General features: G+C 70.1%; 55 protein-coding genes (2 of these 55 running past the window's edge). 26 read left to right on the top strand and 29 right to left on the bottom strand.

Annotated elements, in window-relative coordinates; all coding sequences use genetic code 11:
• Window positions 1-407, bottom strand: partial view of a TetR/AcrR family transcriptional regulator gene (locus ACFQY2_RS03665; protein WP_378744271.1) — the 5' portion only. 154 nt of this gene lie to the left of the window's left edge; the window shows 407 of its 561 coding nt (coding positions 1-407); it begins with the start codon at window positions 405-407; the stop codon falls past the left edge of the window.
• A gap of 123 nt (window positions 408-530) precedes the next feature.
• Here ACFQY2_RS03665 and ACFQY2_RS03660 point away from each other — a divergent pair, with 123 nt between their 5' ends.
• A complete protein-coding gene (locus ACFQY2_RS03660) occupies window positions 531-986 on the top strand; it encodes a nuclear transport factor 2 family protein (RefSeq protein WP_378744270.1) in 456 nt (151 codons plus the stop codon).
• Window positions 987-1,231: 245 nt separating this feature from the next.
• Window positions 1,232-2,185, top strand: a complete 954-nt coding sequence (locus ACFQY2_RS03655; protein WP_378744269.1) for a Gfo/Idh/MocA family protein — start codon at window positions 1,232-1,234, stop codon at window positions 2,183-2,185.
• An 88-nt stretch (window positions 2,186-2,273) separates the two neighbouring features.
• Here the strand turns inward: ACFQY2_RS03655 and ACFQY2_RS03650 are convergent, their stop codons facing one another.
• From ACFQY2_RS03650 to ACFQY2_RS03630, 5 genes are all read right to left on the bottom strand, one after another.
• Window positions 2,274-3,725 carry a lipase maturation factor family protein gene (locus tag ACFQY2_RS03650; protein WP_378744268.1) on the bottom strand — a complete coding sequence of 484 codons (1,452 nt, stop codon included), beginning with the start codon at window positions 3,723-3,725 and terminating at the stop codon, window positions 2,274-2,276.
• A gap of 159 nt (window positions 3,726-3,884) precedes the next feature.
• Window positions 3,885-4,268, bottom strand: a complete 384-nt coding sequence (locus ACFQY2_RS03645) for a RidA family protein (protein WP_378744267.1) — start codon at window positions 4,266-4,268, stop codon at window positions 3,885-3,887.
• 51 nt (window positions 4,269-4,319) lie between these two features.
• Complete coding sequence (locus ACFQY2_RS03640; RefSeq protein ID WP_378744266.1) at window positions 4,320-5,915, bottom strand: amidohydrolase family protein; 1,596 nt, start codon at window positions 5,913-5,915, stop codon at window positions 4,320-4,322.
• 2 nt (window positions 5,916-5,917) lie between these two features.
• A complete protein-coding gene (locus tag ACFQY2_RS03635; protein ID WP_378744264.1) occupies window positions 5,918-7,177 on the bottom strand; it encodes an alanine racemase in 1,260 nt (419 codons plus the stop codon).
• Between the two features lie 14 nt (window positions 7,178-7,191).
• Window positions 7,192-8,547, bottom strand: coding sequence for an MFS transporter (locus ACFQY2_RS03630; protein ID WP_378744263.1), 1,356 nt, complete (start codon window positions 8,545-8,547; stop codon window positions 7,192-7,194).
• A 133-nt stretch (window positions 8,548-8,680) separates the two neighbouring features.
• Here ACFQY2_RS03630 and ACFQY2_RS03625 point away from each other — a divergent pair, with 133 nt between their 5' ends.
• From ACFQY2_RS03625 to ACFQY2_RS03610, 4 genes are read left to right on the top strand one after another with little or no spacing between them, the layout of a single operon-like run.
• Window positions 8,681-9,403: a transcriptional regulator gene (locus tag ACFQY2_RS03625; RefSeq protein ID WP_378744262.1), complete on the top strand. Its 723-nt coding sequence runs from the start codon at window positions 8,681-8,683 to the stop codon at window positions 9,401-9,403.
• 35 nt (window positions 9,404-9,438) lie between these two features.
• Complete coding sequence (locus tag ACFQY2_RS03620) at window positions 9,439-10,377, top strand: sugar kinase (protein ID WP_378744261.1); 939 nt, start codon at window positions 9,439-9,441, stop codon at window positions 10,375-10,377.
• Between the two features lie 29 nt (window positions 10,378-10,406).
• A complete protein-coding gene (locus tag ACFQY2_RS03615; RefSeq protein WP_378744260.1) occupies window positions 10,407-11,021 on the top strand; it encodes a bifunctional 4-hydroxy-2-oxoglutarate aldolase/2-dehydro-3-deoxy-phosphogluconate aldolase in 615 nt (204 codons plus the stop codon).
• A complete protein-coding gene (locus tag ACFQY2_RS03610; RefSeq protein ID WP_378744259.1) occupies window positions 11,018-11,425 on the top strand; it encodes a rhodanese-like domain-containing protein in 408 nt (135 codons plus the stop codon). Before ACFQY2_RS03615 ends, ACFQY2_RS03610 begins: the two co-directional genes overlap by 4 nt.
• 137 nt (window positions 11,426-11,562) lie before the next feature.
• Here the strand turns inward: ACFQY2_RS03610 and ACFQY2_RS03605 are convergent, their stop codons facing one another.
• The 4 genes from ACFQY2_RS03605 to ACFQY2_RS03590 form a co-directional block, all read right to left on the bottom strand.
• Window positions 11,563-12,474 (bottom strand): glycine betaine ABC transporter substrate-binding protein, encoded by a 912-nt coding sequence (locus tag ACFQY2_RS03605; protein WP_378744258.1) that lies wholly within the window; start codon window positions 12,472-12,474, stop codon window positions 11,563-11,565.
• A gap of 66 nt (window positions 12,475-12,540) precedes the next feature.
• The gene (locus ACFQY2_RS03600; protein ID WP_378744257.1) at window positions 12,541-13,473 is read right to left on the bottom strand and encodes an ABC transporter permease; all 933 of its coding nucleotides are present in this window, start codon (window positions 13,471-13,473) and stop codon (window positions 12,541-12,543) included.
• Window positions 13,473-14,798, bottom strand: coding sequence for a glycine betaine/L-proline ABC transporter ATP-binding protein (locus ACFQY2_RS03595; RefSeq protein ID WP_378744256.1), 1,326 nt, complete (start codon window positions 14,796-14,798; stop codon window positions 13,473-13,475). The genes ACFQY2_RS03600 and ACFQY2_RS03595 overlap by 1 nt, the downstream gene beginning before the upstream one ends.
• A gap of 324 nt (window positions 14,799-15,122) precedes the next feature.
• Window positions 15,123-16,337 carry a class I SAM-dependent methyltransferase gene (locus ACFQY2_RS03590; RefSeq protein ID WP_378744255.1) on the bottom strand — a complete coding sequence of 405 codons (1,215 nt, stop codon included), beginning with the start codon at window positions 16,335-16,337 and terminating at the stop codon, window positions 15,123-15,125.
• A 174-nt stretch (window positions 16,338-16,511) separates the two neighbouring features.
• Between ACFQY2_RS03590 and ACFQY2_RS03585 the strand changes: the two genes are divergently transcribed.
• The 4 genes from ACFQY2_RS03585 to ACFQY2_RS03570 all read left to right on the top strand — a co-directional run bounded on the left by ACFQY2_RS03585 (window position 16,512) and on the right by ACFQY2_RS03570 (window position 20,535).
• On the top strand, window positions 16,512-18,455 hold the full coding sequence (locus ACFQY2_RS03585; protein WP_378744254.1) for a DUF5107 domain-containing protein: 1,944 nt from the start codon (window positions 16,512-16,514) through the stop codon (window positions 18,453-18,455).
• An 84-nt stretch (window positions 18,456-18,539) separates the two neighbouring features.
• A complete protein-coding gene (locus ACFQY2_RS03580) occupies window positions 18,540-18,935 on the top strand; it encodes a GntR family transcriptional regulator (RefSeq protein WP_378744253.1) in 396 nt (131 codons plus the stop codon).
• On the top strand, window positions 18,932-19,849 hold the full coding sequence (locus ACFQY2_RS03575) for an ABC transporter ATP-binding protein (protein ID WP_378744251.1): 918 nt from the start codon (window positions 18,932-18,934) through the stop codon (window positions 19,847-19,849). The genes ACFQY2_RS03580 and ACFQY2_RS03575 overlap by 4 nt, the downstream gene beginning before the upstream one ends.
• Window positions 19,849-20,535, top strand: coding sequence for a hypothetical protein (locus ACFQY2_RS03570; protein ID WP_378744250.1), 687 nt, complete (start codon window positions 19,849-19,851; stop codon window positions 20,533-20,535). Before ACFQY2_RS03575 ends, ACFQY2_RS03570 begins: the two co-directional genes overlap by 1 nt.
• Before the next feature lie 40 nt (window positions 20,536-20,575).
• On the opposite strand, the gene ACFQY2_RS03565 is transcribed toward ACFQY2_RS03570, so the two are convergent.
• Complete coding sequence (locus ACFQY2_RS03565; RefSeq protein ID WP_378744249.1) at window positions 20,576-21,214, bottom strand: ArsR/SmtB family transcription factor; 639 nt, start codon at window positions 21,212-21,214, stop codon at window positions 20,576-20,578.
• Between the two features lie 73 nt (window positions 21,215-21,287).
• On the opposite strand from ACFQY2_RS03565, the gene ACFQY2_RS03560 reads away from it, so the two are divergent.
• The gene (locus ACFQY2_RS03560) at window positions 21,288-22,676 is read left to right on the top strand and encodes an MFS transporter (protein WP_378744248.1); all 1,389 of its coding nucleotides are present in this window, start codon (window positions 21,288-21,290) and stop codon (window positions 22,674-22,676) included.
• Window positions 22,677-22,906: 230 nt separating this feature from the next.
• Window positions 22,907-23,275, top strand: a complete 369-nt coding sequence (locus ACFQY2_RS03555; protein ID WP_378744247.1) for a hypothetical protein — start codon at window positions 22,907-22,909, stop codon at window positions 23,273-23,275.
• A 194-nt stretch (window positions 23,276-23,469) separates the two neighbouring features.
• On the opposite strand, the gene ACFQY2_RS03550 is transcribed toward ACFQY2_RS03555, so the two are convergent.
• Window positions 23,470-24,693, bottom strand: coding sequence for an NAD(P)/FAD-dependent oxidoreductase (locus ACFQY2_RS03550; RefSeq protein WP_378744246.1), 1,224 nt, complete (start codon window positions 24,691-24,693; stop codon window positions 23,470-23,472).
• Between the two features lie 161 nt (window positions 24,694-24,854).
• Between ACFQY2_RS03550 and ACFQY2_RS03545 the strand changes: the two genes are divergently transcribed.
• Complete coding sequence (locus ACFQY2_RS03545; RefSeq protein WP_378744245.1) at window positions 24,855-25,355, top strand: Lrp/AsnC family transcriptional regulator; 501 nt, start codon at window positions 24,855-24,857, stop codon at window positions 25,353-25,355.
• A gap of 45 nt (window positions 25,356-25,400) precedes the next feature.
• Here the strand turns inward: ACFQY2_RS03545 and ACFQY2_RS03540 are convergent, their stop codons facing one another.
• The 6 genes from ACFQY2_RS03540 to ACFQY2_RS03515 all read right to left on the bottom strand — a co-directional run bounded on the left by ACFQY2_RS03540 (window position 25,401) and on the right by ACFQY2_RS03515 (window position 30,695).
• Window positions 25,401-26,177, bottom strand: a complete 777-nt coding sequence (locus ACFQY2_RS03540) for a DeoR/GlpR family DNA-binding transcription regulator (protein ID WP_378744244.1) — start codon at window positions 26,175-26,177, stop codon at window positions 25,401-25,403.
• Between the two features lie 5 nt (window positions 26,178-26,182).
• The gene (locus tag ACFQY2_RS03535) at window positions 26,183-27,049 is read right to left on the bottom strand and encodes a class II fructose-bisphosphate aldolase (RefSeq protein ID WP_378744243.1); all 867 of its coding nucleotides are present in this window, start codon (window positions 27,047-27,049) and stop codon (window positions 26,183-26,185) included.
• The gene (locus ACFQY2_RS03530) at window positions 27,046-28,317 is read right to left on the bottom strand and encodes a 1-phosphofructokinase family hexose kinase (RefSeq protein ID WP_378744242.1); all 1,272 of its coding nucleotides are present in this window, start codon (window positions 28,315-28,317) and stop codon (window positions 27,046-27,048) included. The genes ACFQY2_RS03535 and ACFQY2_RS03530 overlap by 4 nt, the downstream gene beginning before the upstream one ends.
• Window positions 28,314-29,363 (bottom strand): ROK family protein, encoded by a 1,050-nt coding sequence (locus tag ACFQY2_RS03525; protein WP_378744241.1) that lies wholly within the window; start codon window positions 29,361-29,363, stop codon window positions 28,314-28,316. Before ACFQY2_RS03525 ends, ACFQY2_RS03530 begins: the two co-directional genes overlap by 4 nt.
• Complete coding sequence (locus ACFQY2_RS03520; RefSeq protein WP_378744240.1) at window positions 29,360-30,253, bottom strand: SIS domain-containing protein; 894 nt, start codon at window positions 30,251-30,253, stop codon at window positions 29,360-29,362. Before ACFQY2_RS03520 ends, ACFQY2_RS03525 begins: the two co-directional genes overlap by 4 nt.
• Before the next feature lie 145 nt (window positions 30,254-30,398).
• Window positions 30,399-30,695, bottom strand: a complete 297-nt coding sequence (locus tag ACFQY2_RS03515) for a chorismate mutase (protein ID WP_378744239.1) — start codon at window positions 30,693-30,695, stop codon at window positions 30,399-30,401.
• Window positions 30,696-30,755: 60 nt separating this feature from the next.
• Between ACFQY2_RS03515 and ACFQY2_RS03510 the strand changes: the two genes are divergently transcribed.
• Window positions 30,756-31,940: an AI-2E family transporter gene (locus ACFQY2_RS03510; protein WP_378744238.1), complete on the top strand. Its 1,185-nt coding sequence runs from the start codon at window positions 30,756-30,758 to the stop codon at window positions 31,938-31,940.
• An 84-nt stretch (window positions 31,941-32,024) separates the two neighbouring features.
• On the opposite strand, the gene ACFQY2_RS03505 is transcribed toward ACFQY2_RS03510, so the two are convergent.
• The 9 genes from ACFQY2_RS03505 to ACFQY2_RS03465 all read right to left on the bottom strand — a co-directional run bounded on the left by ACFQY2_RS03505 (window position 32,025) and on the right by ACFQY2_RS03465 (window position 40,895).
• Window positions 32,025-32,945: an ABC transporter substrate-binding protein gene (locus ACFQY2_RS03505; protein WP_378744237.1), complete on the bottom strand. Its 921-nt coding sequence runs from the start codon at window positions 32,943-32,945 to the stop codon at window positions 32,025-32,027.
• 27 nt (window positions 32,946-32,972) lie between these two features.
• Window positions 32,973-33,704: an ABC transporter permease gene (locus tag ACFQY2_RS03500; RefSeq protein WP_378744236.1), complete on the bottom strand. Its 732-nt coding sequence runs from the start codon at window positions 33,702-33,704 to the stop codon at window positions 32,973-32,975.
• A complete protein-coding gene (locus ACFQY2_RS03495) occupies window positions 33,701-34,414 on the bottom strand; it encodes an ABC transporter permease (protein ID WP_378744235.1) in 714 nt (237 codons plus the stop codon). Before ACFQY2_RS03495 ends, ACFQY2_RS03500 begins: the two co-directional genes overlap by 4 nt.
• Entirely contained in the window at window positions 34,411-35,241 is an 831-nt protein-coding gene (locus tag ACFQY2_RS03490) for an ABC transporter ATP-binding protein (protein WP_378744234.1), read from the bottom strand. The genes ACFQY2_RS03495 and ACFQY2_RS03490 overlap by 4 nt, the downstream gene beginning before the upstream one ends.
• Window positions 35,242-35,251: 10 nt before the next feature.
• Entirely contained in the window at window positions 35,252-35,554 is a 303-nt protein-coding gene (locus ACFQY2_RS03485) for a DUF427 domain-containing protein (protein ID WP_378744233.1), read from the bottom strand.
• An 87-nt stretch (window positions 35,555-35,641) separates the two neighbouring features.
• Window positions 35,642-37,051 carry a dihydrolipoyl dehydrogenase family protein gene (locus tag ACFQY2_RS03480; protein ID WP_378744232.1) on the bottom strand — a complete coding sequence of 470 codons (1,410 nt, stop codon included), beginning with the start codon at window positions 37,049-37,051 and terminating at the stop codon, window positions 35,642-35,644.
• A gap of 264 nt (window positions 37,052-37,315) precedes the next feature.
• The gene (locus ACFQY2_RS03475) at window positions 37,316-38,401 is read right to left on the bottom strand and encodes a lactonase family protein (RefSeq protein WP_378744231.1); all 1,086 of its coding nucleotides are present in this window, start codon (window positions 38,399-38,401) and stop codon (window positions 37,316-37,318) included.
• A 62-nt stretch (window positions 38,402-38,463) separates the two neighbouring features.
• Window positions 38,464-39,750 carry an adenylosuccinate synthase gene (locus tag ACFQY2_RS03470; protein WP_378744230.1) on the bottom strand — a complete coding sequence of 429 codons (1,287 nt, stop codon included), beginning with the start codon at window positions 39,748-39,750 and terminating at the stop codon, window positions 38,464-38,466.
• 143 nt (window positions 39,751-39,893) lie between these two features.
• The gene (locus ACFQY2_RS03465) at window positions 39,894-40,895 is read right to left on the bottom strand and encodes a DUF2804 domain-containing protein (protein ID WP_378744229.1); all 1,002 of its coding nucleotides are present in this window, start codon (window positions 40,893-40,895) and stop codon (window positions 39,894-39,896) included.
• A gap of 107 nt (window positions 40,896-41,002) precedes the next feature.
• Between ACFQY2_RS03465 and ACFQY2_RS03460 the strand changes: the two genes are divergently transcribed.
• From ACFQY2_RS03460 to ACFQY2_RS03425, 8 genes are all read left to right on the top strand, one after another.
• A complete protein-coding gene (locus tag ACFQY2_RS03460; protein WP_378744228.1) occupies window positions 41,003-41,941 on the top strand; it encodes a hypothetical protein in 939 nt (312 codons plus the stop codon).
• A gap of 137 nt (window positions 41,942-42,078) precedes the next feature.
• Window positions 42,079-43,197 (top strand): AAA family ATPase, encoded by a 1,119-nt coding sequence (locus ACFQY2_RS03455; RefSeq protein ID WP_378744227.1) that lies wholly within the window; start codon window positions 42,079-42,081, stop codon window positions 43,195-43,197.
• A gap of 33 nt (window positions 43,198-43,230) precedes the next feature.
• Window positions 43,231-44,121 carry a DUF58 domain-containing protein gene (locus ACFQY2_RS03450; RefSeq protein WP_378744226.1) on the top strand — a complete coding sequence of 297 codons (891 nt, stop codon included), beginning with the start codon at window positions 43,231-43,233 and terminating at the stop codon, window positions 44,119-44,121.
• Window positions 44,108-44,596, top strand: a complete 489-nt coding sequence (locus ACFQY2_RS03445; RefSeq protein WP_378744225.1) for a hypothetical protein — start codon at window positions 44,108-44,110, stop codon at window positions 44,594-44,596. Before ACFQY2_RS03450 ends, ACFQY2_RS03445 begins: the two co-directional genes overlap by 14 nt.
• On the top strand, window positions 44,587-45,573 hold the full coding sequence (locus tag ACFQY2_RS03440; protein ID WP_378744224.1) for a VWA domain-containing protein: 987 nt from the start codon (window positions 44,587-44,589) through the stop codon (window positions 45,571-45,573). The genes ACFQY2_RS03445 and ACFQY2_RS03440 overlap by 10 nt, the downstream gene beginning before the upstream one ends.
• Window positions 45,570-46,592 (top strand): VWA domain-containing protein, encoded by a 1,023-nt coding sequence (locus ACFQY2_RS03435; RefSeq protein WP_378744223.1) that lies wholly within the window; start codon window positions 45,570-45,572, stop codon window positions 46,590-46,592. Before ACFQY2_RS03440 ends, ACFQY2_RS03435 begins: the two co-directional genes overlap by 4 nt.
• The gene (locus ACFQY2_RS03430) at window positions 46,589-47,404 is read left to right on the top strand and encodes a hypothetical protein (RefSeq protein ID WP_378744222.1); all 816 of its coding nucleotides are present in this window, start codon (window positions 46,589-46,591) and stop codon (window positions 47,402-47,404) included. The genes ACFQY2_RS03435 and ACFQY2_RS03430 overlap by 4 nt, the downstream gene beginning before the upstream one ends.
• Window positions 47,398-48,510 carry a hypothetical protein gene (locus ACFQY2_RS03425; RefSeq protein ID WP_378744221.1) on the top strand — a complete coding sequence of 371 codons (1,113 nt, stop codon included), beginning with the start codon at window positions 47,398-47,400 and terminating at the stop codon, window positions 48,508-48,510. The genes ACFQY2_RS03430 and ACFQY2_RS03425 overlap by 7 nt, the downstream gene beginning before the upstream one ends.
• Window positions 48,511-48,529: 19 nt before the next feature.
• Here the strand turns inward: ACFQY2_RS03425 and ACFQY2_RS03420 are convergent, their stop codons facing one another.
• Window positions 48,530-50,065, bottom strand: a complete 1,536-nt coding sequence (locus ACFQY2_RS03420) for an FAD-dependent oxidoreductase (protein WP_378744220.1) — start codon at window positions 50,063-50,065, stop codon at window positions 48,530-48,532.
• A 163-nt stretch (window positions 50,066-50,228) separates the two neighbouring features.
• Between ACFQY2_RS03420 and ACFQY2_RS03415 the strand changes: the two genes are divergently transcribed.
• Window positions 50,229-51,170: an N-acetylglucosamine kinase gene (locus ACFQY2_RS03415; RefSeq protein WP_378744219.1), complete on the top strand. Its 942-nt coding sequence runs from the start codon at window positions 50,229-50,231 to the stop codon at window positions 51,168-51,170.
• 210 nt (window positions 51,171-51,380) lie between these two features.
• Here ACFQY2_RS03415 and ACFQY2_RS03410 read toward each other — a convergent pair whose 3' ends face one another.
• Window positions 51,381-52,088, bottom strand: a complete 708-nt coding sequence (locus ACFQY2_RS03410) for a ZIP family metal transporter (RefSeq protein ID WP_378744218.1) — start codon at window positions 52,086-52,088, stop codon at window positions 51,381-51,383.
• 68 nt (window positions 52,089-52,156) lie between these two features.
• Between ACFQY2_RS03410 and argG the strand changes: the two genes are divergently transcribed.
• From argG to ACFQY2_RS03395, 3 genes are all read left to right on the top strand, one after another.
• Entirely contained in the window at window positions 52,157-53,602 is a 1,446-nt protein-coding gene (argG, locus tag ACFQY2_RS03405; RefSeq protein ID WP_378744217.1) for an argininosuccinate synthase, read from the top strand.
• 208 nt (window positions 53,603-53,810) lie between these two features.
• On the top strand, window positions 53,811-54,449 hold the full coding sequence (locus ACFQY2_RS03400; protein WP_378744216.1) for a TetR/AcrR family transcriptional regulator: 639 nt from the start codon (window positions 53,811-53,813) through the stop codon (window positions 54,447-54,449).
• Window positions 54,446-54,701, top strand: partial view of a hypothetical protein gene (locus tag ACFQY2_RS03395; RefSeq protein ID WP_378744215.1) — the beginning only. The gene runs 536 nt beyond the window's last position; 256 of the gene's 792 nt are visible here — the first part of the coding sequence; its start codon is at window positions 54,446-54,448; its stop codon lies off the right edge, out of view. The genes ACFQY2_RS03400 and ACFQY2_RS03395 overlap by 4 nt, the downstream gene beginning before the upstream one ends.

Genomic DNA, 54,701 nt, shown 5'->3' with positions numbered 1-54,701 from the left:
CCAGCCAGGTGCGCGTGCCACGGGTCGTACATGACGGTGGCATACGGGCTGCCATTGCCGGCGTTCTCGAGCGCGAGCATCAAGGCCCGGTTCTGCGTCTTGAAGGTCAGCAGGGCGTCGAGCGCGCTCAGGGCGCGTTCGGCAGGGGTTGCCGCCTCGGCGGCCATCTGGGCGGTGAAGTCGGCGAACAGGCTCGCGTTGCGCTGTTCCACCAGGGCCAGGATCAGGCCGAGCCGGTCACCGAAGCCTCTGAACAGGGTGCCCTTGCCGACCCCGGCGGCGGCGGCGATGTCGTTCATCGAGACCCGCTCCGGATCGTCCGCGGCGTCGAAGAGCCGGGCCGCCGCCTCCAGCACCATTGCCCGGTTGCGCACCGCGTCCACCCGCTGCTTGCGCTCGTGTTCCATGCCCGCCTCCCGCGCTGCTTGCATCCGGACCAGCGGTCCGTATAGTCTAAGTGGACCGATGGTCCGAATCATCGTACCGTGCGGTCGTCGCGACGACGGCCGCCCTCACCAAGGAGTACCACCATGTCAGATACCCAGGATGCCACCACTGCCGACCGGCGCCGCGCCGCCCAGGACGTCTTCCGTCGCCACCTCGAACTGCTGTCCGCCGGCCGCGTGCAGGAGTGGGTCGAGTTGTGGGCCGACGACGGAACCATCGAGCACCCGTTCGCACCGGACGGCGTGCGCTCGCACGCCAGCGGCAAGAGCGACATGTTCGACTACATCAAGCACTTCCCCGAGGTCTTCTCCGTCACCTTCACCGAACCGCAGTTCCACGAGACGACGGACCCGGACTTGGTCATCGCCGAGTTCCGGGCGGAGGGAATCGCGATTCCCACCGGCAACCGCTACGACCAGCAGTACATCAATGTCGTCCGCACCAAGGACGGGAAGCTCGTGCACTACCTCGACTTCTGGAACCCGCTGGTCGCCCTCTCCGCGATGGGCCAGGACCTGACCACGGCCTTCTTCGACTGACGGCTCCGCAGCGCCGCCGGCCGGGGTCCCCGGGACGACAACCGGCCGGCTGCGGCAGCACACCGGCGACAGCGGAGCCGAAGGGTGCGCCGGCGATCATGGATCGCCGGCGCACCCTTGTCGCCTGACCCGACCCGCACGAATTCAGGACGGATGCGGTTCTGAAGGACGCCGGCCCGCCAGGCGTCCTTCAGAAGTGCCGACATCCTTCAGAAGTGGGTGCGCTGCGTCATAGGCTCGGCACCATGGACAGCGCACCGCGGATCGGGATCGTCGGCGCGGGAGGCATCGCCCCGCCGCACATCGAGGGCTGGCTCGCGCTGGGTGCCGAGCTCGGCATCCTGCGTCGCACCGGAGCGGATGCTCTCGCCGAGCGATACGGCATCCGGATCCTCGACACGCTCGACCAGCTCCTGGACGAATCCGACATCGTCGACATCGTCAGCCCGACCGCCACGCATCCCGACGTCGCGCGGGCCGCGTTCGCGCGGGGCCGGCACGTGGTGTGCGAGAAGCCGCTCGCGGTCACGGCTCCCGAGGCGCAAGCGATGGCGGATGCGGCCCGCGTCGCCGGCGTGCGGCTCTTCCCCGCGCACGTCGTGCGCTATTTCGACGGCTACCTGCGGCTGCACGATCGGCGGGAGACCGTGGGGCGGATGCTGGAGCTCACGTTCCGCCGGACGGTCGCAGCCCCCTCGGCGGCGTGGTTCTACTCGCAGCAGCTCGGCGGCGGGCTGATCCGCGACCTGATGATCCACGATCTCGATCAGGCGCTCTGGCTGGCGGGACCCGTGGCCGAGGTGTCCGCCACGCAGGATCCGCCCGGTGATCCTGACACGGGAGCCACCCCGCAGCCGCCGGTCTCCGCACACGTGACCCTCACCCACGCCAACGGCGCGATCAGCCATGTGCGCGCGGACTGGTCCGAGCCGGGAACGCCGTTCCGCTCGCAGGCCGAGATCGCGGGATCGGATGGCGTGCTGCGGTTCGACACCGACGAGCTGGACGGCGGCACGCGCGAGGGCTATCTGCCACCGGCATCCGGCCCCGACCCGTACCAGGCTCAGCTCGCCGACTTCCTCGATGCGACCCGCACCGGACGCGACGCCCGCATCACGCCGGAGGACGGCGTGGCGGCCGTCGCGCTCGTGGATGCCGCATACGCGTCGCTCGCCTCCGGGCATCCGGTGGTGCTCTGACCGTCCTTCCCGCGATCCTGCCTGAAGGACGGATGCGCTTCTGAAGGAGAATCCAGCGCGCTGCGTCCTCGAGACCGGCGGACATCCTTCAGGCCCGCAGCGCCACCGGACGCACCAGCACCTGCCGCCGATCGCGCACCCACACGTCACCGGTCTCGCGGTGCTCCGCGCGGGTCGTGAACCGGTAGCGATACGACACCACCCGCACATATCGCGGACGCCGTCCCTCGAACGGGTCGTGGCGCAGCATCCGCAGCATCGCCGGGTCCGCCTCGAGCAGACGCACGAGGAACGCGGTGAACCAGTCCTCGAGCGAGCGCCCCAGGGGCAGGAACCACATCAGCCAGTCCAGGCGCAGATGGTACGGCGCGAACTGCCGCGGGATGCGGTGCACATCGCCGGGCTTGCCCCGGAATCCGTACTCACGCCAGACGCCGGCATCGGGATCCTCGTCCTCGGTCCCCTCGACGACGTACTCGATGCGCTCCTTCGTGACGGTGCCGAAGGCCCCGTAGGCGTTGGCGAGCTGCCAGCGGTTGAAGCTCGCGTTCATCAGCTGACGATGGGCGAAGAGGTTGCGCAGCGCCGGCCAGCTGAGAACCAGGCAGAGGATGCCGATGGCGGCGGTGATCGCGACCCAGTACAGCGGGATGCCGGATGCAGGCAACCCCGAACCGGGCAGCGAGACCGCCGAGAAGGCCACGACGACCGTGGCCCAGTTCAGCCACGCGAAGTTGCCGGTGAGGATGAGCCACAACTGCGTGAGGATCACGATCCCGGCCGCCACCGTGCCGACGATCTGCGGGACCGGACCCGGAACCAGCACTGCCAGCGCCGGAGCGAACAGGAAGAAGGGGACGACCAGCTGCGCGAAGTGGTTGCCGAGCACCTCGCCGCGGTGGAACCAGCGCGGCAGCAGGTGCGCCTGGCGACTGAGCGGCCCCGGCATCGGCTGCGTCTCGTGGTGGTACATGAGCGCGGTCAGATCGCGCCATTCACGCCCGCCACGGATCTTGATCATGCCGGCGCCGAACTCCAACCGGAACAGCAGCCACCAGAACAGCACGATCGCGACCGTGGGCGGGGGCTGATCGCGCGAGCCGAGGAAGGCCGCGAGGAACCCCGCCTCCAGCAGCAGCATCTCCCAGCCGAAGCCGTAGAAGGTCTGGCCGATGCTGGTGATCGACATGTATCCGAACCACAGCAGCAGGAAGCAGATCATCGGCACCCAGGGCGGTCCCCACTGTGGGATGCCGGCCACCAGCGCGAGGGCGATGACGATGCCGCTCCCGCACAGCACGGTCAGCCGGCGATCGGAGTAGCGGATGCGGATGAACAGCGTCGGATGCAGCATCCGTCGGCGCGCGCGAGAGGAGGAGACCCACGCGAGCAGGTCCGGAGCGGGCAGCAGTCCGCGTTCGCCGAGAAGCGGCCGGAACTGGTTCAGGGTCGACAGGAAGGCGACGACGTAGAGCGCCGCGATGCCCCGCTGCAGGACCTCGCGGGCGAAGCCGAAGTCGACGGCGGCGAACCCGTCCATGAAAGCAGGGTACGACGCGTGCGGGCGCCCCGGGAGGGGTTGACACGGTATGCCGGCTACGCGCTCGGGAGGAGAACGTAACGTGGGGAGGAGCCTCCGCGTCGAAAGCTCCTCCCCACGGCGAGAACTCCTCCCGACGGGAGGGGCACGCCGGCGCGGTCAGTCCTGCGGGAGCGCCGCGACCACGTCGATCTCGACGAGGATGTTCGCCAACTGCGAGCCCACGGTGGTGCGCACCGGGTAGGGCGCGGTGAAGAACTCCTCGTACGCGGCGTTGAACTCGGCGAAGTCGCTGAGATCCTGCAGGTGCACGGTCGACTTGACGACGTCATCCATCGTCAGGCCGTGCTCGGCGAGCACCTTCTGGATGTTGCGGAGCACCTGACGGGTCTGGTCGCCGGCGTTGTCCGCGATCGCATTGTCGTTCGCAGCGTCCTGCGGACCGAATCCCGCCGTGTAGAGGAAGCCGTTCGCGACGACCCCGTGGCTGTAAGGGCCCGCGGGTGCGGGCACGCCCTCCGTGTGGAAACCGGTCTTCGGCATATTGCTTTCCTTTCTGTTGACAACAGGTCTGAACCCCGTGCGGGGAGGATCTCAGGCGCGCCCGGTCGTCACACGACGCAGCCCGCGCCCGGGCAGGGCGCCGGTCGGTTCGCCGCCGGCGAGGACGCGGACGCCGTGCACGAACACGTCATCGATCCCGACGGCCACGGTGCGCGGCGCCTCGTAGGTCGACGTGTCGGCGACGGCCATCGGATCGACGATGATCAGGTCGGCGACCGCACCGACCTCGACAGCACCGCGCCGGCCGAGACCGAACCGGCGCGCGGGCAGGGCGGACAGGTGATGCACGGCATCCGACCAGTTCCAGGCGCCGAGTTCGCGCACGTACTCGCGGAGGTACCTGGCGAAGGTTCCCGCCGCCCGCGGATGCGGATGGGCTCCGATGAAGATGCCGTCGGAGCCGCCGGTGTGGCCCGGATGGGCGAAGATGCGCGCCAGCTCGCTACGGGGTCGCGGATGGCGCACGGCCATCACCGCACTGCATTCCAGGCCGGATGCCACCAGTGCGTCCAGCGCGAAGTCCATGGGCGAGGTGCCGGCCTGTTCGGCGGCGACGCGCAGGGTGAGGCCGTGCGCCCAGGCCAGCTCAGGGGCCGCGATATGGGCGAGCGCGATCATGTCGGGCCAGTCGGGGCCGAGACTGGCGCTCTGCGTCGCCCTGGCCGCGCACGCCGCTCGCAGCGCCGGCCTGCCGGCGGGATCGGCGATGACGGCGACCGCCTCATCCCGGGGAAGCATCGACACGTCGGGCGGCAGCAGCGGCATTCCCAGCAGCGTGCACCCGCGGATGTACGGATACGCGTCGAAGGTGGCATCCACCCCGGCGGTCTCCAGCGCGTCCAGCTGCGCGAGCACGATGTCGGCGTCGGCGTGGAAGTGCGAGATGTGCACGCCGAGCGGAGCACCCGCCTCCTCCGCCGCGCGGCGCGAGATCTCGGCGACTTCAGAGATGCCTGCCGCCGTGTTGGACTCGTACCCGCCGCGCATGTGGGTGACGTAGACGCCTCCCGCGCGGGCGACCGGCGCGCACAGGGCGGCGATCTCCGCGGCGTCCTGGAAGATGCCGGGGACGTAGTCGAGCCCGCTCGACAGGCCCAGCGCGCCCTCGTCCATGCCCCGCGCGACGACGGCGGCCATGCGCTGACGCTGCGCTGCGCTCGCCGGGCCCGCGTCCCGCCCGCACACCTCGAAGCGCACCGTGCCGGCGGGCACGAGGTAGCCGATGTTCAGCGCCGACACACCGTCGGCGCCCGCGAGGAGAGCCGCGACTCCGCCACCACGGTAGGAGGAATGCGGACCGTTGATCGCCGCGAAGTACTCGGTCGCGTACGCGCCGTCACCCGGTGCGAAGGAGACGCCGTCCTGGCCGCCGATCACCGTCGTGACGCCCTGCCGCAGCAACGAACGCGCGACCTCGGGATCACCGAGCAGGCCGTCGGCGTGCGAGTGCACGTCGATGAAGCCGGGCAGCACGAACCTGCCGCCGGCATCCACCACGTCATCACCGGGGCGCGCGTCGATCCTGCCGACCTGCGTCACCTCGCCGGCCTCGATCGCGACATCGGCCGCGACGGGGCCGGCCGGGGAGATCACCGAGCCCCCGCGCAGCAGGGTGCGAGCGCTCATGCTCAGAACCACGTCCGCACGAGGTCGATGACGACGTCGGAGTCGGCGGATTCCACCACCGGCAGCAGACGCCACTTGTCGAAGGCGGTGCACGGATGCGACAGACCCAACTGCACGACGGAACCGATCGGCAGCTGCTGCTGCGACCGTACGTAGGAGTGCTGGTCGTTCATGGCGGACACCTCGGCCTGCAGCGGCTGCCAGTCGTCCGATGCCGAGGCGCGCCAGGAGCGCGGGATCGGCAGTCCCTCGTCGTACGGCAGGTCGCGCTTGCCGCCGTCGACCAGCGCCAGCCCCGGCTCCGGACCGGACACCACCCGGGCGTAGCCGTGCATCGCGTTCACGAACCGCGGTGAGCCGGCCGGATCGGCGGCCCCCTCGTCGAACGGCGAGATGCCGCGGTAGAAGCCGTCGTCGTGCACGATGTAGGCGCCGGAACGCAGCGTGAAACGAGTGCGCCCGTCGCGGGGCGCGCCCGCCCAGACGTCGGCGACGACGTCGAAATAAGCGCTGCCTCCGGCGGTGATGAGGAGCTCGCCGTCGTCGTAGAGCGCGCCGAGCGCCGCGTGCAGCTCCAGCTGCGCCTCGAGGTAGGCGGTCACCGCCGCAATCGTGCCCGAAGAGCGATCGTGACCGAGGCTGCCCTCGTAGCCACCGACGCCGGACAACCGCAGCACCGGAGAGGCGGCGATGCGCTCCGCGACACGAACGGCCTCCGCGATCGAACGCGCACCGGTCCGGCCGCCCGCCGCGCCGAGCTCGACGCACACCGCCACCGCACGCGGTGACCCGGCGGCGAGCAGTCCGCGCTCCATCGCCTCCACAGTGTCGACGGAATCCGCCCAGCTGACGAACCGGAAGTCGGGATCCGCCAGCTCGCCGGCCAGCCACGCGAGCGAGCGCGGATCGACCGCCGCGTTGGCCAGCATGACGGAGTCGAGACCGAGGTCCCGCCCGGTGCGCACCTGCCCCATGGTGGCCAGTGTGATGCCCGTGGCCCCGGCGTCGAGCTGACGCTGCCAGAGGGCGGGGGCCATGGTCGTCTTGCCGTGCGGCATGATCTCCAGCCCGCGCTCGGCGCACCACGCCGACATGGTGGCGACGTTGGCATTCATCGCCGCGTCGTCGAGCGAGATGAGGGGGGTCCAGAACTCGTCCAGCCGCGGTCGGGTCGCGAGGAACTCCGCCGGGGTCGAGCCGATCGCCCGTTCCGGCAGTCCCTTGTCACGTGCTGTCAGGGTGGTGTCGTCCACGTGGACCATTCTGGACCCTCCTCTCACTTCGCCGTCTTGACCGTGGAGGTCGCCGCCAGCTCATGGAGCCGGCCGGCACCCTCGACATCGGGACGGACGGATGCCATCAGCGTGGCGATCACACCGACCACCGCGATGACAGCCGCGTACACGACCACCGGCCAGAAGGCTCCCCCGGCCGCTGCGACCAGGGCGGTGCAGATCAGGGGCGCGAGCCCGCCGCCGAGGGTGTTGGACACCTGGTAGCCGATGTTGACACCCGTGGTGCGCGCCTCCGGGTCGAACATCTCGGCGAGCATCGTGGCCAGAGTCGCCTGCATGGCCACACCGAACACGACGAAACCGAGGATCTGACCGAGCCAGATCAGCCACAGGTTGCCGGTGCTGAACATGGCGAACGCCGGATAGACCATGGCGGCGAAGCCCAGGCATCCGATGATGTACACCGTGCGGCGGCCGATGCGGTCGGAGATGTGACCCCACAGCGGGGCGACCACGATCTGCAGCAGTCCCACGATCATGGTCCCGGCGAAGCCCATCCACGCCGGCAGGTGCTTGTTGCCGACCATGAAACCGAGACCGTACGTGAGGATGACATACCCGGCGATCGACTGCGGCAGCCCGATGAGGATGCCCATGATCGCGTTCTTGGGGTGGCGGAATGCCTCGACGAGCGGGTTGTGCTTCTTCCCGGTGGCGGAGATGAGCAGCGTCTGCGTCTCGACGAACTCGTCGGACTCCTCGAGGTGGCGGCGCAGGATGATCGCGACGATCGCGAGCACGATCGAGAACACGAACGGGATGCGCCATCCCCAATCCAGGAACCAGGAGCCCGGAGTGAGGCCGAGGGCCGCCATGAGTCCGCCGGACACCACGTTCGCGACACCGGCACCGCTGATGAGGAACGCGCCGTAGAGCCCCTTCTTCCCGATCGGGGCCGCCTCGACGACCATCGTCGCGGCGCCGCCCATCTCACCGCCGACGAAGAAGCCCTGCAGCAGGCGGCAGAACAGCAGCAGCAGCGGCGCGGCGATGCCGATCACCTGGTCGGAGGGGATCATGCCGATGGCGGTGGTGGCCAGGCCCATGCCGATGACGGTGCTCATGAGCACGGTCTTGCGCCCGATCCGGTCGCCGATGATGCCCCAGATGATCCCGCCGACCGGGCGCAGGAAGAATCCCACGGCGAATGTCGCGAAGGAGGACAGCTGGGCGATCACCGGGTCTTCGGAGGAGAAGAACACGGCGGGGAAGACGGCCGCCGAGGCGAGACCGTACAGGTAGTAGTCGTAATACTCGATGAGCGTTCCGATGGCACCGCCGGCCACTGTCCTGCGCTGTTTCGGGGACAGACCACGAGATGCGGACACAGCCGTCATCCGAGCCTCCTTGCTGAGTGAGAATGGATCGCGCAGTCTGCGCGGACCTCGACGTGATGTCTGGGGTGACGCTAAGCTAGCAGGCAGAAAGACAATCTGTCTATCCCTCGTATTTTTTGTTCAAGGCGGAGCGATGACGACCAGTACCGCAGCAGAAGAAGCTATGGAGGTCCTCGCCGAGGACACCTCCCGGCAGACCTACGAGAGCGCCGAAGCCGTGCTGCGCCTGTATCAGCCGGTGATGCGCGCGCTCGCCACCGCGGCCGGCCCGTCGGTCGAAGTCGTCCTGCACAACCTCGACGGGGACGATGTCGACCTCGGTCACACGATCATGGCCATCGAGAACGGTCACGTCACCGGACGCTCGGTCGGCGGGCCGTCGACGTCGCTCGGACTCGATGTGCTCAAGGATCGGCGGGCCGATCACGACGCCTTCGGGTACACCGCGCACACCAGTGACGGGCGACAGCTGCGGTGCTCCTCGGTGTACTTCCACAACGCAGACGGCGACATCATCGCGTCACTGTGCATCAACGTCGACCTCAGCCCGATCCAGCAGGCCCGCAACGTGCTGACCGCCCTGCTGCCCGCGTCGGAGCGGACGCCCAGCGGCCCGCGGGAGCACTTCGGCACCGACCTCGTGGCGGTGATGGACTCGATGATCAGCGACGCCATGCATGAGATCGGTCGCCCCCTCGAGAACATGTCGCGCGAGGACAAGATCACCGTGCTCGAACGCCTCGACCAGCGCGGCGCCACGCAGATGCGCAAGTCGGTCGAGGCGATCGCGAAACGACTCGGAATCTCCCGGGTCACCGCATACAGCTACTTGGAGGAGGCGAGGGCCCGGCGCTAGGTCTTCCCGACGGAAGGCCCGCTCGAACCAGCATCATGGACATCTCGAATTCCGCCGCCGTCGCCGAGACGCCCGCGGCCATCCCGGCCCTCATCGCGCTCGGCGAGACGATGGCTCTCGTCACCCCCCGCGACGCGACGCGACTGTCGGACGCCGACGAAGTGCGCCTGACCATCGGCGGCGCGGAGTCGAACGTCGCCGCGCACGTCGCGGCCCTCGGTCAGCGCACGGCCTGGGTCAGCGCACTCGGCGACGACGCGCTCGGGCACCGGGTGCACCGCACCGTGACGGCCCAGGGCGTGGACACCCGATGGGTGTCGTTCGATCCCCACGCTCCGACCGGGGTCTACTTCAAGGACCCGGGTCATGGCGTGCTGTACTACCGGGCCGGCTCGGCCGCCTCGCGGATGAGCGCCGTGAGCATCGCGGACGTGCCGCTCGAGGATGCCGAGATCGTGCACATCTCGGGCATCACGCCCGCCCTGTCGGCGAGCTGCGCAGCCCTGATCGACGCGGTGGTCGACCGCGTCACCGCAGCAGGCCGCGGATCGCTGAGCTTCGACGCCAACCACCGCGCCGCACTGTGGGAGGCCTCCGTCGCCGCGCCCGTGCTGCTCGATCTGGCGAACCGCTCGGACATCGTCTTCGTCGGCCTCGACGAGGCGCACACGCTCTGGGGCTGCCGCACCCCCGACGACGTGCGCGCGCTCGTCCCCGCGGCCGCCCACCTGGTCGTCAAGGACGGCGACGTCGGGGCGACGGAGTTCTCCGACGCGGGCACGGTCTTCGTCCCCGCCATCCCCACCGAGGTCGTCGAGGCCGTCGGCGCCGGAGATGCGTTCGCCGCGGGCTGGCTCGCCGCGAAGCTCGCGGGCGACGCATCCGAGGAGCGACTGCAGGCCGGCCACCGTCGCGCGCACCTGGTGCTGCAGTCCACCGAGGACGTGCCCGGCTCGCCGGACGACGCGAGATGACGATTCACCGCACATCGAGAGGAATGCACATGGACAATTCGGGATTCGAGGAGCTGTTCGGCGGCTCGCCGCTGATGGCGATCCTGCGCGGAATGGGCGTCGAGAGGAGTCTCGCGGTGTCGACCACCGCGTGGGACCTCGGCATCGACGTCGTCGAGCTGCCCATCCAGACCGAGGAGGACCTCGAGGCGCTGCGCGTGGTCGCCGCCGCCGGGCGTGAGCGCGGCAAGTCCGTCGGCGCCGGCACCGTGGTCTCTCTCGAGCACGTCGCCCAGGCGGCATCCGCCGGCGCTGTCTTCACCGTCAGCCCGGGATTCGACCTCGACGTGGTGCGCGCGTCGCAGGACGCGGGACTGCTCAGCATGCCGGGCGTCGCCACGGCGACCGAGGTGCAGCTGGCACTGAAATCGGGGCTGACCTGGCTGAAGGCCTTCCCGGCATCCGTGCTGGGGGCGTCGTGGCTCACCGCGATGCACGGCCCGTTCCCGCAGGCGCAGTTCGTCACCACCGGCGGCATGAGCGCCGCCAACGCCGGCGACTACCTGGCCGCGGGCGCGCGCGTCGTCGCGGTGGGATCGGCGCTCGAGGATCCCGCGCAGCTGCCGCTGCTCGCCGGACTCCTCGGCTCCGCCGACCGGCCGTGACCGACGTCACCGCACGGCTCGCGCATGTCGAGGCGCGCCTCGCGTACGAGATCGACGTGGTCGCCGCCGAGCAGGCGGTCGCCACGGGCTCGGCGATCCTCGTCGACACCCGCCGACTCGCGTCCTGGATGCACGGGCACATCCCCGGCGCGCTGCACCTGCCCACGACCGAGATCGACGAGCGGATCGGTGAGCTGCCGCGCGATCTCACGCTGGTCGTCTACGGGTGGGGTCCCGGATGCAACGGAGCCACGGCCACCGCCCGGACGCTGCTCCGCGCCGGCCTCGACGTGCGCGAGCTGCTGGGCGGGTACGAGTACTGGGTGCGCAACGGATTCCCGACCGAGGCGGACGGGACGATCACCCGCGCCGCACCCGACCCCCGGGTGACCGCCGAGCACTGAGCGCCCCGGCTCTCCGGCATCCGTCCTCGCATCACCCCGCGCCTTCGGGAGGAGAACGCAGCGATGGGAGGAGCCTTCGCGGTGAAAGCTCCTCCCATCGGGGAGAACTCCTCCCGAACGGGAGGGCGGCCGGAGCCTTACTCGGTGACGAGCCAGTCGATCTGGTCGCCGTACTCCTCGATCCACTTGTCGACGGCCTCCGCCGACTTGTCCTTGTACTCGTCCGAGGTGACGAGGCCCTCGAGGGCGCCGTACTGCTCGTCGTCCAGCTTGATCTTCGAGATCCAGTCGGCGGCGTCGGCGTTGTCTTCGCTGAAGCCCTTCGTGCCCAGGAAGTGCAGGCCCTCGGGCTCGCCCATCGCGCCCTTCGGGTCTTCCAGATCCTTCACGGCGTACGCGTCGTTGGCCCAGAAGGGGCGCCACAGCGTGACGACGATGTCTTCCTTCTTCTTCGTCGCCTTCTCCAGCTCGGTGAGCATCGCGGCGGTCGACGAGGTGACGAGCTCGTACTCGCCGTCGAGACCGTACTCCGGCAGCATGTGGTCCTGCGTCTGCGCGGTCAGGCCGGCGCCGGGCTCGATGCCGATGATCTTGCCGCCGAACTTGTCGGCGTTGCCCTTGAGGTCGGCGATCGAGTCGATCTCGGTGTACTCGGGGACGGCGATCGTGAGCTTGGCGTTGTCGTAGTACTTGCCGAGGTCCTCGATCTTGTCGCCGAACTTGTCCATGTACGACTTGTGGGTCAGCTCGGGCCAGGCCGAGGGGTAGATGTCGACGTCGCCCTTGGCGAGTCCGGTGTACAGCGGGCCCGCCTCGGTGAGGGTGTTCATCTCGACCGTGTAGCCGAGCTTCTCCAGCTGATCCTCCAGCAGGTAGGCGGTGCTGAGACCGTCGGTCCAGCCGGGCAGGAAGCCGAGGGTGATGGTGCCCTTGTCGTCACCGGCCGGCTCGTCGCCGGGAGTGTCGCCGGCGCCGCTGGCGCAGCCGACGAGAGCCAGTGAGGCAGCGGCGGTGAACGCCAGGATACCGGTGAGCTGTCGCTTCTTCATGTGATTCCTTCTTTCGTGATGCATGACGTCGTGCGTTATGTATGGGTTTCGGGTTCGGGGTGCCGCTCAGGCGGCGACGAGTCCAGGAGCGCTCCCGCCGGCTGCCGCCTCGGCGGCCTCCTGCCGGCGGCGATCCTGACGGCGCCGCTCGAGGATGCCGAGCAGTGACGACGGCGAGGGCTCCGCGAGGGCCGCGGTGCAGCGGTCGAGGAAGACGGCGATGAGCACGATGCCGAGACCGGCCTCCACGCCCATCGGGATGTCCATCGACGAGATGCCCTGCACCACCAGCTTGCCGAGGCCGTCGGCGCCGGCCATGCCGGCGATCACGGCCATCGACAGCGCCAGCATGATCAGCTGGTTGATCCCGGCCATGATGGTCGGCAGCGCCAGGGGCAGCTGCACGCCGCGCAGGATCTGACCGGGGGTCGCGCCGAACGCGTGCCCGGCCTCGACGGTCTCGCTGTCGACGCCGCGGATGCCGAGCTCGGTGAGTCGCACGCCCGGAGGCAGCGCGAAGATCACGGTCGCGACCACGCCGGGGACCACACCGATGCCGAAGAACATGATCGCGGGGATCAGGTAGACGAACGCCGGCATGGTCTGCATGAAGTCCAGCACCGGCTTGAGCGTCGCCCGCACCTTGTCGTTTCGCGCGGACCAGATGCCCAGCGGTACGGCGATCAGCACGGCGATGACCGCGGCGACGATCACCAGGGCCATCGTCTGCATGGCGGGCGTCCAGAGGTCCAGGGCCAGGATGAACACGAACGACAGGATCGTGCCCACCGCCAGCTTCCACGACCGCAGCATCCAGGCGATCAGCGCGAAGACCGCGATCGTGATCGGGAACGGGGTCTCGATCAGCGCCGCCGACAATCCGTCGACGAGGGCGCCGATCAGTGCGGAGATGAAGGTGAAGAGTCCCTCGAGGTTGTCGAGCAGCCAGTTCAGTCCCGTCTCGACCCAATCGCCGAGCGGAATGCGGAATCCGTCCATCAGTGTCCCTCCTCTGCGGAATCGGGCGACGGGGTCGCGACGGCGGACGCGGTCTCCACCGCATCCTGAGCCTCAGCGAGCACCTCGTCGATAACGGCCTGCGGCATCGGGTTCAGCGGCAGGGTGAGCTCGCCGGTCGCGCCCGGTCCGGGGCCGAGGGCGGCGAGCAGGGTGACGCGCGGGATGACGCCGGCGAGGCGCCCTTCGGCGTCGGTGACCGCGAGTGGCAGCGGCGACTCGACCGAGGGGATGAACAGGTTCATCAGGACCTCGTCCTCGTTGACCGTCGTCTGCGGGACGGGCTTGAGGATGGACGCCAGCGAGGACTCGCCCCTGCGGACCAGCTTCACGGCATCCCGATCGGTGACGATGCCGACGAGCCGGCGATCACGGCCGACCACGTAGGTCGCGGACATGTAGGCGTCGCGCATCTGCCGCAGCGCGGTGCGCGGGCCAGCCGTGTCGGGGATCACCGGACGCGGACGCTCCATGACGTTCGCCGCGGTCAGCACGCGCGCACGGTCGACGTCCTGCACGAACTGCTCGACATAGTCGTTGGCCGGGTCGGTGAGGATGTCCTCGGGCGTGCCGATCTGCACGATGCGGCCATCGCGCATGACGGCGATGCGGTCACCGAGGAACATGGCCTCGTTGAGGTCGTGGGTGATGAAGACGATGGTCTTCTGCAGCTTGGCCTGCAATTCGACGAGCTGCTCCTGCATCTCGCGGCGGATCAGCGGATCCAGCGCGCTGAACGCCTCGTCCATCAACAGGATCTCGGTGTCGGCGGCGAGCGCGCGGGCGATCCCGACGCGCTGCTGCATGCCGCCGGAGAGCTCGTTGGGCAGCTTGTCGCCCCAGCCCTCGAGACCGACCAGGGCGAGGATCTCCTCGGCCTTCCGCAGGCGCTCGGTCTTTCCGGTGCCCTTCAGCTCCAGCGGGTAGGCGACGTTCGCGGCGACCGTGCGGTGCGGCAGCAGCGCGAAGTGCTGGAAGACCATCGACACGCGTTCGCGGCGGATCTCGCGCAGCGCGGCGGGCGGCGCCTTGGCGATGTCGTCACCGCCGATGATCACCTCGCCGTCGGTGATGTCGTGCAGGCCGTTGAGCATGCGGATGATGGTGGACTTCCCGGAGCCGGACAGCCCCATGATCACGAAGATCTCACCGCGGTTGACGGTGAAGCTCGCGTCGATCACTGCGGCGGTGCCGGCGTCGAGTACGTCGGTTCGGGTCTCACCGGCCTTCAGTCGCTTGACCGCATGCTGCGGACTGCGACCGAAGACCTTGTACAGATGGTGCGCTTCGAGAGCGATTTCGGACACGTTTCCCCTGGCGGCTCACCCATATCCAGGGTGCTGGTGAGCCTGCTTCGGTAACGCCCGGGTGATGGTCACAAGGCCGTTTCGACAGTCGCTGTACTGGCGGCGCAGGCGAGGATTTCGGATCCTCGCAAAGAACATCGACCGTACGCCCGCGCCTCTTCGTGTACAGCTCGGGTCGAAAGAAGGACGCGGCCGCGGACTGGTCTTGTGGCCCCTCGACCACCTGTCCACGCTAACGAATGGCTGATCCGGTGGCAAATCTGGTTTGGGGTTTCATGGCCTCACCGGGGGTTTGCGTGCGCGCCCTTCGGTCGTGAAACGCGCTCATCCCCGGCGCACACTGCGGGTGACGGTGAATTTCGGGGTGCGTGCGACCTGCTCGGTGGAGCCGACTTCACGGCTCAGCACACGGCGGTGATCGAGGTGGGAGTTGAAGACCGTCCACACCTCGCCGCCGGGTTTCAGCAGACGCGCGGCGGCCCGGATCAGCCGCCGCCCTGCACTCTCGTGCACGCCCGCACCGAGGTGGAACGGGGGGTTCAGCAGGATCAGGTCGGCGCTCGCGTCGGGGAGTTCGGAGCCCGCGTCGTCGAGGGTGACGTGCACGCGCCCGTCGAGCCCGTTCGCCGCCATCGTGGCGCGCGCGGAGCGCACGGCGGATGCCGAGCGGTCGGTGGCGACGATGACGGCATCCGGATGCTGCCGTGCGAACGCCGCAGCCAGCGCGCCCGTGCCGCATCCGAGGTCGATGACGTGCGGATGCACGACCGGGAGGGAGAGCGTCGCCATCGCATCCAGCAGTGCCCTCGTGCCGATGTCGAGCCGCGCGCCCGCGAACACGCCTCCGTGGGCGACGAGGGTGAGACCGTCGTGCGTCTCGCTGATCGGGAAGGGCGCCGTCTCGGCCACCGGCAGGGGGTCGGATGCCACGATCAGCCGTGACTTCCGCTCGGCGCGCTGCGCCTGCACGGCGGCGAAGGAGCGCGCGAGGACGTCGTTCTGCGCGAGGGTCATGTGCTTGACGCGTCCGCCGGCGATGAGGGTCGCATCGGGGGCGGCCCAGCGGGCCACGGCATCCGCGATCTCCTCCAGCTCGGCGAGCGCCTTCGGCAGCTGCAGCAGCACGAGGCGCGCGCCCAGGAGCAGGTCCTGGCCGAATTCGTGGGCGGTCACCGCGGCAGCGGGTGTAGCGTCGTCCGGAGCCTGTGCGCCAGCGTCGGCGTGTCGCGCATCGACACGCCGCGGCGTGAGCGCTTGCTCCGGGGCATCGAGCGTCACCCCGAGCGCCGCCGCATTCCGCGCGAGCGCCTGACGGCCGGTCACGAGATCCTGATGCACCCGGATGCCGCGCAGGCCGGCATCCGCGAGCGCGAGCGCGATCGCGCCGTACTCGTCGCCGATCACGGCGATCTCCTCGCCCGGGATGCCGGCATCCAGCGCCCAGCGCACGAGCAGTTCGTCGGTGGCATCCCATGCCTGCAGGTTCGACGCCTCCACGTCGGGGAACCGGCGCAGGCGGCTGAAGTCGAACTCGGGCATCCGCTCACCCTACCGGCGGGAGCTTCGGGGGCCCTCGATGCGCTTCAGGTCGCAATGGATGCCGCTTGCCGACGATTCAGTCGGCATCCATTGCGACCCGGACGGCGCAGAGCGCAGCTTTCCGGCATCCATTGCGACCTGGGAATGCCCCGTTCCCGCTAGCGTGAGGCCATCATGACTGCCACGCTCACGCTCAGCTCGGTATCTCTTCCCTCCGCACCCGTCGGCGCGCCCAATCCTCTGCCCGCCGTCGCCGCGATGCCGGAGGCACCGTACGCCGCCTCCACCGAGGGATTGCCGGCCGACATCGCCGCGAACATCGCTTACGGACAGGTCAGCAGCATCCATCCGTACCTGTTGCAGGATCAGTACTCCCGCGAGCGCAGCGCTGCGCCGATGCGGATCGCCGTGCTCGAGAACGAGTACCTGCGTGCCGAGTTCGCCCTCGACCTGGGCGGCCGGCTCGTGCGGATGCTGGATCGCACGACCGGGCGCGAGCTGGTCTACCGCAATGCGATCTTCCAGCCCGCGAACCTCGGGCTGCGCAACGCCTGGTTCTCGGGCGGTGTGGAATGGAACATCGGCATGCGCGGCCACTGGCCGCTCACCTGCGAGCCGCTGTACGCGGCATCCGTCACGGGACCCGACGGCGAACCGGTGCTGCGGATGTGGGAGTACGAGCGGGTGCGGGGTGTGATCGTGCAGATCGACGCCACCCTCGACGCGCACGCTCCCGCGCTGCACGTCGGGGTGCGGGTGCGCAATCCGCATCCCGCCGAGACCGGCATGTACTGGTGGACGAACATCGCCGTGGCGCAGACGCCCGACTCGCGGGTGTTCACCGCCACGACGCACGCCTATCAGACCGGGTACGACGGGCGACTGTCTCGGGTCGACCTCCACGCGCAGGATGTGTCGTTCCCGGCATCCGCTCCGGCCGCCGCGGACTGGTTCCACGTCCTTCGACAGGCTCAGGAACCGCGACCGGGTGAGGAACCGCGACCGGCTGACCGGCCCTGGATCGCGGCGCTCGAGGCCGACGGCTCGGGCCTGGGTCACGTCTCGACTCCGCTGCTGAGGGGACGCAAGCTGTTCGTCTGGGGCGACACGACCGGCGGCCGCCACTGGTGCGACTGGCTAGGCGGCGCGAGCGGCGCGTACTTCGAGATCCAGGGCGGGCTCGCGACCACGCAGTACGAACACCTTCGTATGTCGGGCGGCGCGACCTGGGAGTGGACCGAGACGTTCGTGCCGCTGCACATCGACCCGTCAGGGGAGTACGCCGAGGCGAGCGCCCGGGTCGGTGCGGCTCTGGAGGCCGTGGCCTCCGCGGCATCCGATGGCCCGGCACGGCTCGCGGCCGTCGCCGAGAGCGCACCGGAGCGGATGCTGTCGACCGGATCTGCCTGGGGTGCGCTCGAGGCCGCCCTCTCGGCCCGATACGGCGTCGCGTTCGCGGGTCTTCCGGGCGTCCGCTTCGAGGCGGATGCCGGCGCGGATGCCGCGTACTGGCGTTCACTGCTCGGGCTCTCCTCTGCCGTCGTCGACGAGGACCCGGCCATCGCGCCGGCCTCCTATGCGGCGGGCGAACGGTGGGAGCGGCTGCTGGCCGAGGCGCCGGCCAGCTGGCTCACGCACTACCACCGCGCGGTGATGGCGCATGCACGAGGCGACCTGCGTGCCGCGGTGGACGGGTATCAGGCATCCCTCCGGCAGCGCCGTTCGCCCTGGTCGCTGCGCGGGCTGGGAGTCGCGCTGATCGCCTCCGGCGAGGCGGCGGCCGGGCTCGGTCACCTCGCCGACGCGCTCTCCCTGGCACCCGGGCTCGCGCCGTTGGCGCTCGAGCTCGGCGACGCCCTGCTGGCCGCCGGGCATGCGGCGGACGCGCGGGGACTGATCGCCTCGATGCCCGCAGACGTGCGGGCACTCGGCCGGTTCCGGGTGCTGGCGGTGCGCGCGGCCCTGGCATCCGGTGATCGCGAAGAGGCCGGACGGATGCTGGAGGACGAGTTCGACGTGCCGGACATCCGCGAGGGCGAGCTGAGCATGTCCGACCTGTGGCGTGAGGCGTTCGGCGACCGACCGGTGCCGGAGCGCTACGACTTCTCCATGAATTGAGGGATCTCCTCCTCAGAGGTTGACACCGTCCTGGTTTGATGGTTACTTAGTCAAGTAAGTAACCGCATAACCGGGAGGGATCGTGTGATCGACGACGGCAGGCCGCTGTTTCTCCAGATCGCCGAGACGATCGAGGAGTCCATCCTCGACGGCACTCTGCCTGAGGAGTCACAGGCGCCTTCGACCAACGAACTCGCCGCGTTCTACCGGATCAACCCGGCGACCGCGGCGAAGGGCGTGACGGTCCTGACCGATAAGGGCATCCTGCTCAAGCGCCGCGGCATCGGCATGTTCGTCGCCACGGGCGCCCGAGCACTGCTGCTCGCCGAACGCCGGACCGCCTTCGCGCGCCGGTACATCGACCCCCTCATCGCCGAGGCCCGCACGCTGGGGCTCGACGCCGACGACCTGGCGGCGCTGCTGCGCGAGCGCGCAGAGCACGCCGAAGACCACGCACCCCAGGAAGGGAGCCCCGCATGACCGCAGTCATCGAGGTTCGGAACCTCAGCAAGCGCTACAAGGACAAGCTCGCCCTCGACGACGTCTCGCTGTCGATCGAGAAGAACGCGATCTACGGGCTTCTCGGCCGCAACGGAGCCGGCAAGACCACACTGATGTCGATCCTCACCGCACAGAACTTCGCCACCTCGGGCGAGGCACTCGTCTTCGGAGGACAGCCCTACGAGAACACCAGGGTGCTCAGCCGGATCTGCTTCGTGCGCGAGAGTCAGCGATACCCCGACGACGCGACGGCCACGCACGCCTTCAAGGCCGCGCGACTGTTCTTCGAGAACTGGGATCAGGCGCTCGCCGAGCGGCTCATCGCCGACTTCCAGCTGCCGGTGAAGACGCGCATCAAGAAGCTCTCCCGCGGACAGCTGTCGGCGGTCGGCGTCATCATCGGACTGGCATCGCGCGCAGAGATCACCTTCTTCGACGAGCCCTACCTCGGCCTGGACGCCGTGGCCCGGCAGGTCTTCTACGACCGGCTTCTCGAGGACTACACCGAGCACCCCCGCACGATCATCCTCTCGTCGCATCTGATCGACGAGGTCGCCAACCTCATCGAGAAGGTCATCGTCATCGACGCCGGTCGCGTGCTGCTCGACGAGGACACCGAGGACGTGCGAGGTCGCGCGTCGACCGTGGTGGGCGACGCGGCGAAGGTCGAGGCGTGGGCGGCCGGCCGCGAGATCCTGCACCGGGAGGCGCTCGGCCGCGTGGCCTCCGTCACCGTGCTCGGTCACCTGTCCGACGCGGATCGCGCTGCACTCGCCGCGGCCGACCTCGACCTGGCGCCGGTGTCGCTGCAGCAGCTGATCGTCCGGCTCACGCAGAACGCCGAGCGGCCGGCATCCACCCCCGTCTCCATCCCCACCGAGGAGGTCCGCTGATGCGACGCACACTGAATGTCGCCCGACTTCAGATGATCAACAAGAACACCTTCATCTGGACGCCGCTGATCGTACTGGCCGGCGCCACCATCGTCTCCGTCCTGATCTACGCGATCATTCCGACCGACGCGCCGAAGTACGGCGGCGGCGGGCAGGCTCCGCTGTGGGTCTTCTTCGCCATCGGCATGTCGGCGATGACGCTCACCTTCCCGTTCTCCCAGGCGATCAGCATCACCCGGCGCGAATTCTTCCTGGGCACCATGCTCGCCGCCGTGCTCGGCAGCGCGTTCATGGGCGCCCTGTTCCTCATCGGCGGCGGCGTCGAGCTGCTGACGAACGGCTGGGGCGTGAACGGATGGATGTTCCACCTTCCCGACGTCTGGGCGGCGGGCCCCGGCGGCGCCTTCGTCATCTACTTCACGCTCGCCCTGTTCTTCTTCGTCATCGGCTTCACCGGCGCCACGATCTACAAGCGCTGGGGAGCGGTGATGATCACCGTCGTGGGAGTCGGCGTCGGCCTGCTGCTCGTGGCCGCCGTGTTCCTCATCACCAGGTTCGAGCTCTGGGGGCAGGTCGCGACCTCTTTGAGCGCGCTCGGCGCGCTGGGCCTCGCCCTATGGGGCCTGGTCGGCGTGGTCGCGCTGATGGGAATCTCGTTCCTGACGCTGCGCCGCGCGACGCCCTGAGGGGCGAGCGCGCGGCCCGTCGATCGCGCAGCGACGTTCGTCAGATGGTGTCGTCGGCCGCGACGATGTCGATGCTCCAGACCCGGACATCGGGATCGTCGCGGTCGGGGTGCGCGCGCTCGTGGGCCTCGGCGAACTCGCGCGAGATCTCGTTGAAGCGCTCCATCATCGCCACGAACTCGGGCTCGGTCAGGCGGATGGTCTTCTGCGTGAACTCGGCGTGCATCTCGGTGGTGCGGCCCGCGATGTAGTCGGGCGTCCATGCCAGCATCCGACGCACCACGTCGTAGTGGTCGTCCATGAGAGCAGCCAGCACCGCGTCGCCGAGAGCGGGATCGTCGATCGGGGCCTCGGGCCCGCCGAGCCTGACCCCGGCCGCCTGCCCCTTCCACACCCGGTCCCGCCGGTCACGGGCGTGCTCGGGAGCCTCGACGAGCAGACCGGCGTCAGCCAGCACCCGCAGATGGAAGCTGACCTTGTTCGCCGGGACCCCCAGGGCCTCCGCCGCATCGGCCGCGCGCAGGTACTCGCGCTTCGCGAGCAGGCGCAGGATCTGTCGGCGCAGCGGATGGGTGAGCGCCTTCAGCATCGCAGTCGTCGCGATCGCGGTCTGATCGCCCGACGGTGCCGTCGGCCCTGCAGCCGCGTCCTCGGCCGGTGAACCCGCCTTCTCCGTCATGCCGTCAGTCTAGTCAGAACTATTTGCGCAAGTCATCTTGCGCAACTCTTATTGCGGGTTTATGGTGAACCCCATGACCACGACCTTCCCGCGACTGTGGCGGCAGACGCCGTACCTGCTGTGGCTCACATCCGACACGGGCAAGGGCCTGGCCGCGACCCTGTTCAGCTTCGCCGTGCCGCTGCTCGCCCTGGTGATCACGAACGATCCCGCCCAGGCAGGCGTCGTCGCCGCCGTCGGCACCGTGGTGCGCCTGCTCGCCACGTTGACGGGAGGAGTGCTCGCCGACCGGCACCGCCGCATCGTGATGATGGCACTCGGGGCGGGGATCGCGGCCATCGCGGCAGGCGCGTTCACCGCCACAGCCGTCGCGGGCGGTATCGACTTCCTCGCCCTGCTGCTGTTCGAGGTCGTCCTCGCCGCCATCAGCGGTCTGTTCGGTCCGGCGGGCGAGGCCGCGCTGAAGGACATCGTCCCCGAGCAGATGATGGGGCGCGCGCAGGCGGCGAACCAGGGCCGGGATGCGGCGCTGCAGCTGGCCGGCGGCCCCATCGGCGGCATGCTGCTCGCCGCAGGCGGCTGGCTGATCGGGGCGGCGATGATGCTGAGCAGCCTGATCTCCGCCGTCGCGGCGTGGGCTCTCGGCCGGCGCGTCGGGTGGGCGCGAGCCGGCGGGTCCGATGCGGATGCCGGGGCGGGTGCGGGTGGGAACGCGGGAGCAGACGCGGGCGCGGTGCCGGGCGCGGTGGATGCGGAGGCCGGCGCGGTGGCATCCGCAGATCCTGTTCTGCGCGCCAACGGACTGCGCGAGCTGCGCGAGGGGGTGCGCTGGCTGTTCCGCCGACCCGATCTGAGCACCGGAACGGTCGTCGCGACCGTGATCAATCTGGGGTTGAATGCCGGGATCACGACGATGATCTACGCGGTGCTGCAGGCCGGGTACTCCGAAGCGACGATCGGCTGGATGATGGCGGCGTCCGGTGCGGCCATGCTCGTCGGCGCACTGCTGGCTCCGTCGCTCGTGCCGCGGATCGGGGCGGGGATGCTGATGATCCTCGGGCTCTCCGCGTGCACCGCCGCGATGGTGGGCGGGGTCTTCGTCGAGACGCCGTGGGGCGTCGCCCTGCTGATCTGCGCCGCCGTGTTCCTCATCCCCGCGCTGAACGCCGCTTTCAGCGGGTACACGATGGTCGCCACGCCGTCCGCGCTGATCGGACGCGTCAACAGCGTCGGAGGGGTGCTGAGCATGGGCGCCATGCCGCTCTCTCCGCTGATCGCCGGCTTCGGGCTCGCCTGGGCGGGGCGCACCTCGACGCTGATCTTCAGCCTCGCCCTGTGCGCCATCGCGCTGATCATGGGGGTCACCAGCCGGGCGCTGCGCTCGATCCCCGCCGAGGCCGGCTGGGCCGAGCACGCGAAGCAGTACGAGCAACCCGTGCTCGCGGCGATGGCTGCGCGCTGACTGAGCGCGCACCCGAAGATGGAAAACGCCGGTTCCGCGGCCTCCGCACCCGCACTTTGCATCCGCAGCATCCGAGCCGGATGGAGAACGCCGGTTCCCGCACCCCCGCACCCGCACTTTCCATCCGCGTCGCGCCGACTCACCGGGCAGACTTGACCCTGACACGGTGTCCCCTGCCCGCTGTCCGTCTCGTGGCGCGCACAGCGACCGTCCCCGATGAGGAGGTCGGCATGCACGTCGGCCCCATGTTCGGCGCAGTGGAGGAGGCGCTGCCCGACGAGCACGGCATCCTCGACACCCCGATCGCCGTCTACGACCGCACGGACGAAGGCATGCACCTCACCGTCGGCTATGCATACGGCGGCCAGCCGATCGACGGTCTGGAGTTGATCGACCTGCCGGCTGAGGAGCGCTCCGTCCGCGGCATCCATCTGGGCGCGATGTCCGGCATCCGCGATTCCTGGCACGCCATGCACGCCGAGATGCTCGCCCGTGGCTATGTGCCTTCGGGCCTGTGCCGTGAACTGTATCCGCGCGCCGAGTCGGAGGACCAGTCCGACTGGGTCACCGAGCTGCAGCAGCCCGTCACGCGCGGCTGATGCTTCGGCATCCGCCCGTCTTCGGCATCCGCCCTGGGCCGCCGCACGGATGGAGAACGTCGGCCGGAGGCCCCGGGGACCAGCGTTCTCCATCCGTGCGCGGTGGGGCAGATGGAAAAGGCGGGTGCGGACGCCGGGGAAGCGACCTCTTCCATCCGCGGCGATGCGCACGCCGATGCGGGGCGGCCGCGCGCTCAGCGCAGCGGGTCGAAGGGCTGGATCGCGGGGTCGATGCGGCCGGTCGTGATCTGCTCGGCCAGCAGCTTGCCGGTCGCGGGTCCGAGCACGATCCCCCACATGCCGTGGCCACCGGCGACGTACACGTTCGGCGCCTGCGTCGCACCGACCAGAGGCAGGCCGTCCGGCGTGACCGGGCGCGAGCCCATCCACTCGTCCTGGCGGTCGTCGAGGTCCAGGCCCCGGAACATCTCGCGCACCTGCGCGATGATCGCCTGCACGCGGCGCGGCTGGTACGGCTCGTCGGGCGAGCGGAACTCCATGGTGCCCGCGATGCGGAAACGCCCCTGGTACGGGGTGCAGGCGATGCGCTGGAACGGCAGGTAGACCGGATGCTCCTGCGGCTGCTCCGTGGCGACCGTGAAGGAGTACCCACGACCGGCCTGCACCCGGGTGCGCACGCCGAGCTTGCGGGCGAGCTTCGGCATCCACGCCCCGGTGGCGATGACGACCGAGTCGGCTTCCCTCCGGTGCCCGTTCGACAGGGTGACGACGGGGCGGCGCGTCGATGAGACATCCGTCACCTCGACGCCCGTGATCAACTCGGCGCCGCGGTCGACGACCGCGTGGCCCAGCGCCTCGACGAACGGCGCCGGCTCGAAGTAGCGCTGACCGTCGAGGCGGTAGACATGCTTCACGGCATCCGACAGCACCGGTGCGAGCTCCCGCGGGTTCTCGAGCTGTTCGAGCGGCACCTCCTGGCCGTGACGGATGACCCCCTCGACCTCGTGCAGGAATCCCTTGGCGTGCGCCTTCTCCTTGAACCCGATCACGAACGGACCTTCGCGGGTCCACGACTCGACACCGCCGTCGAGCAGCTCGTCGAAGCACTCCAGTGCCATCTTGTCGATGGGCGTGAGGGCCGCCATCGTGCGATCCCACGCCCGGTTGGTGCCGTGCGCGGCGAACCGGGCCAGGAACGACCAGAGGCCCGGGTCGACGCGGAACGGCACGTGCAGCGCGGCGTCCGGATCGAGCAGCGCTCGGGGTCCGTAGGTCCACAGGCTGGTGTCGGCCAGCGGGATGGTCTTCCCCGGGGTCAGCCAGCCGGCGTTTCCCCAGGACGATCCGGCGGCGACGCCCACGCGGTCGATCACGGTCACCTCGACCCCGCGCTCCTGCAGATGCCATGCCGTGGCGAGCCCGACCATTCCGGCTCCGACGACGATCGTGCGCGACATTGCGTCCTCCTGAGACGTGATTCCGTGTGGGCGGGACGCGATGACGTCCCGCTCACTGACGATTATGCGGATTTCGCGCGTGACGGTGGGATGCGAGGAAAGATTCTGCATACAATCGCCGGAAGCGACGCAGATCCTGCGGATTGGAGGAGGAAGTGAGCATGTCGACATCCGATTCTTCGGCCTCCCGACGGACGGCGATGGCGGATGCCGGGCTGGATGCCGTCGACCGCACCATCCTCTCCGAACTCAGCCGCAACGGGCGCCTGTCGAACACCGAGCTCGCGGCGCGCGCCGGCATCGCCGAATCCACCTGCCTGAAGCGCGTGCGAGCCCTGCAGGCGAGCGGCGTGATCGTCGGCTTCCACGCCGAGATCTCCCCCGCGGCGATCGGCCTGCACCTCGAGGCGCTGATCACCATCCGCCTGCACGCGCACGCCCGCGGCGACCTGCGCCGCTTCCAGGCCTACCTCGAGGAGCTCCCCGCCACACAGCGCGTGTACTTCCTCGCCGGCGACCGGGACTTCCTCGTGCACGTCGCCGTGCCGGACGCCGGGGCGCTGCGGGAACTCGTCTCGGACACGCTCAGCCTGCGACCCGAGGTGGCATCGACCTCGACCAGCCTGATCTTCGCCCAGGCGGCCGGCTCCCGCGGACTCTGACCCCGCCTCCCCTCCCGTCGGGAGGCGAGTGCGGCGGAGGCGGGCTCAGGTCGCGATGCGGACCTCGTAACCGGCATCCGTCAGTGCATCACGCTGCGCGGCTGCGAGCGCAGCATCCGTGATCACCGTCGGGAACAGGTCGGAGCCTCCTACCTGGGCGAACGCCGCGTGGCCGATCTTCGACGCGTCGGCGACGGCCACCGCCCGCTCCGCGCGCGCGGCCATCATGCGGTTCACGGCCGCCTCGGCCTCGTCGTGCGTGGTCGCCCCCTCCCGGGCCGACAGCCCGTTCACGCCGATGAAGGCGATGTCGAGCCGGATGCCGGCCAGCAGCTGCTCCACGAAGGGTCCGACGAGTTCGAAGCTGCGCGAGTGGATGGTGCCGCCGGTGACGACCACCTTGAACTCCGGCCGCATGGCGAGCTGCGCGGCGATGTTCACCGCGTTCGTGACCACGGTCACTCCGCGCTCGGCCAGGTCGTCGCGCGCGGCGAGGGCCGTGGCGATCGCGTTCGTCGTCGTGCCACCGGAGAGTCCGACGACCCACCCGGGCTCCACGAGCGAGGCCGCCATCGCGGCGATGTGCTCCTTGGCGCCGGTGCCGAGGTGGCTGCGATAGCGGATCGGCAGCTCATAGGCGACCGACTGCGCCACCGCACCGCCATGGGTGCGGGTGAGCAGACGGCGTTCGGCGAGGCTGTCCAGGTCGCGGCGGGTGGTCGCGGCGGATGCTCCGAACCGGTCGACCAGTTCGTCGACCGAGACCTCACCCTGGGCGGCGAGCAGATCGAGGATGGCGGTGAGTCGGGCAGCGCGATTCATACTGCTCACACCTCGGCCAGGGCGAACAGGCGCAGCATCCGAGCCGCCTCTGCGGCGACGGCGTCGCGCGCCGGGGCGATGTACTTGCGCGAGTCGACGAGACTCTCGTCCGCGGCGAGCCAGTCGCGGACCGCTCGGGTGAAGAAGCCGTTCAGGTGCGTGGACACGTTGATCTTGGTCATGCCGGCTCGCACGGCCTGCACGATCACGTCGTCCGAGACGCCCGACGAGCCGTGCAGCACGAGCGGTACGTCGCCCCCGGAGCGCCCTGCACCGCGCAGCGCGGCGCGCAGCCGGCCGATCAGCTCGATGTCGAGCGAGGCCGAGCGGTCGAGCATCGCGTGCGAGGAGCCCACCGCGACCGCCAGCGAGTCCACGCCGGTGGCCTCGACGAACGCCCGCGCCTCGGCCGGGTCCGTGCGCACGCCGGGCGCGTGCGCGCCGTCCTTGCCGCCGACCTCGCCGAGTTCGGCCTCGATGTGCACACCAGCCGCACGGGCGCGCGCGGCGACATCGGCGGTCAGGTCGACGTTCTCGTCGTAGTCGAGCCTGCCGCCGTCGAACATGACCGATCCGAAGCCCAGCTCGATCGCCTCGTCGACGAGCTCGGGGCGCTCCGCGTGGTCGAGGTGCACGGCCACGCGGGTGGCGGCACGGCGGGCGATGGCGAGGGTCGCCCAGCCGATCGGCTCGAGTCCGCCGTGGTAGTCGGCGCAGTTCTGCGAGATCTGCAGGATCACCGGCAGCTGCGCGCGCTCGGATGCCGCGACCAGCGCCTCGGCGGTCTCGAGGTGGATGACGTTGAACGCGCCGAGCCCGGTGCCGGCCGCGGCGGACGCGCGCATCAGGTCGCGAGCGGAGACGAGGGTCATCGGGGCTCCTTCGAGTCGGAGGGGGTTTCTGTAGCCGGCGAGAATTCGCCTGCCGCGTGAGAATGCCCGCCGGGGGTCATGTCTCGGTCGGCACGTGGATTCTCGACGGTGCGGGGCGTGACGATGAGCGTGCGTTCGAGGTCGGGCCAGGACGCGTGGATCTCGCCGGCGAGCGGCATGAGCACGGCCGCAGCCGACCATGCTGTCGCGCGGCGGAGGATCTGCTCGGGGTCGCGGATGCCGGCGTCCATCAGCACCGCGCAGGCGGCCACTGCCGCATCCCCCGCGCCGGTCGGGTTGCCCGCGAGTGCGGCGGGCAGGCGCGCGTGCAGGATGCTCACGGCCGGGGCGGACGTGCTGAGGTGGGCGGACGCGCTCACCGGGGCGGAGTCACTCGGTCGCCCGGCGCCGTCGGCATCCGCACCGTCTGGCGTCGCGCCCGGGTGGGGCGCGTCGGCTCCGGCATCCACACCCGCGACGGATGCGGCGCTCACCGCGAGCATGCCCTCGGCGCCCAGCGACAGCAGCACGAGCTCTGCGCCGCGGCGCACCAGCTCGCGGGCACCGTCGACGGGGTCGTCGAGCCCCGTGGCATCACGCAGCTCGTGCTCGTTGGGTTTCAGGACGGATGCTCCCGCGTCGGCCGCGCGCAGCAGTGACGGCCCCGAAGTGTCGACGATCACGACCGCGCCGGCGTCGCGCCCGATCCGGATGAGCGCGGGCAGCAGCCGCTCGGGCGTCTCCGGTGGGAAGCTGCCCGAGATCACGAGGACGTCGGCGGCGGCATCCGCTGCCCGCTCATCCACCGAGACACCGCCTTCTGCATGGGACACATGCGCAGACGTGGTTTCCCGTGCAGAATGTGGTTCCTCTCGACAGGCGCCGGCGAGCGCGGCGGCCACGGCATCCGTCAGCGCTGTCCACTCCTCCGCGCTCGGAGCCAAGCCGTACTCGTTCACGACCGTGGTGTCACCGAGGGATTCGTCGACCAGCGCGACGCTGCGGCGCGTAGCGGCGGCGACCGGGACGAGCGCATGCGGCACCCCGGAGGCTTCCAGTTCGGCGGTGAACTCCTCGCCCGTCGCGCCGCCGACCGTGGTGATCGCGACCGTGGACGCAGCCTGCGTGTGAGCGACCCGCGCGACGTTCAGTCCTTTGCCGCCCGCGCGCGCGGCGCCGGCATCCGCGCGATGTGTGCCCCCGACGGTCAGCGCGGCGACATGCCAGGTGAGATCCAGCGCCGGATTCGGCGTGACGGCGATGATCATGCCCGCTCCTCCCCGCGTGCGGCCTCCCGCGCCTCCCCGCCTGCGGCCTCCCGTGCCAGCAGGGCGGAGCCGAGGATGCCGGCATCTCCGGACAGCTCCGCGGGAACCAGCGCGGGGATGCGGTGGAAGCTGAGCCGGTCGGCAAGCCGGAGGCGCAGCTGCTCGAACAGCGCGTCACCCGCGCGGGAGAGGCCGCCGCCGATCACGACGGCCTGCGGCGCGAGCACGGCGGTCAGCTGCGCGATCGACAGGGTCAGTGCGTCCAGCGCGTCGTTCCAGATGCGCATCGCGATCTCGTTCCCGGCCCGGGCGAGCACCAGAACGTCGTGCGCTCCCGCCACGGCCGCGCCCGTCGCCTCGGTGTAGCGGCGGGCGATGGCGCCTGCCGACGCGACGGCCTCGAGGCATCCGCGCGCGCCGCACGGGCACGGCCACTCCCCGATCGGCGAGTGTCCGATCTCGCCGGCATAGCCGCCCGCGGTGTACGGCCGGCCGCCGACGAGCAGCGTCCCGGCTATCCCGGTGCCGATGATCAGCACCACCGCGTCGGCATAGTCCCGCGCTCCGCCGAGCACACGCTCGGCCCAGCTGCCCGCACGCACGTCATGATCGAACGCGACCGGCAGACCGAAGCGCTGCGCCATCAGATCGCGCAGCGGGGCGTTGCGCCAGCCGAGGTTGCTGCTGAAGACCGCGACCCCTCCGTCGGCGTCGACGATCCCCGGCACGACGAGTCCGACCGCCTCGGGAACGACGCCCGGATGCTGATCGCGCAGCTCGCCGGCGAGCACGGCCAATCGGTCCACCAGCGCCCGCGCCGGGTCCTCACCGCCGGACGGGGTCGGCGTGCGGTTCAGTCCGAGCGCGGTCCCGTCGCCGTCGAACAGCGCCGACTTGATGTCGGTCCCTCCCACGTCGAACGCGAGCACGGGCACGCCGCGTCCGATCGACGCCGCACGGGCGACGCGAGCTCCGGAAGCACCGGAGGCGCCGGCCACGACGTCGGGGATGTTCTCGCGCTCGGACATGCGGGGGCGGCCGCTCAATCGTCGAGGATGACGGAGCGGGTCAGGTTGCGCGGCTGGTCCGGGTCGAGGCCCCTGCCCACCGCACGATCCAGCGCGACGCGGTGCAGGCGCACGAGGTCGGCCATCGGGTCGATCGGATGCTGCACGAACCGCGCGCCCGTGGCGGCGACCTGCGCCTCGAGCCCTTCGGGAGCCGTGCCGAACTGCCAGGTGATGCGGCCGGGAGCGGCGATCGCGATCGGACCGTGACGGTACTCCATCGCGCTGTACGACTCGGTCCAGGACTGCGAGGATTCGCGCATCTTCAGAGCCGCCTCGTGGGCGAGACCGATGGTCCAGCCGAGTCCGAGGAACGAGTACTGCTCGGCGGAGCCCAGCTCGGCATCGTCGGTGCCGTCGAGCACCGTCTGCGCATCGGCGATGGCGGGGTCGAGGTCCTCTCCGAGCGAGGCGCGGAACAGCGCGAGCGCCGTCGTCGCGAAGCGGGTCTGCACGACCGACTGCTCATCGGCGAACGGCAGTGCGATGACGGTGTCGGCCAGGTCGACCAAGGGAGAGGTGTCATCGCCGAGGACGGCGACGACCGGCGTGCTGCCCTTCACGCGCTCGGTCAGCTCGAGCACCTCGGTGGTCGTCCCGGACCGCGTCAGGGCGACGATCGCGTCGTAGCCCCGGCCGGTCGGCACTTCCGAGGCGGTGAACGCGTCGGTCTCGCCGTGGCCGGCCGCCTCGCGGAGGGCGGCGTACGACTGCGCCATGAACCAGGAGGTCCCGCAGCCGACGACGGCGATGCGGGCACCGGATGCCGGCAGCAGCGCCTGCTCGGTGCGCATCCCGGCGGCGCGCGCCCAGGTCTCGGGCTGCGAGGTGAGTTCCGCGCGCATGTGCGCGCCGGCGGCGTTGGTCATGTCCCAGCTCCCGTGGATGCAAGTTTCTGATTGTTCGATCGCAATAACAATCAGATTATTGCATCTGCCGGGGTGGGCTGTCGAGGCAGTAGCGCGCGAAACGCAGAAGATCGCGCGGGTCGTTGCGGCGGCGCCGCAGCAGGACTCAGCGCCCCTCGGCGGCCTCGGTGTGGTGGCGGATGACCTCGGCGACCACGAAGTTGAACCACTTCTCGGCGAATTCCGGATCGAGGTGCGCCGCCTCGGCGAGCCCGCGCAGCCGCGCGACCTGCTGCTCCTCGCGCTGGGGGTCCGACGGGGGCATCTCATGCTCCGCCTTCAGACGCCCCACCTGCTGTGTGGCGCGGAAGCGCTCGGCCAGCATGAAGATCAGGGCGGCGTCGATGTTGTCGATGCTGGCGCGCAGGCGGAGCAGTTCGGCGCGGGCGTCATCTGCAGACATGATCTCTCCTCGGGGTGGGGCATCCTCGACGATACCGAAGCGAGCAATAGAGTGATCCGCATGAGCGCCGACGAATCCGCGAACAGCGAGAACGAGACCGACGACGACGCCGGGATCGCGCTGGAGGACCCCGAGGTGGTGTCCGAGATCTCCGCCACCCACCCGGTCGTCGAATCTCCGACTCCCAGCAGATCCTTCTGGGCGCGCGTCGACAAGCCCTTCACCGCCGGGTTCCTGGTGACGCTCGGCGGGCTCACGGCCTTCCTGCTCGCCCTGACGCTGTCGAGCCTGTCGACGGTGCTCGTCTACGTGGCGTTGGCGCTGTTCGCCGCTCTCGGTCTGGATCCGGCCGTGCGATTCCTGGAGCGGCGGGGCCTGTCCCGTCCGTTGAGCGTGCTCGCCGTCATCCTCGGGCTGGTGGCCGCGCTCGCGCTGGTGCTGATCATGATCGTGCCCGTCGTCGTCGAGCAGATCACGCTGTTCGTGAAGTCGGTGCCCGACCTGATCACCGACTTCACCCGCAGCGATGTCTACGCGGTGCTGGAGAAGCAGTTCGGCGAGCAGTTCGAGCAGCTCGTCGCGGAGGCGCAGAACTTCCTCACCGACGGCAAGACGCTCACAGTGATCGGCGGCGGAGCCCTGAAGGTGGGCAGTTCGATCGCCGCCGGCGTGTCGGGATTCATCGTCGTGCTGGTGCTGACGCTCTACTTCGTCGCCGGCCTCCCGACCATCACGGAGGCGATGCTGCGCTTCGCCCCCGCCCGCGATCGCGACAACGCCCGCAGGATCACCGATCAGATCACCGTCTCCGTCGGCGGCTACGTGCAGGGGATGGTCGTCCTGGCGTTCGCGAACGCGATCGTGGCGTTCATCCTCTACCTCGTTCTGGGGCTGCCGTTCCCGCCGCTGATGGCCACCGTGGCTTTCCTGGTGACGCTCATCCCGCTCGTCGGACCCCTGCTGTTCCTGGCGATCGGATCGATCATCGCGCTCTTCGCCGATCCGCTGCACGCCCTGCTGTTCGCGATCATCTACCTGATCTACATCCAGGTGGAGGCGTACGTGCTCACTCCGCGGGTGATGAACAGGACGGTCTCGGTGCCCGGATCGCTGGTCGTCATCGGCGCACTCGCCGGCGGCACCCTGCTCGGCCTGCTCGGCGCGCTGGTGGCGGTGCCGGTGACCGCGTCGATCCTGCTCATCATCAACCAGGTGTGGCTGCCCCGCCAGGACGCTCGGGTCTGAGCGCCCCGGCGGGAGCGAAGAGCCGGCTCGCGAGAACCGGTTCGGAAGGAACCGGCGCCGACGAACCGGGGCACGGGAACCGCGTCAGAGCAGACCCTTGTCCTTCAGCCACTTCGCGGCGATGTCCTTCGAGGACGTCTGATCGACGGTCGACTGCACGTTCATCGACACGAGGTCGTCGGCGCTGAGCGCGGCACTGATCGGGTCGATCACCTCGGCGATCTTGTCGGCGAGGTCGCTCGAGGCGATCGGCACCACGTTGGACGCCAGGATCATGTTCTCCGGGTCCTTCAGCGCCACGATGTCCTCGGTCTTGAACGCCGGGCTGGCCGTGTAGATGTCCGCCACCTGCACCTGACCGGCGAGCAGCGCTTCCAGTGTGCTCTCGCCGGTGGCGGAGAAGCCCAGGTCGACGCCGTAGACGCTCTTGGCCCCGGCGGGGCCGTACGGACGCTGCTCGAGCTCGGGAGCTCCACCGAGCACCGGCTTGGTGGTCAGCTTCGACAGGTCGGCGATCGACGACAGCCCGTTCTCGTCGGCGAACTTCTTCGTCACGGTGTACGTGTCCTGATCACTGGCCTGCGCATAATCCAGTGCCGTCAGCCCGTCCGGCAGCGCCTTCTGCAGCGCCGCGTAGACATCGTCGGGACTGGTCGCCGAGGCGTCCTGGTCGAAGAACTCGAGAAGGTTGCCGGTGTACTCGGGGAACAGGTTGATCGCACCGGACTCCACCTCCGGCATGTACGCGTCGCGCTGGCCGACGCCGAACTTGCGCTCCACGGTGAAACCGTCGTTCTCCAGGGCCTGCGCGTAGATCTCGGCGATGATCTCGTTCGAGAAGTAGGCCTGGGACCCGACGACGACGGTATCGCCGCCGGTGTCGCCACCGGCGCTGCTGGTCGGCTCGTCGAGGGGGTTGCTGCTGCCGCAGCCGGCCAGTGCGAGCGTCGCGGCCAGGGCGACGCCGGCGGCGATCGCGAGTCGGGACTTGCGTGCGGTGATCATGATTGTGCCTCTCTGTGGGGATGGGTGTCAGGCGACGGCGGACGCGGCGCGGCGTACGCTGCGTCGATCGTCCGCGTCGGATGCCGGGCCGGCGGAGCGGATGCCCGCGGGGACTGCGGCGCGCTGGGCGACGGCGAGCAGCAGATCGACGATGAGTGCGAGCACCGCGACGAGCAGCGCTCCTGCGAGCACCTGGTCGAAGCGGCGCAGCGGGATGCCCTGGATGATCGGCCAGCCCAGGCCGCCGAGATTGACGTACGCACCGATGGTCACCGTGGCGATGACCTGCAGCAGGGCGGAGCGGATGCCGCCGAGCAGCAGCGGCATACCCAGGGGCAGTTCGACCTTCGTGAAGATCTGCCATTCGGTCATCCCGACCGCGCGGGCCGCGTCGATGGTGCGCCGGTCGATGGCCTCGAAGCCGGTGTAGGCGCCCGCCAGCAGTGACGGGATCGCCAGCAGCACGAAGGTGATCACGGCGGCCAGCGGCGTGCGCAGCACGCCGAGCAGCAGCACGAGGAGCACCAGCAGTCCGAAGGACGGCACGGCGCGAGCTGCGCCCGAGATGGCGACGGCGATCTCGCGCCCCTTGCCGGTGTGGCCGATCAGCCAGCCCGCGGGGAGCGCGATCGCGGCAGCGACGACGACGGAGATCACCGTGTAGAGCAGGTGCTGACTCAGCAGCACGGGCAGCGCGTACTGTCCCTGCAGCCGATCGGAGGAGAACAGCCAGGCGAGCGCGTCGACGAAGAGATTCATGCCGCGGCCCTCACGATCGCCCGCTTCGATCCCGAGCCCTTCGACGGGCTCAGGGACCCGGCTCCACCGGCCCCCGTGCCGGCGCCCGCCCAGGGCATCAGCATCCGCCCGAGCAGCACCAGCAGCAGGTCGATGAGCAGTGCGATCACGACCACGGCGACGACCCCGGCGAAGACCTCGACGATGATGCGCCGCTGCAGCCCGTTGGTGAACAGGTACCCGAGGTTGGTGACGCCGATGAGGATGCCGACGGTCGCGAGCGAGATCGTGCTGACCGCCGCGACCCGGAGTCCGGCGAGGATCACCGGGCCCGCCAGCGGGAGCTCGACGGTGAAGAAGCGGCGCGGGGCGGCGTAGCCCATGGCCGTCGCGGCCTGGCGCACGTCGGGATCGACGGAGTCCAGTCCGTCGGCGACCGCGCGCACGAGGATCGCGATCGCGTAGATGGTCAGCGCGATCATGAGGTTCGGCTCATCGGTCGCCGAGTAGCCGAACACGGCGGGCAGAAGGATCAGCAGCGCCAGTGAGGGGATCGTGTACAGCAGCCCGGTGAGCACGATGACGGGACCGCGCACGAGACGGTAGCGCCAGGCCACCCAGCCCAGTGGGATCGAGAGCAGCAGTCCCACCGCGATCGGCACCACGCTCTGCCGCAGATGCACGAGCGTGAGTTCCAGGATGAGATCCAGGTTGTCGCCGACCCAGTTCACGTCGTGCCCTCACCGCCGCCGTGCAGCACCCCCTGGGTGCGTCCCTCGGAGTCGACGACGACCGTGCCGCGCGGCGTCTGTTTGAGCGAGAGCGCGCGGTGACCGCGATGGGTTCCGATGAACGCCTCCACGAAGGCATCCGCGGGGTCCTCGATGATCTCGCTGGGGCTGCCGACCTGGACGACGCGTGCGCCCTTGTCGAGGATGACCACCTGATCGCCCAGGAGGAACGCCTCGTCGATGTCGTGCGTGACGAACACCACCGTCTTGTCGAGTTCGCGCTGCAGCCGGATCAGCTCCTGCTGCAGGTCTGCGCGCACGATGGGGTCGACGGCGCCGAACGGCTCGTCCATGAGCAGGATGTTCGGGTCGGCCGCCAGTCCGCGCGCCACGCCGACGCGCTGCTGCTGGCCGCCCGAGAGCTGGCTCGGGTAGCGCTCCGCGAGCGCCCGGTCGAGTCCCACGGTGTCGAGCAGCTCCCGCGCCCGCCCGTGCGCCTCGCGGCGGCTCACGCCGTTCAGGCGCAGCACCGTGGAGACGTTGTCGAGCACCGTGAAGTGCGGCATCAGTCCGGAGTTCTGCATGACGTACCCGATGCGACGGCGCAATCGCACCGGATCGCCGTCGAGCACGCTCTCCCCGTCGATCGCGATCGTGCCCGCTGTCGGCTCGACCATGCGATTGATCATGCGCAGCAGGGTCGTCTTGCCGCTTCCGGACGATCCGACCAGCACCGTGGTCCGGCGTGACGGCACCACGAGGTTGAAGTCCTCGACGGCGGAGGTGCCGTCGGGGAATCGCTTCGAGACCGACGTGAACTCGATCATCCGCCGCGGCCTAGGGGCCGACCTGCACGCTCGGATCGAACGCCAGGTAGCCCGAGAAGTCGCGGCCCACCCTCTCGATCGCCGTCGGGTAGGGCGTCGGGTACGCCCAGGCCAGATCCGTGTATGTCCGTCCGTCGAGCGTCAGCGAGTAGTACTGGCTCTCGCCCTTCCAGGGGCAGGTGTACGGCGTCGGGCTCTCGACCAGCTCCCCCGCGGCGAGCGCCGACGGCGGGAAGTAGTGGTTGCCTTCGATCATGATGGTCTCGGCGTCGTCGACTTCGGCGATCACGGTTCCTGCGAGTACAGCTCTCATGCACGTGCCTCCTGGCGTCTCCTCGAGAGTATGCGACTCCTCCGACAACCGGAACGGATGGCAGAAATTCCCGCTCCGCCGAACCGGTCAGGCGGACTGGCGCCCGTACTCCTCCAGCAGGCGCAGCCATATCTCGTTCATGGTCGGGTACGCAGGCACCGCATGCCAGAGCCGGCTGATGGGCACTTCGCCGACCACGGCGATCGTCGCCGCCTGCAGCATCTCCGCGACATCGGAGCCGACGAAGGTGACGCCCAGCAGCACGTCCCGCTCCGTGTCGACGACCATGCGCGCCTGCCCCGCATAGCCGTCGGCGTGCAGGCTCGCTCCGGCCACCGCCCCCAGGTCGTAGTCGACGACCTGGATCTCGTGACCGGCGGCGCGCGCCGCGTCCGCCGTCAGCCCGACCGAGGCGACTTCGGGTTCGGAGAAGACCACCTGGGGCACCGCGGCATGATCGGCCGTCGCGACATGCCGACCCCACGCCTGGTCGGCGACCAGCTCGCCGCGCGAGCGGGCGGCGATGACGTCACCGGCTGCCCGCGCCTGGTACTTGCCCTGATGGGTCAGCAGCGCGCGTCCGTTCACGTCGCCCACCGCGTACAGCCAGTCGATACCGGCCACGCGCATGGTGTCGTCGACGGGGATGGATCGACCCGACTCCAGCCCGACGGACTCCAGGCCGAGGTCGCGCGTGCGGGGTGTGCGTCCGGTGGCGACGAGCACCTCGGATGCCGTGATCTCCTCGCCGTCGCCGAGCGTCAGGACCACCCGATCGCCGTCGCGGCGCACGGCGGACGTCTCGGTGTTCAGCCGCACGTCCACCCCCAGCTCGCGCAGGCCGTCCGCGACCCGCTCGGCGGCGAAGGGCTCGGTCTTCACCAGCAGACCGCGGCGGGCGATGAGCGTGACGGTGGAGCCGAGCTGCGCGTAGGCGGTGGCCATCTCCACGCCGACCACGCCGCCGCCGATGATCACGAGCGACTCCGGAACCGCCTGTGCGCTGGTCGCGTCGCGACTGGTCCAAGGCGCAGCATCCGCCAGTCCTGGGATGTCGGGGAGCATCGAATCCGTGCCGGTGCTGATCGCGACGGCGTGCCGTGCGCGCAGCACCCGCTCGCCGTCGTCGCCCGAGACGGTCACCTCCCGCTCGCCGGTGAGTCGGCCGCGGCCGCGCACCAGGTCGATGCCGGCGCTGTCCAGCCAGGCGACCTGTCCGTCATCCGACCAGTGCGAGGTGAACGAGTCCCGGCGGGCCAGCACGTCCGCAGGGTTCAGCGAGCCGCCGGTCACGCCCTGCACGTGCTGCGCGGCGCGCAGCGCCTGCGGCGAGCGCAGCAGAGCCTTCGACGGCATGCAGGCCCAGTACGAGCACTCACCGCCGACGAGTTCGTTCTCCACGATCACGGCGGTCAGACCGCCCTGCACGGCTCTGTCGGCCACGTTCTCGCCGACCGGTCCGCCGCCCAGCACGATGAGGTCGTATTCGTCGCTCATGCGTCCAGTCTGGTGGGGAGCGGCGCGCTTGTCACGCGCCTGGTGCGCGGCGGACGGATGCCGGAACCCGCGATTTCCATCCGCATCCCGCGCGAGAGATGGAAAACGTCGGTCCCAGGGTGCCGGAACCCGCAGTTTCCATCCGCACCCCGCGCGAGAGATGGAAAACGTCGGTCCGAGGGTGCCGGAACCCGCGTTTTCCATCCGCAGGGGTTCGGTTCGGGCGCACGGCGCACGCCGCGCCCGCAGGCGCGGGATGCCCGCTCAGCGCGCGGGCAGGATCACTGTCGGGACGGGCGCCGAGGTGGTGTGACGCACGTCGCGCGGAGCGCCGGTGCGCTCGTCGAGGTCGATGGCGCTGATGGTGCTCGAGCGCTGACCGGCCACCAGCAGCACACCCTCGTGCACGAGGTGATGCCGAGGCCAGTCGACGCCGGATTCGGCGAGCGCGAACGGCTCCAGCGCCTCGCCGGAGCCCTTCACGCGCAGCGCCGAGATGGTGTTGCTGCCGCGCAGAGCGGTGTAGAGCGTCCTGCCGTCGCGCGATATCGCGAGCTCGGCAGGGAAGTCGAAGCCCACCTGCGCGATGGGCGAAGCGGTGCTCGCCGACGCCAGCCCCCAGCGGCCGTCGCGGGAGGATGCCAGGGTGAACACCTCGCAGGAGTACTCGGTGACCACGTGCAGGTGACCGCTGGGGTGCATGACCATGTGGCGGGGGCCGGTGCCACGGGGCAGGACGACCTCATGATCCACGGTCAGGTCACGGCGCCAGATGCGCACGAGGTCGACGCCGAGGTCCGTGGTCGCGATGCGGCCGTCGGGCAGGAAGACGGCCGAGTGCGCGTGCGGGGCGCGCGGCTCCTCGCCCGTCGGGGTCGGGTACGGATCGGATGCCGCAGCAGCATCCGTCTCGGCATCCTCATGCTCGATGCCGAACAGCGCCGCGCGCAGCGCCGCGGCCTTGTCGGGGACGGCGGGCATCAGCCGTCCGTCCTCCGCGAGGCCGTAGCGGATCACCCGGCCGTCGCCGTAGCAGCTGGCGACCAGCATCCGCTCGTCGGGCGAGACCGCGACGTGGCAGACCGAGTCGCCCGCGACGACAGGCGGGCCGAGCGGGCGCAGCGCGGACTCCCCGGACCGGCCGAAGGCCTGTACGGTGCCGGAGCCCTCCAGGGCCGCGTAGACGACATCCAGCCGCGGATGCCGTGCCAGCCACGACGGCGATGCCACCGGGGCGGCGACGCCCCGGTAAGTGAGCGTGCTGGGCCCGGCATCCGCCGCGAGGACGCCGATTCCCTCGGCATCCCCGTCCCTGTCCGTGCCGTAGCCTCCGACCCAGAACTGCGTCATCGCGGATCCTTCCCTGTTTCCTTGATGCCGACTGCACGGGATCCCGGGCGCCGGGAGCGAACTCAGTCGAGGAGGTCGTGGCGGACGATGACCTGCTCGCGCTCGGGTCCGACGCCGATCACCGAGATGCGGGTGTCGCTCATCTTCTCCAGCGTGTGCACGTAGTCCTGCGCGTTCTGCGGCAGATCCTCGAACGTGCGGGCCTTCGAGATGTCCTCGCTCCAGCCGGGGAAGTACTCGTAGATCGGCTTCGCGTGGTGGAACTCGGTCTGGTTGACGGGCACGTCGTCGAACCGCTCGCCGTCGACGTCGTAGGCGACGCACACGGGGATCCGCTCGAGGCCGGTCAGGATGTCCAGCTTGGTGAGCACGAGGTCAGTGATGCCGTTCACGCGCGTGGCGTAGCGGGTGATGGGCGCGTCGTACCAGCCGACACGGCGCGGCCGGCCGGTGGTGGTGCCGAACTCGAAGCCCTGCTTGCGCAGCCAGTCGCCCTGCTCGTCGAACAGCTCCGTCGGGAAGGGACCGGATCCGACGCGGGTCGTGTACGCCTTGACGATGCCGACGATGCGGTCCAGCGCTCCCGGGCCGACGCCCGATCCGGTCGCCGCGCCCCCGGCCGTCGCCGACGACGAGGTGACGAACGGGTACGTGCCGTGGTCGATGTCGAGCATGGTGGCCTGCCCGCCCTCGAACACCACGACCTCGCCGCGACGGAGCGCCTCGGCGATCAGGTGGCCGGTGTCGGCGACCATCGGTCGCAGCCGCTCGGCATACGACAGCAGGTCCTCGACGACCTCGTCGACGGTGATCGCGCGGCGGTTGAAGATCTTCACCAGCAGGTGGTTCTTCTGATCGAGTGCGCCCTCGACCTTCTGGCGCAGGATGTTCTCGTCGAACAGGTCCTGCACGCGGATGCCGACACGGTTGATCTTGTCGGCGTACGCCGGGCCGATGCCCCGGCCGGTCGTGCCGATCATGCGCTTGCCGAGGAAGCGCTCGGTGACCTTGTCGAGAGTGGTGTGGTACGAGGTGATGAGGTGCGCGTTGGCGCTGACCTTCAGCTTGGACACGTCCACACCGCGGGCCGACAGCGCCTCGAGCTCGTGGAAGAGCACCTCGAGGTCGACGACGACCCCGTTGCCGATCACCGGGCGCACGCCGGGGGTGAGGATGCCGGAGGGCAGCAGGTGCAGCGCGTACTTCTCGTCGCCGACCACCACCGTGTGCCCGGCATTGTTGCCGCCGTTGAACTTGACGACCCAATCGGTGCGTTCACCGAGCAGGTCTGTCGCCTTGCCCTTGCCCTCATCGCCCCACTGGACGCCGACGATCACGATTCCTGGCACGGGGTACCCCCTGGTACTGCACGCTGTTCGCCGGGTTTGCACCGGCAGATGAGCTGGCCCGAACGGGCGAGTCCATCTTATCGGAGGCCCGCACGCGATCCCTTGCGCTTCTTCCCCGTTCGCGCGACGTCCTGATCACCCGCTCACCAGCGGTTGTGCACCTCTTCCGCCCAGCCGAAGACGCCCGAGAACTCGATGAACTCGCCGTCGGCGGTGCGGAAGCTCCCCGACCAGTCGCCGAAGCACTGGTCGGTCGAGGAGGACAGGACGCCGAGGTTCATGCGCGTCGTCTTGTCGTAGACGGGCGTGAACAGCGCGTCCAGACCGCCGCCGCTGATGCGCCAGGGGCTCCGCCAGTCGGCGATGTCGTACTGCCAGTCCAGTTCGGCGCGGATCTTGTGCAGCTGGCCGTCGATGACGAACGCGTTCTCGGTCGAGCCGGTGCCGTCGGTCCACTTCCCGCCGACCTGGATGCCGATCGTGCGCCCGTGTGACGCACCCGACCCGGCGCCCCAGTTCCACGCGACGTCGTACGGCCAGCGCCCCCGGCCGTGATCGAGCACGGCCCAGCCCTGCAGCACGTGGCGCACCCCGTCGAGCACGAGAGTGCCGGAAGCCGGACGGGCGACATCCTTCACCGTGTACTGGAAGCGGGTGGTGCTCCAGGGCACGACCACCGCCAGCCGCTCGTGCCCCTCGGGCAGGAGCGCGACGACGTCGAGCACGGCACCCGGGATGCGGGCGCGCAGCCGCGTCCCCTCGGGCAGCTCGTCGATGTCGATCTCGAGGTCCTTCGCCCTGGCCCGGCTCGGCCCCTGCTCGAGACTCGACGGCAACCGGACGCCGCGCGGCGGGATGTTCGTCACCGACCGGTGCCAGGTCTGCTCGGTCCGTCTGTCCAGCACCCAGACCTCATGCACGGCGGCGTAGTCGATCGACGACACGGTGAGCCCGATGACGTGGTCGGGCGTGGCGACGTTCCAGTACTCCCAGCGCTTGTTGCGACCGGTGAAGCGGATGCCGTCGCGCGCGATGCCCGCGGTGTCCACCAGCGGCGAGCGCGCCCAGCCGACGGCATCCGGGTTCAGCGTGCCGTCGGGCAGCGTCAGCGTGACGGGTTCTGTGAGCTCGCGCGCGTCGACCATGGTCGCGTCCCTTCCTTCTCGGCCTCACCCTACTGTCCGCGCGATCCGGTCGCGGAGCGACGCCAGGCATACTGAAGGGGCGGAGTGAACGGATGCGGGGTGAGTCGATGGCCGAGGAAGAACTGTCACCGCTGTCGGGCCTGTGGGACGCGCCGCCGCGGCGCGATGCCCGCATCCCCGCCCAGCCTCTCCCCTCGGCGGCCCCCGTCGTCCACGCCGCCGCCCGCCCTCCCGCCGTCCACCGCGGGCGGCTCATCGGCGGCTTCGCCGCGGTGTTCGCGATCGGGGTGGTGGCGACGACGGCGAGCGTGCTGACCTCCGGTGCGGGCATCACCGAGACAGCGCTCACCGCGGAGGCCGATGCCCTGGGTCACGGCGCGGCCGCACTGTCAGGTGGCGGTGCGGGACCGCACGATGTCGGCCGTGCCGGCGGGCGCACGGACACTCCGCGGCAGACCGAAGCGGATGCGCCGCCGGATGCCGGTGACGGGTCCGGATCCGAGGGACGGGCGGATGCCGATGCACCGCGCGACGAGCTGCCCGGCCTCGACGACCATGCCCTGACGCCCGGCTCCGGCTCCCCCGCCCCGGCGCCGGAGCCGCAGCCCGGTCAACCCGGCCCTTCCACGCCTCCCGACACCGGGGTGGTGGCCCCGGCTCCCGAACCCGCGCCCTCCCCACCCCCCGCGCCGGCACCACCCGCGCCGCAGCCGGTCCCCTCTGCGCCGACCCCGCCGGCCGCGACCCCGACGCCCGCCGCCGCTCCGCTCGCCTTCACAGGGCTCACGGAGAACAGGGTCGCCCTGCTCGGCATCCCCTTGCTGTCCAGCTACACACTCACGCTGTCCGGCCAGCCCGGCGCCAGGGCATCCGTCACCTACGGATCGCTCCCCGCGGGGTCCGTGACCTTCGACGGCAGCGGTCGCGCCGCTCTCACCATCGGCGGCACGCTCCTGGGCATCCGGATCAGCGACCCGGTGATCAGGGCGTCGTACTCCGACGGCACCGAGGATGCCGCGGTCGAAGCGCGCCGCTCCTCGATCTGATCCGGCATCCGCTCCGCGTCCGAGCGGGGACATCGGGCACTTCACCCCATGCGGGGCCCGCTGTGCAGGGCGTGCGAGCCGTTAGCCTGTTCTGCGGGGAAGACGGCCGACCTGTCTCCCCGATCGAGGAGACGAAGATGAACCAGCCCTATCCCCCGTCCTACGGCGGTTCGGCCGAGCCGCCCCCGCCTCCTCCCGCACCTCCCGCACCGCGTCCGGACGGGCGCGGTCCGATCGTCGAGGAGCGGCGGACGACCTCGCCGAGCTCCCCTGGCGCCACGCAGGATGATCTCGCCCGCGCGCAGCGCATCCTGAAGATCATCACCGACTCGTACTCGACCAAGATGGTCGGTCAGGACCAGCTGCGCAGCAGCCTGCTGATCTCACTCATCGCCGGCGGTCACATCCTGCTCGAATCCGTGCCCGGCCTGGCGAAGACCACGGCGGCCAGCACTCTCGCCGACACGGTGAAGGCCAGCTTCAAGCGCATCCAGTGCACCCCCGACCTGCTGCCCAGCGACATCACCGGCAGCCAGATCTACGACGCCGCGACCGGCACCTTCCGCACGGTTCTCGGACCGGTGCACGCCAACTTCGTGCTGCTCGACGAGATCAACCGCTCCAGCGCCAAGACGCAGTCGGCCATGCTCGAGGCGATGCAGGAGCGGCAGACCACCATCGGCGGCGAGGTGCACGCGCTGCCCAGACCGTTCCTCGTCATCGCCACGCAGAACCCCATCGAGCAGGAGGGCACCTACGAGCTGCCCGAGGCGCAGATGGACCGCTTCCTGCTCAAGGAGATCGTCGAGTACCCGAGTCCCGCCGAGGAGTTCGAGATCCTCGGCCGCATCGACTCCGGAGTGCTCGACCCCGACCGCCACGTGCCCGGCGTCATCTCCCTGCAGGACGTTCAGGACCTGCAGGACATCGCCTCCCGCGTGTACATCGACCCGGCCATCCGCAACTACATCGTCCAGCTGGCCTACGTCACCCGCAATCCCGCGCCGTACATCGGCGCGGAGCGGGCGCGGTTCATCAAGTACGGCGCCAGCCCGCGTGCGAGCATCGCCTTCCTGCAGGCCTCACGTGCCCTGGCGCTGCTCAACGGCCGCACGCACGTGCTGCCCGAGGATATCCGTTCGCTGCGTCACCTCGTGCTGCGCCATCGTGTGCTGCTGACCTTCGAGGCGGATGCCGAGGGCATCCGCAGCGAGGAGATCATCGACCAGATCTTCGCCTCGGTCCCCACCCCCTGATCCTTCGACGAGCTCAGGGACCGAGAAGATCCGATGACCACCTTGATCGCCCAGGTGAAGAGCAAGCTCTTCATCCGCTCGTCGCAGAAGTCGATGCACGCCCTCGACGGCGCCTACGCGTCTCTGCTGCGCGGACGCAGCCTCGACTTCGAGGACCTGCGCCCCTACGAGTACGGCGACCAGGTGCGCGACATCGACTGGCGCGCCACCGCAAAACAGGGCGAACCGCTCATCAAGCGCACCAAGGCCACGCGCAGGCACACCGTCCTCTTCCTGGTGGATTCCGGCCGCGGCATGAAAGCTCTGGCCGAGGACGAGCGACCCAAGCGCGACCTCGTCGTGCTGCTCACCGGCGCGCTCGGCCTGCTCACCGTGCGCCACGGCGATGACTTCTCGATGGTCTACGGGGATGCCGATCAGGTGCGCCGCATCCGCCCCGGCGGCACCGAGGACGCACTCGAGCACGCCCTCCGCACCGTCCGCAGCGCCATCGACGAGACACGGGCGCCCAACGACCGCGACGCGCTGCTGCAGTACACCGCGCGCCACATCTCGCGGCGCTCCATCGTCGTGCTCGTCACCGACGAGGCGCCGATGACCGCGGACACCGACCGTCTGCTGAGGCGCCTGAAGGTGCAGCACGACGTGCTGTGGATGACGATCCGCGACGCGGACCCCGTGACGCCGGACACGACGCGGCCCGCGCATCGCCGGGATGTCGACACCGGCTGGGGCATCCCCGACTTCGTGCACGGCGATGCCGAGGTCATGGCCGAGCTCGCCGCCATGGAGGCCGCCGACACGGCGCACCGCGACGATGTGCTGCGCCGCCGCGAGATCACCCACGCCGAGTTCGGCGGGCAGGACTCCGCGGTGCCCACCCTGCTGGCGATGCTCAACCGGAGGTCGCATGCCCGCCTCTGACGAGCTCTACCCTCCGGCCCAGTACGGCTGGGGATGGATACTGCTGGCGATCGGCGTGCTTCTCCTGCTCGGGCTGGCCGCCTGGCTGCTGATCGTGCTCACCCGTCCCCGTGGCAGCATGACATTGCAGGGCGCGCCGTCCTCCGCGCCGCCCGCGGGCGAGATCCTCGAGCAGCTGCGCTCCGAGTACCTGACCGACGTGCAGCGCATCGAGGACGCATACCGCTCGGGGAATATGTCGCCCAAGCGGGCCAATCTGGAGCTCAGCCGCGCGGTGCGCGGCTTCGTCAACGAGTACTCCGGGCTCGAGGCGCCCGTGCTGTCGTTGGACGATCTCGTCGTCCGCGGAGTCGATCCCGCGCTCATCGACGCGATCCGGCGCCACTACTACCCGAGCATCTTCCAGCGCGGACCCGCCGTCGATCCCGTCTACGGCGCCGACGCCGCCCGCAAGGTCGTGACGACGTGGCATTGAACACCTGGTGGATGATCCTCGTCGCGCTCGGCGTCCTGCTGGCCGCCGTGGCCATCGGCGTCCTGCTCGGCGTGCGAAGCCGCGAGCGGGCGGAAGCCGCGCCGGCCGCCCTCATCTCGAGGGCCGAGCGGCTGCGCGGTCTGCCCTCGTTCCGGGCGTCGGTCCGCCGCCGCATGACCCTGCTCGCCGGGATCCTCGTCGTCGGCGCGATCGCCGTTCTGCTGGGCGGTGTGGTCGCCGCGCGTCCGCTGTCGGCGAAGACGATCCATCCCGTCGACAACAGCCGGGACATCATGCTGTGCCTGGACGTCTCGGGGTCGATGTCCGATGTCGACGTCGAGGTCCTCACCGTGTTCGACGAACTCCTGAAGGGCTTCCGCGGCGAGCGGATCGGCCTGACGATCTTCAACAGCTCGCCCGTGCAGGTCTTTCCCCTCACCGACGACTACCCGTTCGTCCAGGAGCAGCTGAACAGCATCCGCACGAGCTTCGACTACAACAGCGACGTCCCCGAGCACTGGGTGGGCACCCTGAACGGACCAGGGGCATCGCTCATCGGCGACGGCCTGGCCGCATGCACGATGCGCTTCGACCACCTCGACGACGATCGCAGCCGCTCGGTGATCCTCGCCACCGACAACGAGCTGGCCGGCGCCTCGATCCTCACCGTGCGGGAGGCCGCCCAGTACGCGAAGTCGAAGAAGGTGCGCGTGTTCGCACTGAACCCCGTGCAGGGCAAGGACGCCGAGGTCAGCGCCGAACTCGCCGACGCCGCCCTGCTGACCGGCGGGCAGTCCTATGCGCTGCGCGACACGACGAGCGTCGCCGACATCATCGCCGAGATCCAGAAGCAGGAGGCGACGGCCCTGAAGGGCCAGGCCCAGGTCGTGCGCGTCGACAGTCCGAACCTCGTGATCGCCCTGATGCTCATGGCCATCCTCGGCTTCCTTCTGCTCGTGTGGAGGGTGCGCCTGTGATCGTCCAGCCCGTCCTCCATCCCCTGCTGCTCCTGCTGCTGTGCGCGGTGCCGGCAGTGATCGTCATCCGCGCGCTCATCAGCCCCGGGCCAGCCGCCGCAGGCCCGGGCCGTGGGATCTGGGCGCTGCGCCTGGGCATGGTCGTCGTCGTCTTCGCGATGCTGCTGCGCCCCGGGATCCCTGGCGGCACCTCGCAGACCCTCGCGACCGACACCGACATCGTGATCGTCGTCGACACGACGGCCAGCATCATCGCCGAGGACTGGGACGGAGACCAGCCGCGCCTGAACGGAGTGCGCGCCGACGTGCAGTCCATCGTCGACACGTATCCGGGCGCGCGGTTCTCGCTGATCAGCTTCGATGCGGCGGCGCAGCTGCGCCTGCCTCTGACGACGGATGCCACCGCCCTGATGTCCTCGCTCGACGTGATGCTCCCCGAGATCACCGACCAGTCGCGCGGATCGTCGATCAGCATCGCCAACCGGATGCTGACCGACACCCTCTCCGCGGCAGCGAAGTCGGCACCCGACCGCAGCCGGATGGTGTTCTACCTGGGGGACGGCGAGCAGACCTCGTCCGGCGAACCGGAATCGTTCGCCTCCAGCGCGAAGTACGTCGACGGCGGGTCGGTGCTCGGGTACGGCACGGCCGAGGGCGGCCCGATGAAGAAGACCACGGGCCGGGCTTCGACAGGTTCAGCGGGCGGGGACTATATCGAGTACCAGGGCGAGCGGGCGATGTCTGTCATCGACGAGGACAACCTGAAGAAGGTCTCCGAGCAGCTGGGAATCGACTACCAGCGTCGGACGGCCGACGCCGAGATCGTCCTGCCCGAAGCGCCGAGCAGCACAACCGATTACGCCGCCTCGGGCGAGGTGGGCAACGTCATCGAGCTGTACTGGATTCTCGCGCTCGTGCTGATCGCGCTGGTCGCGGTCGAGCTGGCGCGCGCGACGATGCTCATCACCCGGCTGCGCGGCCTGATCCGCGGCACCGCCCGCGATGGAGGTGCACGGTGAGCGGCACGACCCGCACCGACCCCGCGGTCGCCCAGCGCCGGAGCGAGCCCACCCGGGCCGATGCCGCCGCCGCTCTGCTGGCGGCGAACCGCCGGCGGCGCAGCATCCGACGCTGGATCGCGATCGGCACCCTTCCGCTGACGCTGGCGGCCCTGCTGTTCGCCGGCAAGCTGCTGAGCATGTACGCGTTCGCGCATCAGTCGATCACCTCGTTCGTGACCGGCGGCTACGCCGAATCCGAGTCGGCTGCGCGAGGACAGGACGTGCTGAACTGGTTCGAGCCGTTCAAGGCGCCGTACAACATCGGCACGGCACTCGCGGGCGCCGAGAAGCTGGCCGACGCGCGGACCGAGCTCGAGCGGGCGCTGCCGCTGGCGACCGGTCTGGATGCCTGTCCGGTGCTCATCAACCTGTCGCTCGTGATCGAACGGCAGGGCGATGCTGCCCTGGCCGACGGTGATGCCGCCGCGGCGGCCGAACTGTTCGGCGAGGCGCTGCAGGTCACCGTCGACACCCCCGAGGAGTGCCGCAGCCAGGACGCCCAGGACCAGTCGCCGGACCCCAACCGCGACATGAGCGACACCCTCGATCAGAACCAGCAGCGCCAGCAGGAGAAGCAGCAGCAGAGCCGGCAGGACCCCGACCAGGATCCGCAGCCTCAGCAGCCGGACGAGGGCGACGAGCAGCAGGATCAGCCCTCGCAGAGCGATCTCGACGACATCGAGGATCGGCTGAACCAGGGCGCCCAGGAGCGTGAGGACGAGCTCGGCGGCGACGACGGCTCCGGCGGCGGGACGGACAGGCCATGGTAGAGCACCAGCGCAGTCGCTACATCGGCGGTGCGGAGGGAGCACCGCCGCTGCCCCCGCCCGGTGGATATCACGGCGCGCGTCGCGTGCCGATGGGGTTGGATCAGGCGGCCGGGCTGCCTGCGGCATCCGGGGACATCACCTACACCGCCGAGCGGCCGGTCGAGAAGACGTCGGTCAACACGCTGGGCCTGGTCGCCATCACGGTGACCGTGCTGTTCGTGCTGGTCATGCTGCTCATGATGGGCGCCGGCGGGACGGACGCGCTGTACGGCGCGTCCATGCTGGTCGTGCAGCTGGTCGTCGTCGGTGTGACCGTCGCCGCCGTGTTCACACCTCGCGGACGGATGCTGGGTTCGATCGCCCTCGCACTGACGCTGGTCTTCAACGTGGCCACGGTCGGTGCGATGGGGGCGCTGCGGTCCGCGGCCACGCACGCGTACGACGGCACGAAGACCGAGCAGCAGAAGCACGAGCAGGGCTACCCGGGCATGAAGGGCGTCCCGAATCAAGATGTGCTGGGCGGCCCCTCCCTGGAGGACGTGCAGGCCGAGGGCGACCAGCTGATGGCCGAGGTGCGAGAGCGCCTGACCGCGAGGTACGGGTACACCTGGGTGCAGTCCGGCACGGTGGACATCAGCCCCGAGCGCAACGGCTACGGCGGGGAGTCCATGCTGCGCCGCTACACCTCCACGGCCTGGACCACCGAGCAGCCCGTGCAGGACATCCAGCGCAAGCGCGACGTCATCCGGGTGATCGACCAGGTTCTCGGGGCACGCCGGATGCCGCAGCTCTATCCTTTGAACGAGCCGGGATCGGGCATCTCCGACAGCATGGTCGCCAAGCTGTACGGGTCGAGCGACCCGGCTCGCCAGCACACCTGGGAGTACTACAGCGACACGTACCCCGAGCCGCTGCGGTTCTACGCCGACGTGTACGACCTCTCGAACGACCCCACCGGCGAGTTCCGCACCCAGCGCGAGGCGATCCAGCAGCAGTTCGGCGAGCCCCTCGAAGGCCTGCAGCTGATGGTCCTCGCCCGCCAGGTGCTGCCGGAGGCCGACCGCGCCGCGTACGAGGAGAGGCTGAAGGACTACCCCGGGTTCTAGGCGGGAGTCGGTCGGAGCCCTAGGGCCGATCGTCGACCGGTTCGCGGGCGTCGCCGGGCAGTTCGGGCTCGTCCACCGCGTGCAGATCCTCCACCGCCGGGCCCTCGAGCAGGCGCCCGTCGGCGTCGAAGCGCGATCCGTGCAGAGGGCAGTCCCACGAGCGCTCCGCGCTGTTCCACGAGACGATGCCGCCCAGGTGGGTGCACACCGCCGAGAGCCGGCAGGTGGTGCCGTCTACGGTGGAGACCGCGGTCGGCTCCTTGTCGTAGGAGCCGACGAAGCCCTCGCCCTCGGCCGGGTCCTCCTCCGGGAGGGGGCGGAGGGCTCCCGAGGCCCAGCCCGAGGCCAGCTTGCCGGCGACCTCGGCGTTGGCGACCACGCTGTGCACCACGTCCTGCGGGAGGGTGATGCGGTGATGCAGGGTCTTGGCCCACGAGATGCTGCCGTCCAGCACGTCCGCACTGATGCTCAGCGCCGCGGCGACCGCGTTGGTCATGCCCCACTTGTTGTAGCCGGTGGCCAGCGCCACGCGGTGCCCGGTGCGCGGCATCCATCCCACGAACGGGACGAGGTTCATCGACTCGTAGTCCTGCGCCGACCAGGCGTGCGTGCGCTCCGCACCCGGGAAGCGCTCCTGGGTCCACTGCTCCAGGTCGTCGACGAGCCGCTGGGTGTCGGGCTCACGGCCGACCGTGTGGCCGTTGCCGCCGACGAGGAGGCGCTCCTCGCCCCCCATCGACGCCGTGCGCAACGACCGCGACGGCGAGTCGATCGAGAGGTACATGCCCTGCGGCAGTGCGGCGCCCGGCACGCGATACGCCTGCGCATAGGAGCGCAACGGCTTGGCCTTCGCGAAGTACAGGCCGCGATCCAGGATCGGGATGCCGGTGGCGAGCACCACGGTGGTGGCGCGCAGCTCGCCGAGGGGTGTGATCACCGTGCTGGGCTCACCGGTCTCCACCGACGTGACGCGCGCACCCTCGACGATCACTCCACCGTGGGCGCGCACGTCGGAGGCGAGAGCGGCGAGCACATCCATCGGGTCGAACTGAGCCTGATCCGCGAGGCGGATGCCGCCGCGCGTCTCGAACGGCAGCCCGACGTCGTCCACGCGCTCCACCTCGAGGCCCGCCTTGAGGCAGGCCCGGTATTCATCGTCGAGGCTCTTGATCCCGTCGTCGGAACCCGCATAGGTGAAGGCGTCGCGCCGCTGCACCGCCACGCCGTGGTCATCGAGATAGCGCAGCATCCACTGCTGCCCTTCCCTGTTGCCCTCGACGTAGGCCTTGAGCACCCTGCTCGATCCTCGCGAGAGGATGCCGGAGAGCACCCCGCCCTGCAGCAGGCTGAGCTTCGCGGTGCTGTGGCCGGTCGTCACCGCGCCGATGAAGCGCGCTTCGAGCACGGCGACCGTGCATCCGGCGCGGGCGAGCAGCAGGGCGGTCGTCAGGCCGGTCAGACCCCCGCCCACCACCACCACATCGTGATGGACGCCGGGATCGAACGGGTCGGACGGGATGCGCTCGCGCTGCTCATCGAGCCAGAGGGAGGTCACGATGGTTCTCCTCACGATGGGGACGGTGAGCGACAAGTACACCCCAGGTGAGACCGGTCCACAGGGGGGCTTGACTTCCGTCGGCCTCCTGCGCACGCGGTGGCCTACGCTTGCATCTGGCCGAACACTCGTCCGAGGCGGCACGTGAACGAGGGACCCGGGTATGCCAGACGCACAGCACCACAACGGCCCCGCGCTGCTCGCGATCGACGCCGGTCAGACGGGCATCAAGACGCGACTGGTGCACACCGACGGGTCCACCCACGATGAACTCTTCCCGGGCGTGCTCACCGACCGGCCGCTGCTGCCGCAGGTGGCGGGCGTGGTCGAATCCGCGCTGCGCTCCGCTGCGGTCGGCCCGCCGACCATCACCTTCGGCATCTCGGGGTTGACCGACGCGGAGGCCGAGGCGGCCGCTCTGCTGCAGCATCCCGCGCTCGCCGGCGTCGGCCGTGTGGTCGTCACGCACGACTCGGTCACCTCGTTCCTCGGCGTGCTCGGCGATCAGAACGGCGCCGTCGTCGCCGCCGGAACCGGTGTGGTCACCCTCGGTGTCGGGCCCGAGCACTCCGCCCGCGTCGACGGGTGGGGCTACATCATGGGCGACGCCGGCAGCGGGTACTGGATCGGCCGGGCCGCGCTCGACGCCGTCATGCGCGCCTTCGACGGCCGCGGCCCTGCCACCGCGCTGGCGGGCGTCGTGCAGGAGCGCTGGCCCGACCTGGAGACGGCGTACTCCCTCCTGCAGGCCTCCCACGACCGTGTGCGCACCGTCGCATCCTTCGCCGCGCCGACGGCGGCGCTGGCCGCGACCGGCGACGAGGTGGCGGTGCGCATCTGCCGCGAAGCCGCGGGCGAACTGGCCCTCGCCGTGATCGCGGCCCTGCAGGTCACCGACGCCCCGGACGACGCCGCCGTCGGCGCGATCGGCGGGGTCTTCGGGTCGGATCTCATCCGCTCGTCCTTCACCGATGCCGTGCGGGCCGTCCGTCCGCGCGCGCGGTTCGTGCCGCCCATCGGCTCGGGTCTCGACGGCGCCGTCTCGCTCGCGGGCCTCGGAGCGCAGCATCCGCTCCGCGAGCGCCTCGCCGAACTGCACCGCTGAACCCGGCCCCGCACCCGTCGGTTCACCCGCACCCGTCCGCCCACCCGCACCCGCCGGTTCACCCGCACCCGCCCGCCCGCACCCGCCCGCCCGCACCCGTCCGCCCACCCGCACCCGTCGGTTCACAACTCCGGAAAGACGGGGGCGGTCCGGGGCTCTGAGCCCCCGCTGGCGACAATCCGTACCGTATCTCCGGAGTTGTGAACAACGTCAGGCGGCGAGCGCCAGCCAGGCGGCGACCGCGAAACCGATGACCGTGGCCAGCCCGGTGGACTCCTTCGCCTTGGACTGCGCCTCGGGGACCATCGAGTCCACCAGCATCACCAGCAGCGCTCCCGCCGCGAAGCCGTTCGCCACCGCGCGGAACTCGTCGCCGACGGCATCGGTCAGGGCGAAGCCCAGGACCGTCGCGAGCGCGCAGACCACGGCGACCGCCGTCCACAGCAGCACGACCCGGCTCCTGCGCATGCCGGACTGCAGCAGGTCGGATGCCGACCCGATCGACTCGGGCAGGTTCGAGACGAGGATCGCGACCACCAGCGCCACGCCGACGCCGTCGCCGGACGCGAGTCCGATGCCGAGCACGAGCTGCTCGGGGATGCCGTCCAGCAGCGCCCCCACGGCGAGTGAGCCGCCGCCCGCCTGAGAGTGCTTCCTGGCCTGCCTGGCGTCGAGGATCCGTGCGGCCACGTAATAGCAGAGCGCCCCGGCGGCGACCCCGATGATCAGTGGGACGTGTCCGGCGAGCTCGACGCCCTGCTCCCACAACTCGAAGGCGATGGATGCCATCAGCGCTCCGGCGCCGAAGCCCAGGATGATGCCCAGCAGTCGCGGCGGCCAGCGACGCAGCAGCGCGAGTACGGCGCCGACGAGCAAGGGCGATGCCGCGACCACGCCCCACAGGATGGCTTGACCCATGGGGTTCACCGTAGTCGCGCCGGGCACCCCGCACGGACGGCTCGCGACACGCCGATAGACTTGAGCGCATGTCCAAGGTGCTCCAGTCCCTCCCGGTCGGCGAAAAGGTCGGCATCGCATTCTCCGGTGGTCTCGACACCTCCGTCGCCGTCGCGTGGATGCGCGAGAAGGGCGCCGTGCCCTTCACGTACACCGGCGACCTCGGGCAGTACGACGAGGACGACATCGCGTCGATCCCCGGCCGTGCTCTGGAGTACGGCGCCGAGGCCTCCCGCCTGGTGGACGCGAAGACCGCGCTGGTCGAGGAGGGCTTGGTCGCGCTGCAGTGCGGCGCCTTCCACATCCGTTCCGGCGGTCGCACCTACTTCAACACCACGCCCCTGGGCCGCGCCGTGACCGGCACGATGCTCGTGCGAGCCATGCGCGAGGACGGCGTGGAGATCTGGGGCGACGGCTCCACCTACAAGGGCAACGACATCGAACGGTTCTACCGCTACGGTCTGCTGGCCAACCCGCGCCTGCGCATCTACAAGCCCTGGCTCGACGCCGACTTCGTCACCGAGCTCGGGGGGCGTCAGGAGATGAGCGAATGGCTCGTCGAGCGCGGCTTCCCGTACCGCGACTCGGCCGAGAAGGCGTATTCCACGGATGCCAACATCTGGGGCGCCACGCACGAGGCGAAGACCCTCGAGCACCTCGACGTGTCGCTGGAGACCGTCGACCCGATCATGGGCGTGAAGTTCTGGGACCCGTCGGTCGCGATCGAGTCCGAGGACGTCACGGTCACCTTCGAGGGCGGCCGGCCCGTCGCGCTGAACGGCGTCGAGTTCACCGACCCGGTGGCGCTGGTGATGGAGGCGAACACCATCGGCGGGCGGCACGGCCTGGGCATGAGCGACCAAATCGAGAACCGCATCATCGAGGCGAAGTCGCGCGGCATCTACGAGGCGCCCGGCATGGCGCTGCTGTTCATCGCCTACGAGCGGCTGGTCAACGGCATCCTCAACGAGGACACCCTCGCCACCTACCACGAGCAGGGCCGCCGCCTGGGCCGCCTCATGTATGAGGGACGCTGGCTGGAGCCGCAGTCGCTCATGCTGCGCGAGTCGATCCAGCGCTGGGTGGGCCTGACTATCTCGGGCACCGTCACGATCCGTCTGCGCCGCGGCGACGACTGGACCATCCTCGACACGGTCTCCCCCAACCTGTCGTACGGTCCGGAGAAGCTGTCGATGGAGCGGGTCGGCGACGCCGCCTTCGGCCCCGTCGACCGCATCGGCCAGCTCACCATGCGCAACCTCGACATCGCGGACTCGCGCTCGCGTCTGGAGCAGTACGCGGGCCTCGGCCTGGTCGGCGGCGCGACCGGCGAGCTGGTCGGCCGCGTCACGGCGGGCGAGGCGAGCGAGATCACCGAGGCGGTCGAGGGCTCCGTCTCGGCACCGGACGGCGTCCTCACGGATGCTGTCGATGCAGCATCCGAGGGCGCGGCCTTCGACTCCGGCACCGACTGATCCCCGGTCTCTCGAACCCCCGGCCGCCTGTCATGGGCGCCGGGGGTTCGTCGTCGGCACGCCCGATCTGCGGACTGCGACCCGATCTGCGGAGGGATTGCCGACATTCGTCCGCTGATCGGGCACCTGTCGGCGGATCGGGCGGTGGATGCTGTGAGTTCGCTGGACTAACTTGCACAGCCGTGTGCAACATAACTACCCTGGAGGCATGACCTCCCGTACGCCCCGTGCCGACTCGCGCGCCAACCGCGCCGGCATCCTCGACGCCGCTCGCAGCCTGCTCGCACACGACCCGTACGCGTCGGTGGATGCGATCGCGCGCAGCGCCGGCCTCACCCGCCGCACCCTGTACGGTCACTTCGACGACCGCGAAGCGCTGATCTGCGAGCTGATCGTCACCGGTGCGCAGCGGTTCAACACCCTGGCGGCATCCGTGACAGAGTCGGATCCCCGAATCGCGCTCGCCCGCCTGGCCGCACTGCTCTGGCACGAGGCCGCGCATGTGCAGGTGGCCGCGGCGCTCGCGCTGGACGAGGCGCACGTCTCTCAGACCGCCGAGGCGCTCGCCCCGCTGCGCCGCATCGTCGCCAACATCGTGCGCCGCGGGCAGGAGAACGGCGGCTTCCGCACCGACATCGCCGCGCCCACCCTGGCACGCCTGATCGAGGAGGTCTCGCGCACGGTCGTCTCGCGCACTGTTGTCGTGGGCGCCGATGCCGCCTCCCCCGCGGCAGCCGACCTGGCGGTCCGCACCCTGCTGAGCATCGCAGGTCTCTCCTGGCGCGAGGCGGATGCCCTGTTGCACGCCCACCCCGACGTGCTCGCTCCCACGGAGGAGACCGAATGAGAGTCACCCTGGACGGCATCTCGAAGGGACGCCGCGGTCAGGCCCTGCCGGAGATGACCCTGAGCTTCGAGACCGGCCACGCCCGGTTCGTGCGCGCCGAGACCGAGCAGCGCCCGACGGTGCTCGGTCTGATCGCATCCGGACGGATGAAGCCCGACACCGGTCGCGTCACGATCGATGCGGAAGCGGATGCCGCGCAGCTGCGCCGCCGCATCGCGCTGGTCGACGCCCCCGAGGTCAGCGACCCGCATC

The organism is Microbacterium sp. GCM10027623, assembly GCF_042666935.1.
GTDB lineage: Bacteria > Actinomycetota > Actinomycetes > Actinomycetales > Microbacteriaceae > Microbacterium.
The sequence above is the reverse complement of the archived record's forward strand: the minus strand, read 5'-3'. Positions and strand labels throughout refer to the sequence as shown.

What these genes read in the sequence shown, in the direction of transcription:
- ACFQY2_RS03660 (WP_378744270.1), top strand. Translation starts at nt 531, where the DNA reads ATGTCAGATACCCAGGATGCCACCACTGCCGACCGGCGCCGCGCCGCC.
- ACFQY2_RS03655 (WP_378744269.1), top strand. Translation starts at nt 1,232, where the DNA reads ATGGACAGCGCACCGCGGATCGGGATCGTCGGCGCGGGAGGCATCGCC.
- ACFQY2_RS03650 (WP_378744268.1), bottom strand. Translation starts at nt 3,725, where the DNA reads ATGGACGGGTTCGCCGCCGTCGACTTCGGCTTCGCCCGCGAGGTCCTG.
- ACFQY2_RS03645 (WP_378744267.1), bottom strand. Translation starts at nt 4,268, where the DNA reads ATGCCGAAGACCGGTTTCCACACGGAGGGCGTGCCCGCACCCGCGGGC.
- ACFQY2_RS03640 (WP_378744266.1), bottom strand. Translation starts at nt 5,915, where the DNA reads ATGAGCGCTCGCACCCTGCTGCGCGGGGGCTCGGTGATCTCCCCGGCC.
- ACFQY2_RS03635 (WP_378744264.1), bottom strand. Translation starts at nt 7,177, where the DNA reads ATGGTCCACGTGGACGACACCACCCTGACAGCACGTGACAAGGGACTG.
- ACFQY2_RS03630 (WP_378744263.1), bottom strand. Translation starts at nt 8,547, where the DNA reads ATGACGGCTGTGTCCGCATCTCGTGGTCTGTCCCCGAAACAGCGCAGG.
- ACFQY2_RS03625 (WP_378744262.1), top strand. Translation starts at nt 8,681, where the DNA reads ATGACGACCAGTACCGCAGCAGAAGAAGCTATGGAGGTCCTCGCCGAG.
- ACFQY2_RS03620 (WP_378744261.1), top strand. Translation starts at nt 9,439, where the DNA reads ATGGACATCTCGAATTCCGCCGCCGTCGCCGAGACGCCCGCGGCCATC.
- ACFQY2_RS03615 (WP_378744260.1), top strand. Translation starts at nt 10,407, where the DNA reads ATGGACAATTCGGGATTCGAGGAGCTGTTCGGCGGCTCGCCGCTGATG.
- ACFQY2_RS03605 (WP_378744258.1), bottom strand. Translation starts at nt 12,474, where the DNA reads ATGAAGAAGCGACAGCTCACCGGTATCCTGGCGTTCACCGCCGCTGCC.
- ACFQY2_RS03600 (WP_378744257.1), bottom strand. Translation starts at nt 13,473, where the DNA reads ATGGACGGATTCCGCATTCCGCTCGGCGATTGGGTCGAGACGGGACTG.
- ACFQY2_RS03590 (WP_378744255.1), bottom strand. Translation starts at nt 16,337, where the DNA reads ATGCCCGAGTTCGACTTCAGCCGCCTGCGCCGGTTCCCCGACGTGGAG.
- ACFQY2_RS03585 (WP_378744254.1), top strand. Translation starts at nt 16,512, where the DNA reads ATGACTGCCACGCTCACGCTCAGCTCGGTATCTCTTCCCTCCGCACCC.
- ACFQY2_RS03575 (WP_378744251.1), top strand. Translation starts at nt 18,932, where the DNA reads ATGACCGCAGTCATCGAGGTTCGGAACCTCAGCAAGCGCTACAAGGAC.
- ACFQY2_RS03570 (WP_378744250.1), top strand. Translation starts at nt 19,849, where the DNA reads ATGCGACGCACACTGAATGTCGCCCGACTTCAGATGATCAACAAGAAC.
- ACFQY2_RS03565 (WP_378744249.1), bottom strand. Translation starts at nt 21,214, where the DNA reads ATGACGGAGAAGGCGGGTTCACCGGCCGAGGACGCGGCTGCAGGGCCG.
- ACFQY2_RS03560 (WP_378744248.1), top strand. Translation starts at nt 21,288, where the DNA reads ATGACCACGACCTTCCCGCGACTGTGGCGGCAGACGCCGTACCTGCTG.
- ACFQY2_RS03555 (WP_378744247.1), top strand. Translation starts at nt 22,907, where the DNA reads ATGCACGTCGGCCCCATGTTCGGCGCAGTGGAGGAGGCGCTGCCCGAC.
- ACFQY2_RS03550 (WP_378744246.1), bottom strand. Translation starts at nt 24,693, where the DNA reads ATGTCGCGCACGATCGTCGTCGGAGCCGGAATGGTCGGGCTCGCCACG.
- ACFQY2_RS03545 (WP_378744245.1), top strand. Translation starts at nt 24,855, where the DNA reads ATGTCGACATCCGATTCTTCGGCCTCCCGACGGACGGCGATGGCGGAT.
- ACFQY2_RS03540 (WP_378744244.1), bottom strand. Translation starts at nt 26,177, where the DNA reads ATGAATCGCGCTGCCCGACTCACCGCCATCCTCGATCTGCTCGCCGCC.
- ACFQY2_RS03535 (WP_378744243.1), bottom strand. Translation starts at nt 27,049, where the DNA reads ATGACCCTCGTCTCCGCTCGCGACCTGATGCGCGCGTCCGCCGCGGCC.
- ACFQY2_RS03530 (WP_378744242.1), bottom strand. Translation starts at nt 28,317, where the DNA reads ATGATCATCGCCGTCACGCCGAATCCGGCGCTGGATCTCACCTGGCAT.
- ACFQY2_RS03520 (WP_378744240.1), bottom strand. Translation starts at nt 30,253, where the DNA reads ATGACCAACGCCGCCGGCGCGCACATGCGCGCGGAACTCACCTCGCAG.
- ACFQY2_RS03515 (WP_378744239.1), bottom strand. Translation starts at nt 30,695, where the DNA reads ATGTCTGCAGATGACGCCCGCGCCGAACTGCTCCGCCTGCGCGCCAGC.
- ACFQY2_RS03510 (WP_378744238.1), top strand. Translation starts at nt 30,756, where the DNA reads ATGAGCGCCGACGAATCCGCGAACAGCGAGAACGAGACCGACGACGAC.
- ACFQY2_RS03505 (WP_378744237.1), bottom strand. Translation starts at nt 32,945, where the DNA reads ATGATCACCGCACGCAAGTCCCGACTCGCGATCGCCGCCGGCGTCGCC.
- ACFQY2_RS03500 (WP_378744236.1), bottom strand. Translation starts at nt 33,704, where the DNA reads ATGAATCTCTTCGTCGACGCGCTCGCCTGGCTGTTCTCCTCCGATCGG.
- ACFQY2_RS03490 (WP_378744234.1), bottom strand. Translation starts at nt 35,241, where the DNA reads ATGATCGAGTTCACGTCGGTCTCGAAGCGATTCCCCGACGGCACCTCC.
- ACFQY2_RS03485 (WP_378744233.1), bottom strand. Translation starts at nt 35,554, where the DNA reads ATGAGAGCTGTACTCGCAGGAACCGTGATCGCCGAAGTCGACGACGCC.
- ACFQY2_RS03480 (WP_378744232.1), bottom strand. Translation starts at nt 37,051, where the DNA reads ATGAGCGACGAATACGACCTCATCGTGCTGGGCGGCGGACCGGTCGGC.
- ACFQY2_RS03475 (WP_378744231.1), bottom strand. Translation starts at nt 38,401, where the DNA reads ATGACGCAGTTCTGGGTCGGAGGCTACGGCACGGACAGGGACGGGGAT.
- ACFQY2_RS03465 (WP_378744229.1), bottom strand. Translation starts at nt 40,895, where the DNA reads ATGGTCGACGCGCGCGAGCTCACAGAACCCGTCACGCTGACGCTGCCC.
- ACFQY2_RS03460 (WP_378744228.1), top strand. Translation starts at nt 41,003, where the DNA reads ATGGCCGAGGAAGAACTGTCACCGCTGTCGGGCCTGTGGGACGCGCCG.
- ACFQY2_RS03455 (WP_378744227.1), top strand. Translation starts at nt 42,079, where the DNA reads ATGAACCAGCCCTATCCCCCGTCCTACGGCGGTTCGGCCGAGCCGCCC.
- ACFQY2_RS03450 (WP_378744226.1), top strand. Translation starts at nt 43,231, where the DNA reads ATGACCACCTTGATCGCCCAGGTGAAGAGCAAGCTCTTCATCCGCTCG.
- ACFQY2_RS03445 (WP_378744225.1), top strand. Translation starts at nt 44,108, where the DNA reads ATGCCCGCCTCTGACGAGCTCTACCCTCCGGCCCAGTACGGCTGGGGA.
- ACFQY2_RS03425 (WP_378744221.1), top strand. Translation starts at nt 47,398, where the DNA reads ATGGTAGAGCACCAGCGCAGTCGCTACATCGGCGGTGCGGAGGGAGCA.
- ACFQY2_RS03415 (WP_378744219.1), top strand. Translation starts at nt 50,229, where the DNA reads ATGCCAGACGCACAGCACCACAACGGCCCCGCGCTGCTCGCGATCGAC.
- ACFQY2_RS03410 (WP_378744218.1), bottom strand. Translation starts at nt 52,088, where the DNA reads ATGGGTCAAGCCATCCTGTGGGGCGTGGTCGCGGCATCGCCCTTGCTC.
- argG (WP_378744217.1), top strand. Translation starts at nt 52,157, where the DNA reads ATGTCCAAGGTGCTCCAGTCCCTCCCGGTCGGCGAAAAGGTCGGCATC.
- ACFQY2_RS03400 (WP_378744216.1), top strand. Translation starts at nt 53,811, where the DNA reads ATGACCTCCCGTACGCCCCGTGCCGACTCGCGCGCCAACCGCGCCGGC.